General features: G+C 69.7%; 56 protein-coding genes, 2 tRNA genes and 1 pseudogene (2 of these 59 cut by a window edge). 31 read left to right on the forward strand and 28 right to left on the reverse strand.

The genetic code is table 11. The features are described from left to right. From LCY71_RS00305 to LCY71_RS00340, 8 genes are all read left to right on the forward strand, one after another. Positions 1-637: the 3' portion of a cobalt-precorrin-4/precorrin-4 C(11)-methyltransferase gene (locus tag LCY71_RS00305; RefSeq protein WP_225334375.1), read on the forward strand. It extends 263 nt beyond the left edge of the window; only the last 637 of its 900 coding nucleotides appear in the window; its start codon lies beyond the left edge, outside the window; the stop codon is at positions 635-637. Between the two features lie 370 nt (positions 638-1,007). Next, entirely contained in the window at positions 1,008-2,009 is a 1,002-nt protein-coding gene (gene cbiG / locus LCY71_RS00310; protein ID WP_225334376.1) for a cobalt-precorrin 5A hydrolase, read from the forward strand. A 133-nt stretch (positions 2,010-2,142) separates the two neighbouring features. Continuing rightward, complete coding sequence (locus LCY71_RS00315) at positions 2,143-2,979, forward strand: precorrin-3B C(17)-methyltransferase (protein ID WP_225334377.1); 837 nt, start codon at positions 2,143-2,145, stop codon at positions 2,977-2,979. Between the two features lie 3 nt (positions 2,980-2,982). Then, positions 2,983-3,912: a precorrin-3B C(17)-methyltransferase gene (gene cobJ, locus LCY71_RS00320; RefSeq protein ID WP_225334378.1), complete on the forward strand. Its 930-nt coding sequence runs from the start codon at positions 2,983-2,985 to the stop codon at positions 3,910-3,912. 2 nt (positions 3,913-3,914) lie between these two features. Continuing rightward, on the forward strand, positions 3,915-4,190 hold the full coding sequence (locus LCY71_RS00325) for a ferredoxin (RefSeq protein ID WP_225334379.1): 276 nt from the start codon (positions 3,915-3,917) through the stop codon (positions 4,188-4,190). Beyond that, positions 4,187-4,861 (forward strand): cobalamin biosynthesis protein, encoded by a 675-nt coding sequence (locus tag LCY71_RS00330; protein WP_225334380.1) that lies wholly within the window; start codon positions 4,187-4,189, stop codon positions 4,859-4,861. Before LCY71_RS00325 ends, LCY71_RS00330 begins: the two co-directional genes overlap by 4 nt. After that, positions 4,858-6,081, forward strand: coding sequence for a CbiX/SirB N-terminal domain-containing protein (locus tag LCY71_RS00335; protein ID WP_225334381.1), 1,224 nt, complete (start codon positions 4,858-4,860; stop codon positions 6,079-6,081). The genes LCY71_RS00330 and LCY71_RS00335 overlap by 4 nt, the downstream gene beginning before the upstream one ends. Positions 6,082-6,087: 6 nt before the next feature. Beyond that, positions 6,088-6,459, forward strand: a complete 372-nt coding sequence (locus tag LCY71_RS00340) for a DUF3209 family protein (protein ID WP_225334382.1) — start codon at positions 6,088-6,090, stop codon at positions 6,457-6,459. A 53-nt stretch (positions 6,460-6,512) separates the two neighbouring features. Here the strand turns inward: LCY71_RS00340 and LCY71_RS00345 are convergent, their stop codons facing one another. The 3 genes from LCY71_RS00345 to LCY71_RS00355 form a co-directional block, all read right to left on the reverse strand. Next, complete coding sequence (locus tag LCY71_RS00345; protein ID WP_225334383.1) at positions 6,513-7,223, reverse strand: CbtA family protein; 711 nt, start codon at positions 7,221-7,223, stop codon at positions 6,513-6,515. Further along, a complete protein-coding gene (locus LCY71_RS00350) occupies positions 7,223-7,411 on the reverse strand; it encodes a CbtB domain-containing protein (RefSeq protein WP_225334384.1) in 189 nt (62 codons plus the stop codon). The genes LCY71_RS00345 and LCY71_RS00350 overlap by 1 nt, the downstream gene beginning before the upstream one ends. 79 nt (positions 7,412-7,490) lie before the next feature. Beyond that, positions 7,491-9,617 carry an ATP-binding protein gene (locus LCY71_RS00355; RefSeq protein WP_225334385.1) on the reverse strand — a complete coding sequence of 709 codons (2,127 nt, stop codon included), beginning with the start codon at positions 9,615-9,617 and terminating at the stop codon, positions 7,491-7,493. Between the two features lie 34 nt (positions 9,618-9,651). Here LCY71_RS00355 and cobN point away from each other — a divergent pair, with 34 nt between their 5' ends. From cobN to LCY71_RS00370, 3 genes are read left to right on the forward strand one after another with little or no spacing between them, the layout of a single operon-like run. Further along, positions 9,652-13,632 (forward strand): cobaltochelatase subunit CobN, encoded by a 3,981-nt coding sequence (gene cobN, locus LCY71_RS00360; protein ID WP_225334386.1) that lies wholly within the window; start codon positions 9,652-9,654, stop codon positions 13,630-13,632. Further along, positions 13,629-14,339, forward strand: a complete 711-nt coding sequence (locus tag LCY71_RS00365; RefSeq protein WP_225334387.1) for a precorrin-8X methylmutase — start codon at positions 13,629-13,631, stop codon at positions 14,337-14,339. The genes cobN and LCY71_RS00365 overlap by 4 nt, the downstream gene beginning before the upstream one ends. Beyond that, on the forward strand, positions 14,336-15,094 hold the full coding sequence (locus tag LCY71_RS00370; RefSeq protein ID WP_225334388.1) for a cobalt-precorrin-7 (C(5))-methyltransferase: 759 nt from the start codon (positions 14,336-14,338) through the stop codon (positions 15,092-15,094). Before LCY71_RS00365 ends, LCY71_RS00370 begins: the two co-directional genes overlap by 4 nt. Before the next feature lie 6 nt (positions 15,095-15,100). Here LCY71_RS00370 and LCY71_RS00375 read toward each other — a convergent pair whose 3' ends face one another. The 4 genes from LCY71_RS00375 to glmU form a co-directional block, all read right to left on the reverse strand. Continuing rightward, entirely contained in the window at positions 15,101-15,880 is a 780-nt protein-coding gene (locus tag LCY71_RS00375) for a sirohydrochlorin chelatase (protein WP_225334389.1), read from the reverse strand. A gap of 198 nt (positions 15,881-16,078) precedes the next feature. Further along, entirely contained in the window at positions 16,079-17,671 is a 1,593-nt protein-coding gene (locus tag LCY71_RS00380) for an aryl-sulfate sulfotransferase (RefSeq protein WP_225334390.1), read from the reverse strand. A gap of 60 nt (positions 17,672-17,731) precedes the next feature. Beyond that, a complete protein-coding gene (locus LCY71_RS00385; RefSeq protein ID WP_225334391.1) occupies positions 17,732-17,917 on the reverse strand; it encodes a DUF7576 family protein in 186 nt (61 codons plus the stop codon). Between the two features lie 93 nt (positions 17,918-18,010). Continuing rightward, positions 18,011-19,201, reverse strand: coding sequence for a bifunctional sugar-1-phosphate nucleotidylyltransferase/acetyltransferase (gene glmU / locus LCY71_RS00390; RefSeq protein WP_225334392.1), 1,191 nt, complete (start codon positions 19,199-19,201; stop codon positions 18,011-18,013). 286 nt (positions 19,202-19,487) lie between these two features. Here glmU and dpsA point away from each other — a divergent pair, with 286 nt between their 5' ends. Next, positions 19,488-20,033, forward strand: coding sequence for a DNA starvation/stationary phase protection protein DpsA (gene dpsA, locus LCY71_RS00395; RefSeq protein ID WP_225334393.1), 546 nt, complete (start codon positions 19,488-19,490; stop codon positions 20,031-20,033). Between the two features lie 35 nt (positions 20,034-20,068). Here dpsA and LCY71_RS00400 read toward each other — a convergent pair whose 3' ends face one another. From LCY71_RS00400 to LCY71_RS00415, 4 genes are all read right to left on the reverse strand, one after another. Beyond that, positions 20,069-20,617: an NADPH-dependent FMN reductase gene (locus LCY71_RS00400; protein ID WP_225334394.1), complete on the reverse strand. Its 549-nt coding sequence runs from the start codon at positions 20,615-20,617 to the stop codon at positions 20,069-20,071. 107 nt (positions 20,618-20,724) lie between these two features. Beyond that, on the reverse strand, positions 20,725-21,468 hold the full coding sequence (locus tag LCY71_RS00405) for a hypothetical protein (RefSeq protein WP_225334395.1): 744 nt from the start codon (positions 21,466-21,468) through the stop codon (positions 20,725-20,727). A gap of 209 nt (positions 21,469-21,677) precedes the next feature. After that, on the reverse strand, positions 21,678-22,001 hold the full coding sequence (locus LCY71_RS00410; protein WP_225334396.1) for a DUF5783 family protein: 324 nt from the start codon (positions 21,999-22,001) through the stop codon (positions 21,678-21,680). Positions 22,002-22,098: 97 nt separating this feature from the next. Beyond that, positions 22,099-22,260 (reverse strand): hypothetical protein, encoded by a 162-nt coding sequence (locus LCY71_RS00415; RefSeq protein ID WP_225334397.1) that lies wholly within the window; start codon positions 22,258-22,260, stop codon positions 22,099-22,101. A 27-nt stretch (positions 22,261-22,287) separates the two neighbouring features. On the opposite strand from LCY71_RS00415, the pseudogene LCY71_RS21865 reads away from it, so the two are divergent. Continuing rightward, positions 22,288-22,488 (forward strand): annotated as a pseudogene (locus tag LCY71_RS21865) (hypothetical protein); the annotation flags it as partial. A gap of 79 nt (positions 22,489-22,567) precedes the next feature. Here the strand turns inward: LCY71_RS21865 and LCY71_RS00420 are convergent. Then, positions 22,568-23,299, reverse strand: a complete 732-nt coding sequence (locus tag LCY71_RS00420; protein ID WP_225334398.1) for a universal stress protein — start codon at positions 23,297-23,299, stop codon at positions 22,568-22,570. 2 nt (positions 23,300-23,301) lie between these two features. Continuing rightward, positions 23,302-24,732: an APC family permease gene (locus tag LCY71_RS00425; protein WP_225334399.1), complete on the reverse strand. Its 1,431-nt coding sequence runs from the start codon at positions 24,730-24,732 to the stop codon at positions 23,302-23,304. A gap of 169 nt (positions 24,733-24,901) precedes the next feature. On the opposite strand from LCY71_RS00425, the gene LCY71_RS00430 reads away from it, so the two are divergent. Next, the gene (locus tag LCY71_RS00430) at positions 24,902-26,104 is read left to right on the forward strand and encodes an inorganic phosphate transporter (RefSeq protein WP_225334400.1); all 1,203 of its coding nucleotides are present in this window, start codon (positions 24,902-24,904) and stop codon (positions 26,102-26,104) included. A 13-nt stretch (positions 26,105-26,117) separates the two neighbouring features. Here LCY71_RS00430 and LCY71_RS00435 read toward each other — a convergent pair whose 3' ends face one another. The 4 genes from LCY71_RS00435 to LCY71_RS00450 all read right to left on the reverse strand — a co-directional run bounded on the left by LCY71_RS00435 (position 26,118) and on the right by LCY71_RS00450 (position 30,155). Beyond that, on the reverse strand, positions 26,118-26,549 hold the full coding sequence (locus tag LCY71_RS00435) for a universal stress protein (RefSeq protein WP_225334401.1): 432 nt from the start codon (positions 26,547-26,549) through the stop codon (positions 26,118-26,120). A 302-nt stretch (positions 26,550-26,851) separates the two neighbouring features. Then, positions 26,852-26,926 (reverse strand) — tRNA-Glu (locus tag LCY71_RS00440). Positions 26,927-26,992: 66 nt separating this feature from the next. After that, positions 26,993-28,081 (reverse strand): PAS domain-containing sensor histidine kinase, encoded by a 1,089-nt coding sequence (locus LCY71_RS00445; RefSeq protein ID WP_225334402.1) that lies wholly within the window; start codon positions 28,079-28,081, stop codon positions 26,993-26,995. A gap of 121 nt (positions 28,082-28,202) precedes the next feature. Then, positions 28,203-30,155 carry a 3-hydroxyacyl-CoA dehydrogenase/enoyl-CoA hydratase family protein gene (locus LCY71_RS00450; RefSeq protein ID WP_225334403.1) on the reverse strand — a complete coding sequence of 651 codons (1,953 nt, stop codon included), beginning with the start codon at positions 30,153-30,155 and terminating at the stop codon, positions 28,203-28,205. Positions 30,156-30,265: 110 nt separating this feature from the next. Here LCY71_RS00450 and LCY71_RS00455 point away from each other — a divergent pair, with 110 nt between their 5' ends. Together LCY71_RS00455 and cysE are read left to right on the forward strand one after the other, a co-directional pair. Continuing rightward, positions 30,266-30,874: a DNA-3-methyladenine glycosylase family protein gene (locus LCY71_RS00455; protein WP_225334404.1), complete on the forward strand. Its 609-nt coding sequence runs from the start codon at positions 30,266-30,268 to the stop codon at positions 30,872-30,874. A 207-nt stretch (positions 30,875-31,081) separates the two neighbouring features. Then, a complete protein-coding gene (gene cysE, locus LCY71_RS00460; RefSeq protein WP_225334405.1) occupies positions 31,082-31,648 on the forward strand; it encodes a serine O-acetyltransferase in 567 nt (188 codons plus the stop codon). Between the two features lie 40 nt (positions 31,649-31,688). Here cysE and LCY71_RS00465 read toward each other — a convergent pair whose 3' ends face one another. After that, positions 31,689-33,032, reverse strand: coding sequence for a RimK family alpha-L-glutamate ligase (locus LCY71_RS00465; protein ID WP_225334406.1), 1,344 nt, complete (start codon positions 33,030-33,032; stop codon positions 31,689-31,691). Between the two features lie 125 nt (positions 33,033-33,157). Between LCY71_RS00465 and LCY71_RS00470 the strand changes: the two genes are divergently transcribed. The 7 genes from LCY71_RS00470 to LCY71_RS00500 all read left to right on the forward strand — a co-directional run bounded on the left by LCY71_RS00470 (position 33,158) and on the right by LCY71_RS00500 (position 40,829). Beyond that, entirely contained in the window at positions 33,158-34,198 is a 1,041-nt protein-coding gene (locus LCY71_RS00470; protein WP_225334407.1) for a succinylglutamate desuccinylase/aspartoacylase family protein, read from the forward strand. Between the two features lie 44 nt (positions 34,199-34,242). Then, entirely contained in the window at positions 34,243-35,772 is a 1,530-nt protein-coding gene (locus LCY71_RS00475; protein WP_225334408.1) for an ATP-binding protein, read from the forward strand. Between the two features lie 109 nt (positions 35,773-35,881). Further along, positions 35,882-36,277 carry a succinate dehydrogenase, cytochrome b556 subunit gene (gene sdhC, locus LCY71_RS00480; protein WP_225334409.1) on the forward strand — a complete coding sequence of 132 codons (396 nt, stop codon included), beginning with the start codon at positions 35,882-35,884 and terminating at the stop codon, positions 36,275-36,277. A gap of 1 nt (position 36,278) precedes the next feature. Then, positions 36,279-36,644 carry a succinate dehydrogenase hydrophobic membrane anchor subunit gene (locus tag LCY71_RS00485; protein ID WP_225334410.1) on the forward strand — a complete coding sequence of 122 codons (366 nt, stop codon included), beginning with the start codon at positions 36,279-36,281 and terminating at the stop codon, positions 36,642-36,644. Between the two features lie 3 nt (positions 36,645-36,647). Beyond that, the gene (locus LCY71_RS00490) at positions 36,648-37,538 is read left to right on the forward strand and encodes a succinate dehydrogenase/fumarate reductase iron-sulfur subunit (protein ID WP_225334411.1); all 891 of its coding nucleotides are present in this window, start codon (positions 36,648-36,650) and stop codon (positions 37,536-37,538) included. 2 nt (positions 37,539-37,540) lie between these two features. Beyond that, positions 37,541-39,367 (forward strand): FAD-binding protein, encoded by a 1,827-nt coding sequence (locus LCY71_RS00495; protein ID WP_225334412.1) that lies wholly within the window; start codon positions 37,541-37,543, stop codon positions 39,365-39,367. A 160-nt stretch (positions 39,368-39,527) separates the two neighbouring features. Then, entirely contained in the window at positions 39,528-40,829 is a 1,302-nt protein-coding gene (locus LCY71_RS00500; protein ID WP_225334413.1) for a 5'-deoxyadenosine deaminase, read from the forward strand. 312 nt (positions 40,830-41,141) lie between these two features. On the opposite strand, the gene LCY71_RS00505 is transcribed toward LCY71_RS00500, so the two are convergent. Next, a tRNA-Leu gene (locus LCY71_RS00505) sits at positions 41,142-41,226 on the reverse strand. 133 nt (positions 41,227-41,359) lie between these two features. Between LCY71_RS00505 and LCY71_RS00510 the strand changes: the two genes are divergently transcribed. Together LCY71_RS00510 and LCY71_RS00515 are read left to right on the forward strand one after the other, a co-directional pair. After that, positions 41,360-41,866, forward strand: a complete 507-nt coding sequence (locus tag LCY71_RS00510; protein WP_225334414.1) for a helix-turn-helix domain-containing protein — start codon at positions 41,360-41,362, stop codon at positions 41,864-41,866. A gap of 74 nt (positions 41,867-41,940) precedes the next feature. Further along, positions 41,941-42,516, forward strand: a complete 576-nt coding sequence (locus LCY71_RS00515) for an HAD family hydrolase (RefSeq protein ID WP_225334415.1) — start codon at positions 41,941-41,943, stop codon at positions 42,514-42,516. A gap of 3 nt (positions 42,517-42,519) precedes the next feature. Here LCY71_RS00515 and LCY71_RS00520 read toward each other — a convergent pair whose 3' ends face one another. Further along, positions 42,520-42,747, reverse strand: a complete 228-nt coding sequence (locus LCY71_RS00520; RefSeq protein WP_225334416.1) for a DUF5822 domain-containing protein — start codon at positions 42,745-42,747, stop codon at positions 42,520-42,522. Between the two features lie 117 nt (positions 42,748-42,864). Here LCY71_RS00520 and panB point away from each other — a divergent pair, with 117 nt between their 5' ends. From panB to LCY71_RS00535, 3 genes are all read left to right on the forward strand, one after another. Beyond that, positions 42,865-43,665: a 3-methyl-2-oxobutanoate hydroxymethyltransferase gene (gene panB / locus LCY71_RS00525; protein ID WP_225334417.1), complete on the forward strand. Its 801-nt coding sequence runs from the start codon at positions 42,865-42,867 to the stop codon at positions 43,663-43,665. A gap of 117 nt (positions 43,666-43,782) precedes the next feature. Beyond that, a complete protein-coding gene (locus tag LCY71_RS00530; protein ID WP_225334418.1) occupies positions 43,783-44,025 on the forward strand; it encodes a DUF7127 family protein in 243 nt (80 codons plus the stop codon). Next, positions 44,025-46,301 carry a CDC48 family AAA ATPase gene (locus LCY71_RS00535; protein ID WP_225334419.1) on the forward strand — a complete coding sequence of 759 codons (2,277 nt, stop codon included), beginning with the start codon at positions 44,025-44,027 and terminating at the stop codon, positions 46,299-46,301. Before LCY71_RS00530 ends, LCY71_RS00535 begins: the two co-directional genes overlap by 1 nt. Positions 46,302-46,493: 192 nt before the next feature. On the opposite strand, the gene LCY71_RS00540 is transcribed toward LCY71_RS00535, so the two are convergent. The 3 genes from LCY71_RS00540 to LCY71_RS00550 all read right to left on the reverse strand — a co-directional run bounded on the left by LCY71_RS00540 (position 46,494) and on the right by LCY71_RS00550 (position 49,271). After that, positions 46,494-46,799: a DUF7513 family protein gene (locus tag LCY71_RS00540; RefSeq protein ID WP_225334420.1), complete on the reverse strand. Its 306-nt coding sequence runs from the start codon at positions 46,797-46,799 to the stop codon at positions 46,494-46,496. Continuing rightward, positions 46,796-48,346 (reverse strand): Na+/H+ antiporter NhaC family protein, encoded by a 1,551-nt coding sequence (locus tag LCY71_RS00545; protein WP_225334421.1) that lies wholly within the window; start codon positions 48,344-48,346, stop codon positions 46,796-46,798. Before LCY71_RS00545 ends, LCY71_RS00540 begins: the two co-directional genes overlap by 4 nt. A 142-nt stretch (positions 48,347-48,488) precedes the next feature. Then, positions 48,489-49,271, reverse strand: coding sequence for a class I SAM-dependent methyltransferase (locus LCY71_RS00550; protein WP_225334422.1), 783 nt, complete (start codon positions 49,269-49,271; stop codon positions 48,489-48,491). Between the two features lie 189 nt (positions 49,272-49,460). Between LCY71_RS00550 and LCY71_RS00555 the strand changes: the two genes are divergently transcribed. Further along, on the forward strand, positions 49,461-49,649 hold the full coding sequence (locus tag LCY71_RS00555) for a hypothetical protein (protein ID WP_225334423.1): 189 nt from the start codon (positions 49,461-49,463) through the stop codon (positions 49,647-49,649). 54 nt (positions 49,650-49,703) lie between these two features. On the opposite strand, the gene bcp is transcribed toward LCY71_RS00555, so the two are convergent. Next, complete coding sequence (bcp, locus tag LCY71_RS00560; protein ID WP_225334424.1) at positions 49,704-50,156, reverse strand: thioredoxin-dependent thiol peroxidase; 453 nt, start codon at positions 50,154-50,156, stop codon at positions 49,704-49,706. Positions 50,157-50,227: 71 nt separating this feature from the next. On the opposite strand from bcp, the gene LCY71_RS00565 reads away from it, so the two are divergent. Next, positions 50,228-50,788: a DUF420 domain-containing protein gene (locus tag LCY71_RS00565; protein WP_225334425.1), complete on the forward strand. Its 561-nt coding sequence runs from the start codon at positions 50,228-50,230 to the stop codon at positions 50,786-50,788. A 37-nt stretch (positions 50,789-50,825) separates the two neighbouring features. Here LCY71_RS00565 and purF read toward each other — a convergent pair whose 3' ends face one another. The 4 genes from purF to LCY71_RS00585 all read right to left on the reverse strand — a co-directional run bounded on the left by purF (position 50,826) and on the right by LCY71_RS00585 (position 53,833). Further along, positions 50,826-52,271: an amidophosphoribosyltransferase gene (gene purF / locus LCY71_RS00570; protein WP_225334426.1), complete on the reverse strand. Its 1,446-nt coding sequence runs from the start codon at positions 52,269-52,271 to the stop codon at positions 50,826-50,828. A 9-nt stretch (positions 52,272-52,280) separates the two neighbouring features. Next, positions 52,281-52,454 carry a 50S ribosomal protein L37e gene (locus tag LCY71_RS00575; RefSeq protein WP_225334427.1) on the reverse strand — a complete coding sequence of 58 codons (174 nt, stop codon included), beginning with the start codon at positions 52,452-52,454 and terminating at the stop codon, positions 52,281-52,283. Beyond that, positions 52,451-52,633 carry an LSM domain-containing protein gene (locus tag LCY71_RS00580; protein ID WP_225334428.1) on the reverse strand — a complete coding sequence of 61 codons (183 nt, stop codon included), beginning with the start codon at positions 52,631-52,633 and terminating at the stop codon, positions 52,451-52,453. The genes LCY71_RS00575 and LCY71_RS00580 overlap by 4 nt, the downstream gene beginning before the upstream one ends. Positions 52,634-52,774: 141 nt before the next feature. After that, positions 52,775-53,833 carry a M20/M25/M40 family metallo-hydrolase gene (locus LCY71_RS00585; RefSeq protein ID WP_225334429.1) on the reverse strand — a complete coding sequence of 353 codons (1,059 nt, stop codon included), beginning with the start codon at positions 53,831-53,833 and terminating at the stop codon, positions 52,775-52,777. Positions 53,834-54,344: 511 nt separating this feature from the next. On the opposite strand from LCY71_RS00585, the gene LCY71_RS00590 reads away from it, so the two are divergent. Continuing rightward, positions 54,345-55,530, forward strand: partial view of a cupredoxin domain-containing protein gene (locus tag LCY71_RS00590; protein WP_225334430.1) — the 5' portion only. It continues 383 nt past the right edge of the window; the window shows 1,186 of its 1,569 coding nt (coding positions 1-1,186); it begins with the start codon at positions 54,345-54,347; the stop codon falls past the right edge of the window.

Genomic DNA, 55,530 nt, shown 5'->3' on the forward strand with positions numbered 1-55,530 from the left:
GACGGTCTCCTCCATCGGCAAGGACCTCGAGGAGCTGATCCCGCTGCTGCGTGACGCCTACGAGGGCGGCCGCGAGGTGGTGCGCCTCCACAGCGGCGACCCGGCCATCTACGGTGCGGCGCTGGAGCAGATGGACGCGCTGGAGCACGAGGGCGTCCCCACCTACGTCGTCCCCGGCGTCACGTCGGCGTTCGCCGCCAGCGCGACCCTGCACACGCAGTTGACGCTCAACGAGGTCGCCAACCACGTCGCCTTCACCCGACCGCAGGGCGAGACGCTGGACCCCGACGAGGACCACATCTCCGAGTTCGTCGAGATGGGCGACGTGACCACCTGCGTCTACCTCGGGACCCACGCCGTCGCGGACACGATGGACCGCCTGCTGGCGGACGGCCACGATCCAGAGACGCCTGTCGCCGTGGTCTATCACGCCTCCTGGCCCGACGAGGACGTCATCGAGGGGACCATCGGGACGATCTCCGAGAAGGTCGAGGAGGCCGGCTACCGTGCCTCCGCGCTCGTCCTGATCGGCGACGCCGTCGGCGGCGACGGCTACGAGCGGTCCTACCTCTACGGCGACTGGGCGAACCGGGGATCAGACGGGGACGACGCTGCCTCGCAGGAGGCCGACGACTAGGATGCGCGACTCACCGTACGGAGAACAGCCAGAAAGCCCCCGGATCGTCGACTCCCGCGGCTCGCTGTCGTTCGAGAGAGCGAAGCTCTCTCGTGATGTCGTCAGATTCCGACGGAATCTGACTGCAAGCGGCAAATCTCTGATTTCCCGCAATGACGAAAGCTTCGGCGTCTTTCGAACCACGACCTTCGGCCTTCGGCCTGCGGTGCTTACGTCGCCGGGGTTCGTCGACGATCCGGCCCCTTTCATTCCCGAAGGACGCCTCCGGCGTCCTTCGACCCTCGCGGAGGCTTCGCCTCCGCTCAGTCCCACCCTCGTGGCTGATAGGCCGGCAGTCACGGGCGGCTGCTTCACCGGCCGACACGCGATCATGAGCACGGACACAGACGACGCGGAGACTGACGCATCGACCGACGACAGCGGCGGGCACTGCTCGACGCCGGACAGCGACGGCGAGGTCGCCGAGGACGTCGCAGTCGTGGCGTTCGAGCGCAAGATGGACACCGCCGAGGAGATCGTCGACGACCTCGTCGACCGCTACGAGTCCGTCGAGATCCTGGAGTACCGCGGCGACGTGTTCGCCGAGCACTGGGGCGAGTACGACTGCTTCGTCGGTCTGATGGCCAGCGGCATCGCGATGCGCAAGACCGCGCCGCTGCTGGACGACAAGTGGGACGATCCCGCCATCGTCGTGGTCGACGAGGAACTGACGTGGGCCATCCCGATCACCGGCGGCCACCACGGCGCCAACCAGGTCGCCGACGACCTCGCGTCGATGGGCGCGGTGCCGGCGATGACCACCGCCAGCGAGGCGGCGGACGAGCAGGGCGTCGAGAAGCAGGCGAAAGCGCTGGACGCCCACGTCGTCAACGGCGACTCGACGGTGGCGACGAACCTGGCCGTGCTCGACGACGAACTCGGGCCGGTCGAGCGCCTCGACGGGCCGAGAGCAGTCGTGGTGGGCGACGACGTGACCGTGCTGAAGCGGAACGGGGATTCGGACGACGGCGGTGTCGTCCTCGGCACCGGCAGCGTCTCCGGCGCGAGGAGCGAGCAGTTCCTCGCAGCGTGGGAGGAAGCCCTCGACGAGGTCGGGAAGGACTGGGACGACGTGGAGTTCGTCGCCACGGGGACGCGCAAGGAGGACGAGGAGGGGCTGTTGGAAGCCGCCGCTGAGAAGGACCTCGGCGTCGTCGCGCTGGCGAAGGAGGACCTCGAGGAGTTCGAGGGGCCGACCCCCTCGCGCTCGAAGGAGCTGATCGGCTGGCCCGGCATCGCGGAGGCCGCGGCCATCGCCGCCGGGCGCGAGCACGACCTGCTGCTGGAGAAGCGCAGCCACGACGACGCCGTGACCGTGGCGATCGGGCGCTAGGGCGACGGCACGCCCGGGCCGGCAACCAGCGTTACGCTAATGCAAACAAAATTGTTTTACCTGAAAGCGACGTTGTAGACGATATGCGACGCACCGACTCGACGGCCGCGCCGGCGACGGAGGTGACGCGGTCGTGACGGACGACCTCGGAACGCTGTACGTGGTCGGTATCGGTCCGGGACTGCCCCACGCGATGACCCAGCGGGCGAAGGACGTGATCCGGACGGCCGACTGCGTCATCGCGTCGAACCTCTACCAGGAGTTCCTCCGGCACGACGGGACGCTCTCGCCGGAGACGGCGGCGGACGGGGGGACAGCGACTACGGCCCGGGGCCGCCCGGAGCAGGAGGTCGTCCGGTCGTCGATGGGCCGCCAGATCGAACTCGCCCGCGAGGCGTTCGAGCGCGTCCGCGACGGCGAGGACGTCGCCCACGTCTCCGGCGGCGACCCGAACGTCTACGGGAAGTCCGACCTCCTCTTCCTGATGGCACGGGAGGACGAGGCCACGGACGTCCCGATCGAGATCGTCCCCGGCGTCACGGCGGCGCTGGGCGGCGCGGCCGCCCTCGGCGCGCCGCTGTCGAACGACTTCTGCACGGTCTCGCTGTCCGACAAGTGGCGCGGCTGGGACGAGATCGAGGAGAAGCTCCGCGCTGCGGCCATCTCGGGGTTCGTGATCGTCCTGTACAACTGCTGGCGCAACTACGAGCGCGCCGTCGAGATCGTGCGCGAAGAGCGGGCCGACGACGTGCCCGTCGCCATCGTCAACGACGCCGGTCGCGGCGACGCCGGCCGCAACGGCGAGGGCCAGACGATCACGACGCTCGGCGAGGCCACCGAACACGACGACGAGGTCGCCGGCATGGGCACCTCGCTGATCGTCGGCAACCACGAGACCGAGACCTGGGACAACGACTACGAGCAGTTCCTCGTCACCCCGCGCGGCGGGCGTGACGTCGACGACTTCTGAACCATGAGCACCGACAGCGACACCACGGACGCGAGTACAGACACAGAGTCGAAGTGCGGAGCGAGCGAGGCGAGCGACTCGTCGAGTTCCTCCGCCTGCGGCGCGTCGTCGAGTGACGACGAGGAGGAGATCGGCGCCACGGTCGACGACTTCGACGCCGAACCCGGGCGGCTGGTCGCGGTGGGCCTCGGTCCGGGTCAGCCCGAGGGGATGACCCAGCGGGCGCACGCGGCGTTGCAGGAGGCCGAGCACGTCGTCGGCTACACCACCTACGTCGACCTCCTGCCCGACGAGATCACCGACGACGCGGAGGACGTCTACGACACGCCGATGTGCGGCGAGGTCTCCCGGACGGAGGAGGCCATCGACCGCGCGCTCGCGGGCAACCACGTCGCGATCATCGGCAGCGGCGATCCCAACGTGTACGCGCTGGCGGGGCTCGCCCTGGAGATCCTCGAATCGAAGGGCGCGACGGCGTCGACGGTCGACTTCGACGTCGTCCCGGGCGTCCCGGCCGCGCAGTCCTGCGCCGCCCGGGTCGGCGCGCCCCTCGTGAACGACACCGTCTCCATCTCGCTGTCGGACCACCTGACGGACATGCCGACCATCGAGTCGCGGCTCCACGCAGCGGCCAAGGAGGGGTTCACGATCGCCGTCTACAACCCCTGGAGCCGCAAGCGCCGGGACAACTACGAGAAGTGCTGCGAGATCCTGCTGGAGCACCGCGACCCCGAGACGCCCGTCGGCGTCGTCCACGCCGCCGGCCGCGAGGACGAACGGGTCGAGATCGTCGAACTGGGGGACCTGCCCGACCTGGGCGAGACCGACCTCGTGGACATGACCACGACGCTGCTGGTCGGCAACGAGGACACGTACGTCTGGGACGACCGGATGGTCACGCCGCGGGGCTACGAGACGAAATACGAGTACTGACAATGTATACAGTTTCCGTCGACCGCGAGGCCTGCGACGGCGTGTTCGCCTGCCTCGTCCGGGACGACCGCTTCGTCGAGGACGACGACGGCCTGGCGACGTTCGACGCGGAGGCAGCCGTGGAACTGGAACGAACAGAGGAGTCAGTCACCGCGACGTTCGACGATGACCGGCGAGACGACGCCGAGCAGGCCGCCGCGGCGTGTCCGCTGGACGCGATCAGCGTCGAGGAGGCGGCCGCCAGGGACGACGCCGAGACGGCGGAGGCGGAACCGTGAGCATCGAGACGGGCACGCCCGACGACATGCTGGCGTCCCATCCCGAGACGGCGTACTTCTGGGGTCGGGTCGCCGCCGACGGCGAGTGCGAGCGCGACTGCGTGACCGTCCGGACGAACGACGAGACGGCGGCCCGTCGGCTCGCGGCCGTCGCGGGCGCCGAGCAGGTCGACCAGCGCATCCGCGAGCGCGACTACGCCCACGACACCTCGATCACGCGCCGCGAGGAGGAGTTCACGGTGCAGGTGTTCGGGTCGCTGGCCGACCGCGCGAGCGCGGCCCTGGGTCTGCCGTACGACGGCGAGATCGGGGGCTACCGACTCGACGCCCTTCGCGACCACGAGCGGGAGCTCCTGCGCGGCCTGCTGGAGGGCTGCGGGACGGTCTGCTACAAGTCGGCAGAGGGAGACGGCGACGACGCCGTGGGAGTTTCCTTCGTCCACGAGGACGAACACCTGTTGCGGACCGTCCAGACCCTCCTCGACGACATGCCCGTCGACGCGCCTCACGGCGACCTCTCGGACGCCTCCTCGGGCTACTGGTTCGGGCTGGACGACGACGCCGCGCCCGACTTCGGCCGGTGGGTCTACGAGGGCAGCGACGATACGGGCCTGTTCGCGCCGAGTCGCCGGCGGAAGCTCCGGCAGTCGATCGAGCGCGTGGAGCCATGAGCCGGACCACGAGCGCGCCGGACAGCCTCGACGACGAGGCCGTGCTGCTCGTCGGCCACGGATCGCGCCGCGAGAAGTCCAACGAGCAGGTCAGGGAGCTGGCGGCGGACCTGGAGGCGCGGCTGGGCGTCCCCGTCGACGCCGCGTTCCTCGAGCTCGCGGAGCCGGCCATCGACAAGGCCATCGACGGGCTGGCACCCACCGTCTCGTCGATCGCCGTCGTCCACCTGTCACTGTTCGCCGCCAGCCACGTCAAGAATGACGTGCCGCTGGCCGTCGAGCAGGCCCGCGAGCGCCACCCGGAACTGACCATCGACAGCGGTGCGCACCTTGGCGTCCACCCCGCCATCCTCGACCTGCTGGACGACCGTGCGGCGGCAGTCGAGGCGGAACTCGGCGTCGACCGCGAGGACGGCGACGTAGCCGTGGTGCTGTGTGCGCGCGGCTCCAGCGACCCGGACGCCAACGCGGACGTCCACAAGCTGGCCCGCCTGCTGTACGAGGGTCGCGCCTTCGACCGCGTCGAGGCCTCGTTCGTCGGCGTCACGGAGCCGCGACTCGACGAGACGCTCCACGACCTCGCGAAGACCCGCCCGGACGCCGTGGTCGTCCTGCCGTACATGCTCGGCGACGGCGTCCTCACGGGCCGGATCAGGGACGACGCTCGCGTGTTCGACGAGGAGTACCCCTACGTCGACGCCGCGCCGGGCGAGCCGCTGGGGACGGACCCGCGCCTGCTGGACGTGCTCGGCGACCGCTGGCAGGAGGCCCGCACGGGCAGCGTCGACATGTCCTGCGACACCTGCAAGTACAAGGTCGAACTCGACGGCTACGAGGACGATCGGGGCGGCGCCCGCGCGATGCTGCGGGCGCTGACCCACCAGGCGGAGCACGCCGACCGCGAGGATGTCGGCGACGACCCGCACGGCCACGACGCGCCGGAGAAGCACGTCGCCGTCTGCACGAACCAGACCTGCGCCGCCGACGGGTCGCCCGCCGTCCTCGAACGGCTGCGTCAGGCCGCCCGCGACAGCGACGACTGCGACGCCCGCATCACGCGCTCGTCCTGTCTCGGCCGCTGCGGCGACGGTCCGATGGTCGCCGTCTACCCCGACGGCGTCTGGTACGGCGGCGTCGAGAGCGACAACGCCGATCGCATCGTCTCGTCCCACCTCGACCGGGACCGCATCGTATCGGATTTAGTCGATCAGACGCTCTGATAGAACATGAGCTGCTACGAGATCGAAGCGCTGCGACTCGGCCTGCTGAACGTCCTCGGCACCGACGACGACCACGCCCGCGAGCACGCGGTGCAGGAACTGGAGGGTCACCTCGACGGACCGATCGAGGGGCTGGCGAACGCGGACACCCTCACCGAGATCGAGCGCCACCTCGACGCGGCGCTGGTCGACCTCGAGGAGGAGATCGCACGGGCGGACGAGAGCGACCCGGAGTACGACTATCTCCGGGGCCGCCTCGTCGCCGTCCGCGACGCCGAGCGGGCGGTCGGGCGGCTGACGACCCAGGGCGAGGACGTCCTCGCGGGGCTGGGCGAGGCCCACGACGTCCTCCACGAGGCCTTCCCCGTCGACGAGTAGCCGGTACCCCTCGACCGTTTTCATCGGTAGCGCGAGAAGAGCAAGTGGCCCGGTCAGTCCGCTGTCGACGGGTAGCCGGCGTCGGCCGCTGTGAGCTCCGGTTCGCCGAGCCGGGCGTGGACGACAGCGATGGTCGCCCACAGCGTCGCCTGCCCGAAGACGACCGTCCAGCGGTAGGCCGCGGCCAGCGCGGCGGGCACGTGCCCGTGGGTCGGATTCGCCGGCGCGAGGACGACCGGGGCGGACAGTAGCGCGAGCGGGGCGAGCGCGGCGACCGCCCTGACGGCCCCGTGTCGCCCGGCGGATCGGCGATAGGTCAGCCCGGCCAGCACCGCGACCGCGGCGCCCGCGACCATCATCCCGCCGTACCAGAGCATCCTCGCCTCGGTGCCCAGTGCCTGTTCGACGCCCGGCGGCTGCGGCGGCAGGACGAGCCACGGCGCGCCGGAGACCGTCAGGAACCCGGCGGCAGCCAGCGCGATGCGGCGCGTCGCGCCGGTCCCCGGCAGCGCCGGTTCGAGGAAGTAGTACGCGACGCCGAAGACGGCCACCCCGAACAGCAGGCCCCAGAGGACGCCGCCGAAGACGCTGGCGGCGGCCGTGGTCAGCTCCGTGACGGCCGGGCCGCCGCCGTGGTCGTGCCCGTGCTCGAACGCCTCCAGCCCGGCCGTGAAGGCGTTGCCGACCGTCGCCACGAACAGGCCGTAGACGAGGCCACCGGCAACGCCCGCGAGCGCGCCGCGTTCGAGGTGGTCGGTCGCCATCAGTGGCAGGTGACGCCAGCCGAGTGTCGGAAGTTGTGCAGCGCGTCGTGCGCCAGCGGTTCCTGCAGGAAGAGCAGCGCGAAGCCGAGCGCGGCCACGAGGCCGACGGCCAGCGCCAGTTGCGTGCCCGAGAGCGTCTCCGCGGCGAGGTCGACCCGATCGCGGACGGTGTCGGTCTCTGTCTTCATTGTAATCTCGATTGCTGTTTAGACAAATGAATTTGTAAAACTGTCGCCTCACCGGTTCCCGTCTGCGCCCGTGACGGGGCTACTCCCGGGCGAGTTCGTCCACGCTCTCGGCCGACAGCGCGGACAGCGGAACGACCGACGCGCCGGTCTCCGTGGCGACCACGTCGATCAGACCTGCCCGGCCGTCGCCGGCGTCGACGACCAGCGTGGCGTCCGCCGTCTCGGCCAGGCCCCGGGCCGCGTCGCGCGTCGCCTCGACGGGGCTCCCGTCGGCGGCGTTCGCCCTGCCGTCGGTGACGAGCACGACGATCCCCGCGTCCGGCTCCGCGCGGTCGAGGACCTCGCTCGCGGTCGAGAGGCCCGCGGGCAGCGGCGTCCGGTCGCCGGTCGGCAGGTCCTTGAGGTGGCGGGCGGCCAGCGAGACGCTGTCGGTCGGCGGGAGCACCACATCGGCCCCCTCGCCGGCGAACGCCACGAACGCCACCTCGTCGCGCGCCTGGTAGGCGTCCTCCAGCAGTTCGAGGACCGTCCCCTTGGCGGCGCGCATCGCGGGCCGCATCGATGCGCTCGCGTCGACGGCGAAGGCGACGAGCGCGTCGGCGTCGCCCGCCCGGACGGACTTCCGGAGGTCGCGGGACTCGACGCCGTCGGCGCCCCTGCTCGCCGCGGCGCGGACGGACGCCGCGGCGTCGACGTCGTCGGTCGCGTCGGCTCGCTCCGTCCGGACTCGCGCTCCCCTGTCCGCAGTCGGGGCGTTCGCGCGCCCGCTCGCGACGCCGTCGGCGTCGACGGACGGCGCGCCCACGTCGGGAGCGCCGCTGTCACCGACGCCCGCTCGCGACTGGCCGGGCACCAGCGGCGTCGCCTCGTCGTCCGCGTCTCCGTCGGCGTCGCCGTCCGAGGGGTCGCTCCCAGCGTCCCCGCCCGACCCGTCGCTGTCGTGGTCCGCGCCGGCGGGCGCCGGCGAGTCGGTCGAACCGTCCTCGCTCTCACCGGGCTCGCCGTCTGTCCCCGGATCCGCGTCCACGCCGTCGGAGTCCGGGTCGTCGTCGCTCTGGTCGGACTCGCCCAGTTCGTTGCCCTCGGTCCCTCCTCGCGACTCGCCACCGCCCGAGCACTCGCCGTCTTCGGCCGCCGCTTCGGCCTCACTGCCCGCACCGTCGCCGTCGGGCTCGTCCCCTTCGGCGTCGTCCTCGAAGTGGTCGTCGAGCACGTCGTCGACGTCGGGCGCGTCCTCGAACGGCTTCGACTTCAGGCGGTGCGGCAGTGCGAACTCGGCGGCCCGTTCGACGTCCGACTCGATCACGGTCGTTCGGCCGTCGAGCGCGGCGAAGGTGCGCGCCGCCCGGGCGGTGGCGATGTCGCCGCGATGGCCGTCGAGACCGGCGTCGCGGCAGAGTTCGGCTATCTCCTCCCGGAACTCGGCGGGCAGTTCGGCGTCAGCCAGCCGGTCGCGGGCGTCGCGCAGGCGCTCGCCCGGATCTGCGTCGGGCTCGTCCCCTCCGGCGTCAGCTTCCCCATCGCCCAGCGCCTGGTCGATCACTGCGACCCGTTCCTCGATGTCCTCGCACGCGGTCACCTCCGTCTGGAGCGCGAAGCGGTCGCGCAACTGCGGGCGGAGGTCGCCCTCCTCGGGGTTCATCGTCCCGATCAGCGTGAACTCGGCGGGGTGGGTGACGGTGACGCCGTCGCGCTCGACGCGGTTGGCTCCGCTCGCGGCGGCGTCCAGCAGGACGTCCACGAGGTGGTCGTCCAGCAGGTTCACCTCGTCGACGTAGAGGACGCCGCGGTTGGCCCGCGCCAGCAGTCCGGGGTCGAACTCGTGGTCGCCGTCGAGCGCGTCGGCCACAGAGAGCGTTCCGACCACGCGGTCCCGCGTGGCGCCCAGCGGGAGCGTGACGAGGGGCACTGATCGCTCCTCGACGGGCGGATCGGTCCGCTCGCGGCACTCGTCGCACTGGCGGGCGGGGTCGTCGGGCGGACAGCCGTACGGACAGTCCGCGACGGCGCGCTGCGCTGGCAGCAGGTCCGCGAGCGCGCGGACCGCCGTCGACTTCGCCGTGCCCTTCTCCCCGCGGATCAGCAGGCCGTCCAGGTCGTCGTTCGCGGCGACGGCCAGCAGACCCTCCTTCAGGTCGCGCTGCCCGACCACGTCCGCGAACGACGGCCCCTGCGAAGCCTTTTTGCCGCCGCCGGGTACAAACATAGTTGTATTAGTGCAAACGGAGATGTAAAATCTTATGCCACAGATCGGACTCTACACAGCGACTGAGAACGAGCTCGGCGCCGTACAGCGCGCCGCCGGGGCGGTCGACGCCGACCTCGTCGTCCGCTCGGAGAGCGACTTGGACGACGAGCCGGCCGTCGAGGCGTTCGTCGAGGAACTGGAGGACGCGACGACGGCGGTCGTCCTCTGGCTCCACGGCGCGGAGGACAGCATGCCGGGGTACGAGCGCGCGATCGAGCGCCTGCGCGACGCCGGCGTCCCGCTCGTCGTCAGGGCCACCGGCGACGCCTTCGCCTACGAGGACACGTCGGTCCCCGACGAGCACCGCGAGACCGTCGACGACTACCTGGAGAAGGGCGGCGCGAGCAACGTCGCCAACTGCGTCCGCTACCTCGTGGCGCAGTACGGCGACGCGGACCCGGAGTACGACGACCCCGTGGCGCTGCCGACGGAAGGCGTCTACCACCCCGACTACCCGGGCGCGAGCTACGAGGAACTGCGCGCGACGTTCGCCCCCGACAAGCCCACCGTAGCCGTGTGGTTCTACGAGTCCCACTGGACCCACGAGAACACCCGCTACGTGGACGCGCAGGTCCGCGCGCTGGAGGCGCAGGGCGCGAACGCGCTCCCCGTCTTCTGCGAGCCCGCGACGGACGCCGAGGGCCAGTGGGACGCCGAGCGGGTGACCGAGGAGTGGCTGATAGAGGACGGCGAACCCGTCGTCGACGCCGTCTGCTCGTCGTTCATGTTCTCGCTCTCGATGGACGAGCGCGGCCGCTCGGCCAGCGACGAGGGCGACAGCGCCGAGGACGTGTTCCTCGACAGGCTGGGCGTGCCCGTGCTGCAGACGGTGACGACCATGCGCTCCCGCTCGCGCTACCAGTCCAGCGACACGGGCGTGATGGGCTTCGAGCTGGCCCTCTCCGTGGCGCTCCCCGAGTTCGACGGCAACGTGATCACCCACCCCGTCTCGGGCAAGGAGCGCACCGACGACGAGGCGGGCATCGGCAGCGCGCCGAAGCAGCACTTCCCCGTCGAGGACCGCGTCGACCACGCCGCGCGCCTGGCGGTCAACTGGGCGCGCCTGCGCCACCTCGACAACGACGAGAAGGACGTGGCCGTCGTCCTCCACAACTACCCGCCGAGCGACGACGGCATCGGGACCGCGTTCGGCCTCGACTCGCCCGAGAGCACGGTGAACCTGCTGGAGGAGCTGGACGCACGGGGGTACGACACCGGCGAGACGATGCCCGACAGCGGCCAGTCCCTCGTCGAGCGCCTGACCGCGCAACTGACGCTGGACGACCGCTGGGTCGCGCCGGAGGACGTCCGCGAGCTATCCGTGGACACCGTCTCCCCGGACCAGTACGGCGAGTGGTTCGAGGCGCTCGACGAGGAGTTCCAGGAGAACGTCGTCGAGGAGTGGGGCGATCCGCCGGAGCGGCCGTTCGCCATCCCCGGCGTCGAGTTCGGCAACGTCCTCGTGACGGTCCAGCCCCCGCGCGGGTTCGGCATGGATCCCTCGAAGGTGTACCACGACTCGGACCTCCAGCCGCCCCACGACTACGTCGCCTTCTATCGCTGGCTCCGGAACGCCTACGAGGCCGACGCCGTGGTCCACCTCGGAACCCACGGCAGCCTGGAGTGGCTGCCCGGCAAGACCGTCGGCCTCGACGGCGAGAGCGCGCCGGACCAGCTGATCGACGACGTCCCGAACGTCTACCCCTACATCGTCAACAACCCCGGCGAGGGCACGCAGGCCAAGCGCCGCTCCTACGCCGCCGTCGTCGACTACCTGACGCCGGTGATGGACAACGCGGGCACGTACGACGAGCTGTCGGAGCTCGAGGAGCTGGCCGACCGGTACCGCGAGGCCGGGATGGAGGACGCCCGCGCCGACGACGGCGAGCACCTCGAACAGCTGATCCGCGAGGCGGTGGACGAACTCGATCTGGCCATCGAACTCGGAATCGCCGGCGAGATCGACGAGAAGGCGGACGTCCGCGGACCCGACGAGGCAGGCAGCACGCTCGCAGAGGGCGAGGTCGCCGGCGACGACGTGGGCGTCGACGAGCTCGTCGAGCGCGTCCACGAGTACCTCACCGACGTCAAGACGACGCAGATCCGGAAGGGGCTGCACACGATGGGCGAACCGCCCGAAGAGGACCGCCTCGTGGAGTACCTCGTCGCGCTGACGCGCCTGGAGAACCCCGGCGCGCCCAGCCTCCGGGAGAGCGTCGCGGGCGTGCTCGGCGTCGACTACGACGCGATGCGGAACAGTCCGGGCGAGTACGACGAAGGCCTGGGGATGACCTACGCCGAGGCCGCCGACGAGGTGTACGAGACGAGCATCGACCTCGTCCGGACGCTCGCCGGGCACGGCTTCGACGTGCCCGAGAGCGAGCGCGACGCCGACGACGCCGAGGTCAACGTGAACCTCCTCGTCGTCGACATCGACCCGCTGGGCGACGCGCGCGCAGCCTCCGGCGCGCACGACGACCTGCGTGAGTCGCTGGCCTACATCTGTGAGGAGGCCGCCCCGCGCGTCCGCGGAGCCGAGGACGAGATTCCCCGAACCGCCGACGCGCTCTCCGGCGAGTACGTCCCGCCGGGCGGCAGCGGCGCGCCCACCCGCGGCGGCGTCGACCTGCTCCCGACGGCGCGGAACTTCTACACCCTCGACCCGCGGAAGGTCCCGGCCAAGTCGGCCTGGGAGGTCGGCAGCGAGGTCGCCCACGGCGTGGCCGAGCGGCATCGCGAAGAAGAGGGCGAGTATCCGGACGAGATCGGCGTCGTCGCGTGGGGCACCCCGACCGTCCGAACCCGCGGCGAGACCATCGCGCAGGTGCTCGCGCTGATGGGCGTCGAACCGGTCTGGACCGACGCCGGCCGGATCGACGACGTAGAGCCGGTCCCGCTGGACGAACTGGACCGCCCGCGCATCGACGTGACCACGCGCGTCTCGGGGCTGTTCCGGGACGCCTTCCCCGCCGCGGCGGGCGTCATTCACGATGCCGTGGACGCCGTGGTAAATCTGGACGAGCCCCACGACGTGAACTACGTGAAGAAACACGTCGAGGAAGAGGCCGAGGAGCTGGCGGCCGAGAACGAGGAGATGGACGAGGACGACGCCCGGAAAGCCGTCAGGCACCGCGTCTTCACCACGCGGCCCGGCGGGTACGGTGCCGGGACGAACAAGGCGGTCGACGAGGGCGAGTGGGACGACCGCTCCGACCTCGCCGACGTGTACGTCCAGTGGGGCGGCTACGCGATGGGATCGCGCGGCCGCGTCAGCGAGGCCCGCGACGCCTTCGAGCGCCGCCTCGGCAACGTCGACGCGACGGTCAAGATCGAGGACACCGCCGAACAGGACGAGTTCGACTCCTCCGACTGGTACGCCTTCCACGGCGGGTTCATATCTGCAGTCTCGGACCGCTCCGGCGAGGAGCCCGCCTCCTACGTCGGCGACTCCTCCGACCCCGACAACGTCGACGTCTACACCAACGAGGAGAAGGTCCGCAAGGCGATGCGTGCCCGCGTCCTCAACCCGGCGTGGCTCGACTCCATGGAGGAGCACGGCTACAAGGGCGCCGGCGACCTCTCGACGACAGTCGACGTCGTCCTCGGGTGGGACGCTACCACGGGCGTCGTCTCGGACCGCCTGTGGGAGGACGTCGCCGACCGCTACGCCTTCGACGAGGACCGCCGGGCGTGGCTCCGCGACGTCAACCCGTGGGCCCTGGACTCGATCACGGACACGCTGCTTGAGGCCATCGACCGCGGCCTGTGGGACGCCGACGACGAGACGCGGGATCGGCTGCGCGACCTCAACCTGGAGGTCGACGGCGACCTGGAGAGCCGAGCGACGCGAGGCTCTCCGAACGAGCGAGCGGGGAGCGCGGTCGGACACCGACCGCGGGAACGTCGAACGGGGAGCAACGACCCGCGAGAGCGAACCGACCCGCGAGCACGACGAGGAGGTGACGAGCAATGACGACTGATCCGGAACAGGAAGCCACGGACACCGACTTCGAGGAATATGCTGACCTCGGCGCGACCACGGAGAACGCCATGGAGATCGCCGAGACCTCCATGGACCGCGTACGGAAGCTCGTCCCCGACGAGACGCTGGCAGACCGGATCCGCCAGAAGTCCGTCCACGCCACGGGCGACCCCGAGTTCCAGCACCTGATGCGGTTCACCGGCGACGACGAGGACGAACCCGTCCGCGCCGGCGCTCGCGCAGTGCTGGACGAGCGCCCCGTCGTCACGGACATCACGATGGTGAAGGAGGGCATCACGGGCCGCGGCCACGACTGCCCGGTGCGGACGGCCATCGGCGATGGCGCGGAACTGGCCGCAGAGACGGGGATGACCCGGACGGCTGCGTCCGTCCTGGAACTCGACAGGGAGGGCGTCTACGACGGGGCAATCGCCGTCGTGGGCAACGCGCCGACCGCTGCACTCGCGCTGGCGGACTGCATCGAGGACGGAACGCGACCGGCCGTCGTCGTCGCGACGCCGGTCGGCTTCGTCAAGGCCGCCGAGAGCCGCGAGCGCCTGCGCGAGGTAGCTGCGGAACACGGCGTGCCGGTCATCACGAACGTCGGCCGTCGCGGCGGCAGCGGCCTCGCCGCGGGGCTGACGAACGAGCTGGTGCACGTGGCCGCCGACGCGAGGGATGGAGAACTGGAACTGTGAGCGACGACTACGATCTCGATTCCGGCCCGGACCCCGCGACGTTCGCCGCGGCGGCGGCGGAGAATCCGGAACCGGACGACCCCGTCCACGCCGTCGGGATCGGGCCGGGAAACCCCGACTACCTCACGCCGCGGGGAGACCGCGCGATCCGCGAGGCCGACGTCGTCGTCGGCTTCGAAACCGTCGTCGAGTTCGTCGCGGGCCGGACGGAGGCGGACCTGCTGACCTGCGGCTACCGCGAGGAGGGCGAGACCCTGGCGCGGTTCGCCGAGCGCGTGGCCGCTGGCGAGCGCGGGACGGCGGTCCTGATGGGCGACCCGAACCACTCGGGCTACCAGTTCGTCGGGAAGGTCCAGCGCGCGGTCGACCGGCCGGTACGGGTGATCCCCGGCATCTCCTCGCTGCAGATAGCGGCCAGTCGTGCGCGGACGCCGATGGAGGCGACGACGTTCGTGACGCTGCACAGGAGCGGCGACCTGAGCGACGACCTCGACCGGCTCCGGCGAGACGTCGGCGACCGTCACCTGCTCGTGCTACCGCGCCCGTTCGACCTGATGCCGGGCGACGTGGCCGCGGAGCTACTGGACGCCGACGCAGACCCTGAACTCGCGGCGCTCGTCTGCGAGCGGCTGACCCACGAGGACGAGACGATCACGCACACGACGCTGGATGACCTCTCGGAACACGCCGGCGGCGACGGGCCGGAGGACACGCCGTTCTCGGACCTGTCGGTGCTGGCGGTCCGTCGAGAATAGCTCGTTTCAGCGCACGCCCTCGCCGTCTGTCGCGACGGCGCGGGACTGACGGGTGAGGGCGGCCTCGAGGGTCCCCGGCGTTCCGTCGCCGGCGAGGACGCGCTGCTTCTCCACCTCGGCCTCGATGGCGTCGGTGACCAGTTCGTGGTCGGCCAGCGGATCCGCGCAGACGACGCCGCCGCGGTCGACCTCGAGCTCCGCCGGGATTCGCTCCTCGGTGGCCTCGCCGGGGGCCAGGAACAGCGGGACGGCGACGGTCTCGCTGGCGGAGACGTTGTACCGGGCGCACTCGACCGTCGGGTTCTGCAGCAGGAAGCAGGTCGTCACTTCGGCGTACCGGTCTGTCTCGCGCAGGCGGGCGGCGTGGTACTCGGCGGCCTGTCGCTGGTACGGCGTCCCGCTGGCGCCGAACCCGACGAGGACGAGGCCGGCCTCCGACGGGGCGTCGACGCGGTCGGCCGCCCGGTCGACGATGGCTCGCGTGACGGCGGGGCTCCGGCCGACGGGCTCGCAGTAGGTCACCGGCGTCGGAGCCCGGCCGAGCGCGGCGGGCAGGTCGTCGGTCGTCTCGCGGGTGTGGGCCACGCACAGCGGGACGGCGAACGCGCGGTCGGCCTCGATGGCCTGCAGTCCCTCGCGCAGTTCCCGGAGCGGTTCGCGCTCGTAGGTCAGCGTCCGCACCTCGCTCGCGACGCCGCGGCGACGGAGGCGGTCGGCGTGGACCTCGTACACTTGCCGCGCGCGTCCGGTGGACCGGCCGATCAGGAGGAGTGTGTCGCGTTGCATTCGTTGGGGAGTGGATCAAGTAGGTTTTCACTACACCAATATGGCTTGTCTACAGGGATGGCTGGGACTTTCAAATAAGTTGTGATCGGTCGATCAACAGCGGCGCAGAGCGCCCTGACAGCGGCGTTCGCGTCGGTTTTGGTCGGCGGGTGCGCGCACTCGTTCGACCGCTCCTCGAACGGCGAGCGCCGGTCGTGATCAGGCGTCCCGGCGGTCGAGTCGGGCCGTCGCGCCCCGGAGGGCGTCCCGGCCGCGCGCGGCGACCTCGCGCAGCGAGTACCGCGACCAGTAGAACTCCGCACCCGCCCAGATCAGGCCGGTCAGGAGGGCGAACGTGGCGAATGCGAGGTCCGTGAAGCGCACCCACGCCGGCGACGCGTACAGGAACCCGTTGACGATCAGGCTGGGTGCGATGCGCTTCACTTCCAGCCAGAACCGATCGACTGGCGTCAGGTCCCCGGCGACGCCCGAGTGGGCGGCGTCGGTGACCGTCTCGTTGGTCTCGTTCTCCCGCGCCGACCACCGCAGCGGCACCAGATCGGGGTCGTCCCTGAGGTGGGCCGCCATGCCGCCCTCGGACTCGTCGCCGGTGCCGATCCGCTCGACGTCGTAGGGCATCCCGACGCCGACCGCCCACTCGATCTCGTCGTCCGGACCGAGTTCGACCAGCCGGTTGCCGTGCGTGTCGACGATCAGCGTGTTGCCGTTCGGCAGCCGGTCCGCGTCCCGCGGCCACTGGAGGCGGACGTCCCGCCAGTACCAGGTGCGCGTCCACTCCCCGTCGACGCGGCGGTACTCGACGATCCGCGTGTTCTCCGAGTCCGCGACGATCACGCTCGGTCCGCCCATCTCGCGGGGAACGTAATCGGGGTTGTGCTGCTCGTAGAGGACGTCGTAGTCGTCGTCCTCGCCCAGCGTCCACTCGTCGTCCACGACGTACTCGCCGTCGGACGCGTTGAGGAAGACCACCGAGTCCATGTTCCGGGGACTCACCATCACGCGGCCGTCGTCGAGCAGTTCGACGTCGTTGAGGTGCGTCCAGTCGCCGTCCTGTCCGCCCTGCTCGCGGGTGTACTCCTCGCTGGCGTTCCATCGCCAGGCGACCGACCCGTCGCGGGTGTCGACCGCGCGGACGCTGTCCTGGTAGATGTCGGCGATCACGACGTGGGTCTCGTTGAGGCGGTCGACGTCGTGCCACCGCGAGGAGCCGATGCTGGGCGTCCGCTCGGCGTAGAGGATCTCGTGGTCGCCCGTCGTCAGATTGGTCCGGGCGACGACGTTGCGCGTGCACTCGTCCGTCTCGAAGTCCGCGCACTGCTCGCCCTCGAGGTTCTTCGCCGCGACGTACTCGACGGTGTATCGCTCGCCCTCGACCGGGTCCACGTCGAAGTAGACGCGGTAGGTCGCGTTGTGGTAGACCAGCGTCCCGTTGGGCGTGAACGCCGCCAGTTCGGCCCGCTGGTCTGAGACGTAGAAGCCCTGGGTGGCGACGACGGTCAGGCCGCGGTCGCCGCTGGCTCGCCGCACTCGCTGGGCGCTCCAGTTCTCCCCCCGAACCGTGCCGTTCATCGCCGCCTGGAAGCGCGCCTCCACGTCGACCCCCACTCCGTCAGACGGCTGCGCGGCGTCCTCCGAGCCGTTCGCCACCGCGTCGGAGACGTCCGGCGTCGGCGTTCCCGTCGGACCGTCCGTCCCGCCCGCCGCGACGAACGACTGGGCCACGGCCGCAGCAGAGAGCAGCAGCACCGACAGAAAGACCACTCGGCTAGCCGATCGTGTCCTGCTCGTCATCTATCAACGACGACGCAGGTCGCCGATTAAGTCTTTGTGTAAGAGACCGACAGGTTCCCATTACTCCCGGTCGAGGGACTGCCGGCAGGCGTCGTCGCAGAAGTGGACCGTCCGCACGCTGCCGTCCTCGACCCACGTGCTCACGCGGTGGTTCGGGTCGTTCGCTATCGCGTCCCCGCACGTCTCGCACGTCGGCGCGCCCTCCTCGTCGACGTCCGCTTGCAGGTCTGACGTAGGGTCGACCATTGGTGGGGCCGTCGCGACCCTGGTACTTAATGTCACAGATTCGGTCCGGAGGCAGTCCGAGCGCAGCGGTCCCCGCCGACGGGTCCGCGGCCCTCAGCGGTCCCGGGAGACCGTCTCGCCGGGCAGCGTCGTCGCGCCCGACGAGAGAGTCACGCCGGGGTTGAGCGAGGTGTTCACGCCCGTCTTCGCCCCGTCACCGGCCACGACGCCGAACTTCCGCCGGCCCGTCGAGACGCGCTCGCCCTTGACGGTGTGCTCGACGGGATCGTCGTCGTGGCGGAGGTTGGCCACCTGCGTCCCCGCGCCGAGGTTCACGCCCCGCCCGAGGACGCTGTCCCCGACGTAGCTCACGTGGGGCACCGCCGCCCCTTCGCGGACGACGCTGTTCTTCACCTCGACGCCGTGGCCGACGTGGACGTCCTCGCCCAGCATCGTCGCCCCGCGGACGTAGGCGTTCGGCCCGACCTCGGCGCCGGACCGGACCAGCACCGGCCCCTCGATGACGACGCCCGGTTCGATCGTCGCACCCGCCTCGACCACGACTGTCCCGTGGAGTTCGGCGTCGCCCTTCACGTCGCCGTCGATCCGACGCTCCAGCTCGCCGAGCTTCCACTCGTTGGCCGCCAGCAGCTCCCAGGGCCGGCCGCAGCCCAGCCAGCGGTCGACCTCGACGGTGCCGACCGACCGCTCTTCGATCGTGCGGGCGAGCACGTCCGTCAGCTCGTACTCGCCGCGCTCGCTCTGCTCGACGTCCAGCCAGTCCCGCGCCGCGGCCGGGAAGACGTACGCCCCGACGTTGATCCGGTCCGTCGGCGGATCGGACGGCTTCTCGACGATGCCACGTACTTCGCCGTCCTCGAGCTCGAAGACGCCGTAGCTCGTCGGGTCCTCGACGCGGTAGGAGCCCACGACTGGCCGGTCCCGCCCGACCGTGAACAGCTCCGACAGGCTCGCCTCGTCGTAGAGATCGTCCCCGTTCAGGACGGCGAAGGGTCCCTCCAGGTGCTCTCGCGCGCAGCGGACGGCGTGGGCGGTCCCCAGCTGCTCCTCCTGGACGGCGTACTCGACCGGGACGCCCCGGTACTCCGCGCCGAAGAAGTCCCGCACCTGGTCGGCCTCGTAGCCCACCACGAGCACCAGCTCGTCGACGCCCGCCTCGACCGCTGCGTCGGCGGTGTGGGCCACGAGCGGCCTGTCGGCGACGGGGAGCATCGGCTTCGGCGTCGCGACGGTCAGCGGACGCATCCGCGTGCCCTGTCCGGCGGCGAGGATGACGGCTTGCATGCCTCGGCCCACTCGCGGCGGCCGCTTAGAGGTATCGACGGAAGGCGGCGCCTACGTCCCGGTAGCCAGCGTCTCACGGCCGGCCGATCGAGGTCAGAGAGTCGCTAGCGGCGGCGGCGCAGTGCGTTCCGACCCCCATCAGTCAGTCGCAGAGCCGCGGCCACGTACTGTTCGAGACCTCACGCTGAACACGCCGCTCTCGTCCCAGACAAATGCCCGGCGGTCGGCCGCTTGTCGGCATCGGAACGACTCTTTACGGTGCTCGGGTGGCACGTTGACGTACCGCATGAGCTCCGAACAGATTACCCGGCGGACTCCCGGCGACGTCGAGGAGAACCCCGTTCGGCTCGACGTCGACAAGGCCGAGCAGATCGTCGACGCCCTGAACACCGACCTGGCCGACGCGTACGTCCTCTACCACCAGCTCCACAAGCACCACTGGAACGTCGAGGGCGCCGAGCACCTCGACGTCCACGTCTTCCTGCAGGAGGCCTACGAGGACGTCGAGGAGGCCGCCGACGAGGTCGCCGAGCGCATCCAGGCCCTGGGCGGCGTCCCGCACGCCAGCATGCCGGCGCTGTCAGACGCTGCGACCGTCGAGCCCGAGGACGAGGACGTCTACGACATCCGGACGTCCTTCGAGAACGACCTGGAAATCTACGGCGACGTCATCGAGAGCTACCGCGACCACATCGAGCTCACCGAGAACCTCGGCGACCACGCCACCGCCGAGATGCTCCGGGAGCAACTGGTCGACCTCGAGGAGCACGCCCACGTCATCGACCACTACCTCGAGGACGACACCCTCGTCCTCGAGTCGGCGCTGCGGTGATCTGATCGGCGTCGACCCCGCGCTGGCCCGCCTCGTCAGCCCGTCCGCGGGTCGACGACCGCGTACTCGGTCGCCATCTGCCCGAGCTTCCGGACGCGCGCTTCGAGGTCGGGGTCGACGAACGCCCCGGCGTCGTCGAACGCGCTCGACGCGCCGCGGATGCCGACCTCGTGGGGGAGCGTCCAGCCGTGGACCGTCCGGACGCCCGTGCGCAGGTGCTCCAGCGTCGGCGCGTACGAGCCCCCGCCGGCGGTCGCCAGCAGCCCCACCGTCGTGTCCTCGAACTCGTCCCTGCCGAGGTAGTCGAACGCGCTCTTCAGCGCCGACGACACCATCCCATGGTAGACGGGCGTGCCCAGCAGCACCGCGTCGGCGGCGCCCACCACCCGTCGCAGTTCGTCGGCCTCGCCGCGGTCCCTGTCGTCCGGGTCGAACAGCGGCAGGTCCCACTCGCGGAGGTCGATCAGTTCCGTCTCCGCGCCCGCGTCCTCGGCGGCGTCCAGCGCGTGATCGAGGGCAACCTGCGTCGTGCTCTCGTCGCGCAGGCTCCCGCTGATGGCGACGACCGTCGGAGCCGCTGTCATTGTGGTTCGTCCGAGGTGACGCGGCCGCTTAACGCTCCTGATACCTCGATTACACGAGTCGGTCCTGAGTCACCACGACGCCCTCCGGAGGCGGACCCCGACGAGAATCACTCCGAGTGCGGTGCCACGGCAGGGGCATCGCTTTCGCCGTCCGCGAACGCCAGCCGACTGAGCGCCTCGCCGAGCCCGGCCGACGGCTCGCTCCTGACGTGGACGGTGCGGCCGTCGGCGGTGTCGATGCTCAGCTCCGCCTCCCGCGCCCGATCGATCTCGACGCCGTCGGCGTCATCCCGGTGACGGAAGGCGTAGTCGACCAGCGCGAGGCCCCCGAGGAGCGCGAGCGTCGCGAGTCCGACGAGCGCGTCCGAAGCGACGACGACTGCGGCGAGGAGACTGAGAGCGGCGACGGACCCGCTGGTAATCAGCAGCACCGCGCGGACGTCCGCGTCGTCGATCTCGCGGTACTCGAAGCGCCGCAGGACGTCGTTCCCGTCGACGCCGACGGGCATCTCGTCCACGAGTCCGGCGATTGACTCCCTGTCGGCCGACGCCGGATTGCGCCGCAGGTACGTCACTCCGGCGAGCCCGGCCACGGTTCCCAGCACGAGGAAGTGAACGAGCGCGCTGGTCGCGAGCGCGACGACGCCGACCAGCCCGAGAACGGCGAGGAGGGCCCCGCCTCCCAGCAGCAGGCCGTAGTCGGTGCCGCGGTAGGATCGCCTCGTCTGGGACCGGCTGCGGATCGCACAGATCGAGTCGTACCCGAGCGTCACGAACCCGCCGTCGTCGGCGACGCAGAGTAGCCGCCGATCAGTGAGCCCGATCGACGCCGACTGCCAGCGGGAGTTCACGGAAACCCTCCCACGGTGTATCGTTACCAGTGGTTCCTCCGGACGAGAGAACTCCCTGAGCTGGTCAGGCGCTGGAGACATCACCGAACGAGTAGACCTACGTCCCACATTGTAACGACCGGCTTACTGATGGTCTCGGGGCGGTACGTCGACGGGCAGCGCCGCGGGCGGTCACGATGCCGATCCGTTCCCGGACAGTTTCGACTCCGTCATTCAGTCTCGAACTCGAAGACGCGCCGCAACTCGCGTTCGATCCGGTCGGCGAACTCCCGGAGGACGGCGTCGAACGTCTCGTCGTCGACGGGGACGTCGCCCGCGCGTTCACGCGGGTTCTCCGGGAGTTCGACCCGAAACTCGCCGTCGCCCTCGTAGAAGGGTTCGCTCTCGCTGAGCACCTTGCGGTCGATCGAGCGCAGCAGCGTCGAGTCGTACTGGCCGTGGAAGTGCTGGTACGCGTTCTGATACGCGGTCTGCAGTTCGTCCATGTAGTGGACGTACTTCTCCTCGAACTTCTCGGGGTCGAACTCGGTCATAGCACGCCTGTACGACCGCGCCACTGTAAACGACTGCGTCCGAGCGGTCGCAACCGCGCAGACTCTGTCGCCTACCGCCCGCCGTTCGAGACGGCCCTCAGGAGGCAAAGTAGGCCATCGCGACGAGCAGGACGACGAAGACCACGATCGGGAGGAGGATCCAGACGGCGTCCCACCGGCCCGACTGAGCCGAGTCGTCGTCTGCCGGCTGTAGAGAACCGGGAGGGGAATCCGCCACGGCGCTGTCGGGGTCTGTCACGTATCGAGATTCCGAGCGTTCGTATAAATGCTTTCCGCGGTCACCGTTCGGAACGATGCAGGCCGATCTACCGCCGTCTCTTCGAGAAGCACAGCAGTCGCTCACAAGTTTGCTCGCGAGTTCCCCGACGATTCGCGCGAGCGGGCGGGAGACGTTTCCGTCGCCGACGAGACATTCGACGCCGTCCTCCGGGAGTTCGCCGACCGGATCGAACGCGAGTTGCGGCGCGTCTGTGGGGTTCGAAGCTGCGTGACGGATCGAACGGAGAGAACGTACCCGTCACCGCCCGTTCGGAACGCGGAGGGCGTCACTCCGCCGCGTCTCGTGCGGGTTCGCGCTGCACCACGAGGACGGGACCGAGAAACCGGTCGGCGACCTGATCGGCCGGCATCCCGAACACGAACGTCGCCAGGGAGGGGTCGGTCTCGCCCATGACGACGGCGTCGAACGCGTCGGCCGCGTCGGCGATGGCATCGAGTGGGTCTCGGTCGCGCTCGACGCGCGTCTCGACGGTCGAGGCGTCCACACCCAGGTCCGCCAGTCGATCCGCCAGTCCGTCGAGGACCATACCGACGTCTTCGTCCGACTCGTCCGCTTCGGCGACGTGGTACAGCGTCACCGAAGCGCCCGTTCCCCCGAACACGCCGGCGACGACGCGGGCGAGGCGGTCGATCCCGACGGCGCCGCGAACGGCGACGAGCACGTCGTCGACCGGCCCGGTGGCGTTCGGGACGAGCACTGCCAGACAGTCGTGTTCGGTGATCGTCCGGTCGATCGTCTTCTGGCCGTCGTGGGTGAACACGAGTCGGTGCTCGACGGTCGCCCCCGCGTCCTCGAATATCGTCTCGTACTCGTCGAGCCGGTCCGTGGCCCGGTCCTCGAACTGCATCTGCGCCTGTCCCGTCGCGGTCTGGTCCGGGACGACGTGGTACCCGAGCAGTACGACGTGGGCGGTCGCGAGGAGTTCGGGAACGCCCTCGGGGATCGATTCGCCTTCGAGTACGCGAATCGGGACGAGTACCGATGGTCGGTCCGTCATGGTCAGACGTCCCCCATGAGCGTGACGTCCCCGGCGTAGTACCGATACCAGACGTATGACGCGATCATGACCACGACGCCGATCGCGATCGATCCGGGTTGCATGAAGGCGATCAGTCCGAAGCTAGCGAGCGCACCCACGGCCGGGACCACTGGATAGCCCGGGACGCGGTAACTCGGGGAGTACCACTCGGGATTCCGTCGTCGTAACACGATCAGGACGACGCACAGCAGCCCGTACATGACGAGGTGGAGAAAGGAGGCGACCTCCGCGAGCAGTTCGACCTGCCCGGTCGCGACGAGGACGAGGATCGGACCGCCGGCGGCGAGCAACGCGACGTGCGGCGTGCCGTACCGGAGGTTGATCTCGCTCGCTCTGCGAGGGAGCAAGGCGTCGCGGCTCAGCGCGTACACCGTCCGCGAGGCGCTGAGGATCGAGGCGTTCGCGCTCGAGAACGTCGCCAGCAGTCCGGCACCGAGGATCGCGACGGCGCCGGGTACCCCGAGGAAGTCGCGAGCGACTTCGACCATCGCCGTCTCCCCGAACTGTCCCAGTCGATCCGCGCCGAACGCGCTGGTCGCGACGAAAATCGTCACGACGTAGAACACCGTGACGACGAGGACAGATCCGACCATCGCCAGCGGGAGGTTCCGTCCCGGCCGTTTGATCTCGCCCGCGACGGTCGCGACCTGGGCGAATCCGAGGTACGAGGTGAACACGAGCGCGGCGGTCGTCAACACTGGAAAGTACCCCCTCGAGAAGAACTGCTCCGGGACGCTGCCGCGACCGAAGACGCCCACGGCGTCGAGGACGCCGTACGAGAGAAAGCCGGTGAGCACCAGCAGGAGGACCGCCACGACCGCGTTCTGGATCCTGGCCGTGTTCTCCGTGCCGGCGATGCTCAGCGCCGTCAGCGCCACCCCGAACAGCAGTCCGATGCCGACGACGGGGCTGAACGGCAGGCCGACGCCGAGTTCGGCGAACACGGCGCTCGCGTAGTGGCCCAGCCCGACCAGGTAGAACGCGGAGGCGAACATCAGGCCCAGCCACAGGCCCAGACCGACGATCGCACCGTAGGCCGTCCCCATCCCCCGCGATACGAAGTAGTACCCGCCGCCGCTTCGCGGCATCGCCGTGGCGAGTTCCGAGGCCGGCAGCGCCACGAGCAACGCGATCAGGCCGCCGATCGCGAACGAGAGCGTCGCGGCGAGGCCGGCGTTCGAGGCAGCCAACCCCGGGAAGACAAAGATTCCGGCGCCGATCATGGTCCCGATCCCGATCGCCAGGCCGCCGACCAGCCCGATCGTCCGCTCGAGTTCCACCTCGTCGTCGTGGACCGTCGCGTCCTCGGTGACGGACTCCGGTTCCGCTACGGGCACCTCGCCGGCCGCGTTCTGGCCCCTCGGCTCGACGTCGACGGGCTGTTCGGCCATACCACGAATATACAACCAGTTGACGCATAAACCCGCCGGCGGGCCGTCGAGCGAACCGAGACGGGTCCGGGAGCCCAGCGAGAGGCGCCTGGGCCACGAGAACGTTTATTCGGGAGACAGAACAATCGGCTGGCATGGACAGTACCCCCGTCGGAGGAGACAGCTGAGCGTGCCGGGGGTCGTCTTCTGGGCCCTCGTCACGCTGGCGACGCTCACCAGCCTCGCCACGGCGTGGACGCTCGGCGCCAACAGCAACTCGCCGCCCTTCGCCCCGGCGATCGGCGCCAACGCCATCTCGACGATGCGGGCGGCCTTCCTCATCGGCATCCTCGCCGCGCTCGGCGCGCTGACCCAGGGCGGCGCGATCTCCGAGACGGTCGGCGCCGGCCTCATCGACGGCGTCCAGATCACGTCGCTCGCGGCGACGGCCGGCCTGCTGACGGCCACTGGGTTCATGGCCTTCGGCATCTACTCCGGCTACCCCGTCCCCGCGGCGTTCGCGACGACCGGCGCGATGGTCGGCGTTGGCCTCTCGCTGGGCGGCGACCCCGCCGTCGACACCTACCGCCGGATCGCCGTCTTCTGGGCGCTCGTCCCGCCGGTCTCGGGCGGCCTCGCGTACGTCACCGCGACGATCCTCCGGCGCGACGACATCCCCGAGACCGTCGGCGTCCCGCTCCTGGCGGCCGTCGTCGGCGGGATCGTCGCCAACGTCCGGCTGGGAGTCATTCCGTCGCCGCCAGACGCCGCACAGAGCTCTATCGCGGGGTTCGTCGCACGGCGCGTCGGGACGCCGACCGTCGCCGGCGTCGACCCCGCGGCGGTCCTGGTGACGCTGGCCGCCGCCGCGGTGAGTTTCCAGTTCATTCGCCGCCGGACCCAGGAGTCCGTCGACAGGGGCGTCCGGACGTTCCTGGTGATTCTCGGAAGCGTCGTCGCCTTCTCCAGCGGCGGCAGTCAGGTCGGGCTGGCGACCGGCCCGCTCGAGAACCTCTACGGGACCGAACTCGGCCTGCCGGGACTCGTCCTGCTGGCGCTGGGCGCGACCGGCATCCTCGGCGGCGCGTGGATGGGCGCGCCCAGGCTCCTCCAGGCGACCTCCCGCGAGTACGCGCAGCTGGGTATCAGGCGCTCCATCGCCGCGCTCGTTCCCGGGTTCGTCATCGCCCAGGCGGCCATCGCGCTCGGCATTCCCATCTCGTTCAACAACATCATCATCTCCGGGGTCATCGGCGGTGGCCTCGCCGGCGGCTCGGCGGGCGTCTCCCGCCGCAAGATCGGCGTGACGCTCGCGTTCTGGATCGTCACGCTCGTCACCTCCATCGCGGTCGGCTTCGGGCTCTACCGGGTCTTCGAAGCGGTGCTCGGTTGACGAGGAAGTCGGATCAGCGGACGACGGTCACGGTCACGGGCGCCTCACCGACGACGCGCGTCGCCACGGTCCCGAGCAGTCGGCGGGCGACGTCACTCCGCTCGCCCCCGTGACCGCCCATCACGACGTGATCGACGTCGTGTGCGTCGACGTACGCGAGGATGACCGCCGCCGGGTCCCCGGTCTCGACCGCCGTCTCGACCGTCCGGTCGACCTCGACGGCCCGTTCCGTCGCCCGTTCGACGACGCGGTCGGCCCGGTCGCGGGCGCTCTCGCGGCGGTCCTCGCCCGGCTCGAGTATTCCCCCTTCGCTCATCGCCGCGTCGACCGGTGTCACCACGTTCAGGACAGTCACCCGGCAATCGAAGAGCTCGAGCGCCTGCTCGAACGCCTCGTCTGCCAGCGGCGACCCGTCGAGCGGGACGAGGACGTGCGATGGCGCCATGAGACACCTTGGACGGGACGCCACATATCGCCAGCGGTCGTTCGGTGCCGCGCGTCGACGGCCTTCAGACCCCCGAGAGGCACGGCAGTCGCTCGCGAGTCTGCTCGCGACAGAACGATGCTCGGTCGGGGATTTGAACCGACTGCGAGACGGTCCGGGGTGCTCGCTCCGGAAGAGCAAGCTCTGCCGTGCTCTCGTTCGCTTCGCTCACGAGAACGCCGCTGCGCTCCCGGGCCTGCGACTCGCGTGTTCAAATCCCGCTCCCTGCGCTCCCTTCTTCGTCACTTCGTTCCTCAGAAGAGTGCTCGGTCGGGGATTTGAACCCCGGTCATCGGCTCGAAAGGCCGAAATGATTGGCCGGACTACACCAACCGAGCGCCGCATTTTGGAGGACTGGCTCGTGGTATTTAAAATCGTCTTTCTACGCCGGGTCTGCTACGCCGTCACTCGAATTCGACGCCGTGCACCTCGACCCGGGCGCCGCCGTCCGATCCTTCGGTGAGGTCGACGGTCCAGCTGTGGGCTGTGGCGACCTCCTCGACGATGGCGAGGCCGAATCCGGTGGCGTCGGTGTCCGTCGTGTAGCCGTACTCGAAGACGTCCTCTCGGTCGTCCTCGGGGACGCCGGGGCCGTCGTCGGCGACGTAGAACCCGTCGTCCAGGCGGCCGACGCGGACGGCGACGTCGGGGCCGGCATGCACGATGGCGTTCTCGAAGAGGTACTCGAACAGGGTCGTCAGGCGCTCGGACTCGGCCCGGACGACCCCGAGGTCGTCGTCGGTCGTCAGGTCGGCTCCCTCGCCGACGACGTTGGTCCAGGCGGACTCGACGGCGACGGACAGGGCGAGCGACTCGGGGTCGGTCACGGCCTCGCCCTGACGGACGAGCGTCACGACGCCGTCGATGAGGGCCTCCATCTTGCGCAGCGAGCGGTCGACGGCGTCGAGGTGTTCGACGCCGTCCGACCGCGTGAGCTCGGTCCGGCCGACGGCCACGTTCAGGGGGTTGCGGAGGTCGTGGCTCACGACGGAGGTGAACGTCTCCATGCGCTCGTTCTGGCGCTCCAGGCGCTCCCGGCGCTCGACCCGCTCCGCGACGTCGACCACCGTGGTGACGGCGTACAGGTCGCCGCCGGTCTCGACGGCGCTCGTGACCGCCTCCACCGGGACCTCGCTGCCGTCGGCGCGGCGGTAGGTCGTCTCCCGCCGGCGTTCGTCCCCCGCTGCGATCGCCTCCCAGTGGTCGGCGAAGTCGTCCTCGACGTCGGGTTCGACCTCGGTCAGCGGCGCGCCGATGAGGTCGGCGGGGTCGTGCCCCAGGAGGGCCGCGTAGGCGTCGTTGACGTAGGCGAACCTGCCGTCCTCGTCGTAGGCCGCCACGCCGGCACCGGCGCCCGCCACCAGGTCCCGGACGAACGCCGGGTCCTGTCCCCCGTCCGGCCGAAGGGCGTCACCCACCGCGGTCGCAGTTCCGCCGCCGTTCCCCGCCGTCGACTCGTCGTTCCCACCGCGTTCGTTCGTGTCGTCTGTCATGTGCGTGCCCGCGCCGCCAGGCGCTCCCACTAGTGCAGGACAGCCAGTGGGAAAAAGGCATCCGCCGATCAGTCAGACCGCTGATCGCTCTGCCAGCGCGACGGCGGCAGCGAGGGCCGGTCTATTGCCCCTGGAACTCCGGTTCCTCGTCGTCCATGAAGGCGGTGACGCCCTCGGTGACGTCCCCGGTGCCGATGAGGTGGCCGAAGCTCTGGGCCTCGACCTCCAGTCCGGCCTCGGTGTCGTCGCGGCCGGCCAGCATCGCCTTCTTGGTCAGTTCCTGGGCCACGGGCGGGCCGCGGGCCAGGTCCGCCGCCAGGTCGAGGGCGCGCTCCTCGAGTTCGTCGCCGGGGACCACGTCGTTGACGAAGCCGTAGTCGGCCATCTCCGCGGCGTCGTAGCGCTCCGCGGTGAAGATGATCTCCTTGGCGCGGCCCTCGCCGACGATCTCCTTCAGGCGCTGGGTGCCGCCCCAGCCGGGCATCAGTCCGAGGTCGTGTTCGGGCTGACCGAACTCCGAGCCCTCGCTGGCGACCCGCAGGTCGGCGCAGGTGACCAGCTCCATCCCGCCGCCGAGCGCGAACCCGTCGACGGCGGCGACGACCGGCATCGGGCAGGACTCGAGCTTTCCGAAGGCCTCCTGGCCCTTCCGGGAGTGCTCGATGGCCTCCAGCGGCGTGGCGTCCAGCACCAGCGCCTGGACGTCCGCGCCGGCTGAGAACGCCCGGTCGCCAGCGCCCGTCACCACGAGCGCGCGCACGTCGTCGTCCTCGGAGAGGCGGTCGACGGCGTCGGCCAGTTCGTCCAGCATCCCCAGGGTGACCGTGTTCATCTGATGGGGACGGTCGAGCGTGACGCGGGCGACGCCGTCGCTCGGGCGGTCGACCTCGACGACGTCGTAGCTGGCTCCCCCGCCGTAGAAGCCGCCCGCTTCGGCGGCCTCACGGAGCCCGTCGCTGACCTCGTAGCGGGCCGCGCCGGTCTCCTCGCCGGCGGCTTCGAGGGTCTCGACCAGTTCGTCGAGCCCGGCGTCGTCGGCCAGCCTCGCCGGCCCCTCGGGGAACCCGCCGCCGAGCTTCACGGCCGTGTCGACGTCGCCGACCGGCGCGACGTCGTTGCCAACGAGCTTGCCGACCTCGTTGGCCATCAGAGCGAGCAAGCGCCGCTCGACGGCCTCGCGGCCGGCGTCGGCGGGAATCTCGGCACCGCCGTCCTCGTAGTCGTAGAAGCCCGCGCCGGTCTTCTTGCCGAGCCGCTCGTTCTCGACTTTCTCTTCGAGGAGCGGGCAGGGCTCGTAGGCGTCGCCCAGCGTCTCCGTCAGGTACTCGAGGACGTGGAGGCCGACGTCGTTGCCGATCTGATCGGAGAGCTCGAACGCGCCCATCGGGAGGCCGACGCCGTACTTCGCCGTCGAGTCGACCTCCTCGATCGTGGCCTCGTCGCCGTGGACCAGCCAGCAGGCCTCGTTGATCAGCGGCAGGAGGATCCGGTTGACGACGAACCCGGGCGAGTCCTTACGCACGCGAACGGGCGTCTTGCCGAAGTCCTCCGCGAGGTCCTCGATCACGTCGAGCGTCTCGTCGCTGGTGTGTGCGCCCGTAATGACCTCGACGAGGTCCATCCGCACGGGCGGGTTGAAGAAGTGCATCCCGCAGAACCGCTCGGGCCGGTCGGTGACCTCCGACAGCTCCGTGATCGAGAGGCTGGAGGTGTTCGTACAGAAGATCGCCTCGTCGGTTGCGTACTCCTCGACCTCGCCGTAGACGTCCCGCTTGATCTCCATCTTCTCGGGGACGGCCTCGATCACGACGTCGGCCTCGCCGACGGCCGCCTCGACGTCGACCAGCGCCTCGATCCGGTCGAGGGTCCCCTCGGCCGTCTCCTCGTCGATGATCTCCTTCTCGGCGAGCTTGTTCACCGACCACTCGATCTCCTCGTAGCCGTCCTGCACGAGCTCCTCGTCGATGTCGCGCATCCGGACCTCGTAGCCGGCCAGGGCGGCGACCTCCGCGATGCCGTGGCCCATCGTGCCGGCGCCCAGCACCGCGACGGTCTCGATGTCCTCGAGTTCCATGTCACGAGATTGGACTCCCGGACGACGTTTCAACGTTTCTCCCAGAGGCGTGTTCACGCCCCACGCTCCGGAGCGCAAGTCTCTCGGGCCTCCGGCACCTGCCTCGTGCCGTGACCGAGGCACACGACCGACTCCGCGAGGACGACCACCTCCGCCCGCTGGTCGAGGAGCACGGCGAACTGACTCTCGAACCCGCCGAGGACTTCTACCAGCGGTTCGTCACCTCCATCCTGCGCCAGCAGGTGTCGATGGCCTCGGCGGCGGCGACCAGGGAACGCCTGTTCGAGGCCGTCGAGGTGACGCCCGAGGGGATCCTCGAGGCGGACGTCGACGTCCTCCGGGACGCCGGCCTCTCGCAGGCGAAGGCCCGCTACGTCGAGAACGTCGCCGAGGCCTTCGTGGAGCGGGGCTACTCGTCGGAGTCCTTCGCGGACATGAGCGACGACGCGGTGATCGACGAACTGACGACCGTCACCGGCGTCGGCGAGTGGACGGCGCACATGCAACTGATGTTCTCGCTGGGCCGCGAGGACGTCTTCCCCGTCGGCGACCTGGGCATCCGGAAGGGGATTCGCAACGTCGTCGATCCGGACCTCACGCGCGCGGAGATGGTCGACTACAGCGAGCGCTGGTCGCCCTACCGGAGCTACGCCAGCCTCTACCTCTGGCGGGCGCAGGACGACGTGCCCGAGGACGTGCCGGGCGCCGAGCAGGCCTGATGACGCCAGTCGCGGCCGCGCTGTCCGCACCGGGCGGAAAACTGCTGGGGTTTAAGGCCGTCGGGGCGCGAGGTACGGGTATGTTCCGCGGGCACACCGACGCGAACATCGCCCCGCAGCCGACCGGCGCCGAGCCGGACCGCTGTTGTTGAGTGCCCGCTCTTCTCGACCGCACAGCGCGGCGACCGCTTCCCACCTGACTCCCCGATGCTCGACAGAATCACCGAGGACGTCCGTACCGCCATCGAGAACGATCCCGCGGCCGACAGCGCGCTGACCGTCGCGCTGACCTACCCTGGCCTCCACGCCGTCTGGGGCTACCGGATCGCCGCCCGGCTCTACGACGCCGGCCTCGCGCTGCCGGCTCACCTCGTCGCCTACGCCGTGCGCTCGATCACGGGCGTCGAGATCCACCCCGGCGCAGACGTGGGCGACCGCCTGTTCGTCGATCACGGCATGGGCACCGTCGTCGGCGAGACAGCGATCATCGGCGACGACGTCCAGCTGTTCCACGGCGTCACGCTGGGCGGGAAGACGTCGAAGCCGGTCAAGCGCCACCCGACGGTCGAGGACGACGTGACCATCGGGGCCAACGCAACGCTGCTCGGCGACATCACCATCGGCGAGGGCGCGACGGTCGGTGCCGGTGCGGTCGTCGTCGACGACGTCGCGCCCGGTACGACCGTGGCCGGCGTCCCCGCCGAGCCGCTCGACGAGGACGAGGCCGCCGCCGCGGACGGCGATCCCGAGGAGTTCCGGCGCGTGAGCTGCTGAGAAAATCGGTGTTCAGTATCGCGACCGATCGAGCGGGTCGCTACTCTTCCTCTTCCACGCCGTCGCCGCGGTCCGCGGCGCCGTCGGCCGACCGCGTCACGTCGACCTGGTAGTGTTCGAGGATGTCGCGGCCGAGCAGCAGGGGGTAGTCCATGTGGCTGCGGTCCTCGATGCTCGCCGAGACGGTGTGCTGGGTCCCGCCGATACCGATCACGAGGTCGACGACCGGCCGCGAGCGCCCGCGCGCGCTGGTGCCGGACTTGACGCGGACGATGTCCTTGATCGGGCCGGTGCCGATACGGGCGGCGATCTCCGAGTCGACGCTGGTCCGGTCGGCGCCCGTGTCCGACTTGGCCATGACCGTCTCGTGGCCCCGCGTCCCGGCGACGACGACCTCCTCGATGTAGCCGATGGTCACGTTCTCCGAGGCCTGTTCCGCGTGCCCCAGGGGGACGGCGGACGGCCTTGAGTCGTCCAGCCCCTGGGCGACCCGCTCGACGTCCTCGTCCGGGACGCTCCCGCCGACCTGCTCGACGGCCTCCCGGACGATGTGGGGTGCCGGGCTGACGCCCGTGGCGCGGAACAGCCCGCGGAACCCGGCCGTGGGGTTGACCTCCAGCACCGCGTAACCGTCGTCGCCCTGGATGATGTCCACGCCGGCGCAGTCCAGGCCGACGACGTCGGCCGCCCGGAGAGCCATGTCGGCCACCTCCGGCGGGAGGTCGTCGGTGGCGTCCGCGACGTCGCCGCCGAGCGCGACGTTGGTCCGCCACTCCCCCTCGGGGGCGTAGCGGTTCATCGCGGCGACGATCTGATCCCCGACGACGTAGATTCGCAGGTCGCGGTGGGTGTCGGGGTCCCGCTCGAGGAACTCCTGGAGGAAGGCCTGTCGGGTCCCGACCTGGGCGTTGACCGGTTCGTCGGCGTCGACGAGCCAGGTGCCGCCGCCGTGCGTGCCGATGGCGGTCTTGTAGACGGCGCGGTCGCCGAAGCGGTCGCGCTCGGCGTTCAGCCGGTCCCGGGACAGCGCCAGCAGGGCGTCGGGGACGGGGACGTCCTCGGCCGCCAGCGCCGTCGCCGTGGCGAACTTGTGCATCGCCGTCGCCGTCGCGTCCGGCCGGTTGAGCATCGGCCGGAGCCGGTCCAGCGTCGACGCCAGCCCGATGCCCTCCATCGGGTCCTCGTCGCTGGAGAGCAGCAGGCGGTTGACGATGACGTCGACCGCCGGCTCCATCGTGGCCGTCCCGTCGGAGACGTCGACGGCGGTGTTCTCCGCCCGGAGCCACTCCGTGCCGAAGCCCAGGTCCTCGGCCGCGTTGAGGATGGCCTTGGTTTCTTTACTGTTGTGAAGGCTCAGGACCCCGACCGTTATGTCGTCAGTCATAGTGGGCGTTCTCCCGTGAGCCGCAAAGTAGTGACGATCAGATGGATGCGATGATCGTCGGAACCTCGCCCGAGCCGCCGCAGCAGGTCAGGGGGGTTTTCCGTGCCCGCGTCATTTGACGGCCCATGGCAGAGGCGACCCCGTTCACGTACGACGGCGGACGGGTCGATCCCGGCGAGACGGCGAACGTGCGGTACACCGTCAGCGAGACGTATCTCGGGGATCCAGTTCGGATGCCCGTCACCATCGTGAACGGGGCCGAGCCGGGCCCGACGGCGTTTCTCTCGGCGGCGGCCCACGGCGACGAACTCAACGGCGTCGAGGTGGTCCGCGAGGTGGCCCACGAGTGGGACCACGCGGACCTGCACGGGACGCTGGTCTGTCTGCCGGTGCTGAACGTCCCCGGGTTCATGGCCCAGCAGCGGTACCTCCCCATCTACGACCGCGACCTCAACCGCTCGTTCCCGGGGAAGGCCGACTCGACCAGCGCCAAGCGCATGGCCGACGAGATCTTCCGGAACTTCGTCGAGCCCTGCGACCTGGGGCTGGACTTCCACACGTCCACGCGCGGGCGGACGAACATGCTCCACGTCCGCGGTGACATGGAGGACGCGGGCGCCGAGCGGGTCGGCAAGGCGTTCGCGACCAACCTGATCATCTCCTCGGAGGGGCCGTCGGGGTCGCTGCGGCGCGAGGCTACTGAGGCGGGCGTCCCGACCATCACCATCGAGATGGGCGAGGCCCACCGCTTCCAGCGGGAGTTCATCGACCGGGCGCTGGTCGGCACCCGATCGGTGCTGGCGGAGTTCGGACTGCTGCCGACCGAGACGGTGGCCTGGCCCGGCTGGCGAACCATCGTCTCCGACAGCGACGAGAAGACCTGGATCCGCGCCGACGTCGGCGGCCTCGTGGACATGCACCACGACCGGGGCTCGGTCGTCTACGAGGGTGAGCCCATCTGCACCATCGCCGACCCCTTCAAGACCGACGCGACGGTCGTCGAGGCTCCCTTCACCGGGCTGCTCGTCGGCGTCCTCGAGAACCCGCTCGTCTATCCCGGGAACCCGCTGTGTCACCTCGTCCACCTGGACGAGCGGACGCTGCGGGCCATCGAGCGGGACGGTGCGCCGGTCCACGACGAGGCGGCGAGCCCGACAACCGCGTGACTTGACCCCCACTGTTTTCTCGCTGGCTGTCCTGTGACTCGCCAATGGTTTCGAACCGGCCCTCCCCGGCGCTGGAGGCGGCCGACAGCGCCCCGACGGCCCTCTGCGTCCTCAGCGAGGGAATCATCTCCTACGCGAACCCGTCGACGGCCGCGCTGCTCGGACGGGACGCCGACGCGCTCGCCGGCGACCGCTTTCTCGACCACGTCGCGCCGGCCGACAGGGAGCGGGTCGACGACGCCCTCGAGGGACCGATCGAGGGCGAGCGAACGGTCCGGTTCGAGCTGGCCGACCCGGAGAACCGGCGGACGATCGTCGAGGGCGAGTGGACCGGTGACGACGAGGGCGACGTCGTCGGGACCCTCAGGGACGTCACGGGACGGATCGAACGCGAGCGCCGCCTCGAACGGGAGAGCGAGATGCTCGATTCCCTGCTGGAGCACATCCCGATGTCGGTGTACTTCAAGGACCGACAGAGCCGCCACGAGCGGGTCAGCCAGCACATGATCTGTCCGGACCTGGACAGCTGCATCGTCGGACCGGACGGCAAGCACCACCACCACCCCGAGGACATCCACGGCAAGACCGACTTCGACCTGTACGATCCGGCGTTCGCCGCGGAGGCGGTCGAGGACGATCGGCAGGTCGTCGAGGAGGAGGAGACGGTGTACGACAGGGTCGACGAGTCGACGACGCCGCTCGGGGAGACGTTCTTCTCGTCGACGACCAAGGTCCCCCGCTACGACGACGAGGGCGACGTCGTCGGGCTGGTCGGCGTGACGATGGACGTCACCGACCGGATGAGCTACGAGCGCGAGCTCGAACGGCAGAACGAGCGCCTGGAGGAGTTCACCGAGGTCCTCTCCCACGACCTCCGCAACCCCCTGACAGTCGCGCGGACGAGCCTCGGGGCGGTCGACGACGACGTCGATCACCCGCGGATCGAGCCGGCGACCGACGCGCTCGATCGCATCTCCGCGCTCATCGACGAGGTCCGCACGTTCGTCATCGAGGGCCGCACCGTCGAGGACCCCGACGTCGCTGACCTGGCGACCGCCGCCGAGGACGCCTGGCAGAGCGTCGACACGGGCGCGGCCGATCTGAAAGTCGAGGTGAGCCACCGAATCCGCGCCGACTACGACCGGCTCCAGCGCCTCCTGGAGAACGTCTTCCGCAACGCCGTGGAGCACGGCTCCACGAGCCCTGACTCGCAGCCTCGTCAGGACGCCGTCGAACACGGCTCGACAGGCTCTCGTTCGTCAGAGACTCACGAGAACGCCGTGGAGCACGCCGCCGGCCCCGACGGCGAGGTCACCGTGACGGTGGGCGACCTCGAGACGGGGTTCTACGTGGCCGACGACGGCCCCGGCGTCCCCGATGACTTGCGCGACGAAGTGTTCGAGCGCGGCGTCACGACCAGCGACGACGGCACCGGGTTCGGCCTGGCCATCGTCAGGAATATCGCCGAGGCTCACGACTGGACGGTGTCCGTCACGGACGCCGACGACGGGGGTGCCCGGTTCGAGATCGCCGACGTCGTCCGCGTCGAGGACGGCTCCACCGGTCACCGCTGACAGCCGCGTGACTCCAGCGGCGGGAAACCGGACGACTGTCGAACACTTTCGGGACGGCCCGGAGACGCTGTAGAAACTTCTATTTGTCCCCGCTCCAAGTGCCGGTTGTATGAGTCAGTCTTACAATCGCGGCACCGTCGAGGACTTCGGACGGTGGCGGGAGTTCGCGGCCGGGATGTGGGCCTGGATCTTCCACAAGTTCACCGGCTGGGTGCTCGTGGGCTATCTCTTCACCCACATCGCGGTGCTGAGCACCGCGACCCAGGGGGCCGACCTCTACACGAACACGCTTCAGGGCCTTGAGGCGCTCCTGATCGTACGCTTCATGGAGGTTGGCCTGCTGGCGGTCGCCGTGTTCCACATCCTCAACGGGATCCGCCTGCTGTTCGTCGACCTCGGCGTCGGCCTGGAGGCACAGGACAAAAGCTTCTACGCGTCGCTCGTGCTGACCGGTGCGATCACGGTCGCGAGCGTGCCGACCTTCCTCGGGGAGCCACTGATCTAACATGGCAGAGCACTACTCCTCCTTCGAGCGGGGCGGCCGGCGCTGGCTCCTCCAGCGGCTCACGGCGGTCTTCCTGATCGGCGTGCTGGCGTTCCACTTCTTCCTGCTGCACTTCGTGAACCACGCCGCCGAGATCACGTTCGCGGGCACGCAGGCCCGGATGCGGCAGGTGAGCTACTTCGCGACGATGTGGCTGTTCCTCGTGACCGCCACCTTCCACGGCGTCAACGGCGTGTACAACGCATTCATCAACCAGGGCCTCGAAGGGTCGCGCAAGCGCACGGTCAAGTGGGTTCTGGTCGTCGCGGGCGTGCTGCTGGTCGCGCAGGGAACCCGCGTCGCGCTCGCCATGAACGGCTTCCTCTAAATCATGAGTACGATAGAACAACAGGAATCGGACGAGACGGAGGCAGAGACGGAGACAGAGACGGCGGTCGAGTCGCCGGGCGACCGGCGCCGCCGCGAGAAGGCCGAGCGGGCCGTCGAGGACGAGGCCCGTCGGGAGGCCGAAGAGGCCGCCCACGAGTTCGACGAGGCGGTCGAGCTGAAGGTGTTCCGGTACGATCCGGAGGTCCAGGGCAAGGAAGAACCGCGGTTCGACGACTTCACCGTCCCCTTCCACAAGGGGATGACGGTGCTGGACGCGCTCATCTACTCGCGCGACCACTACGACTCGTCGCTGACCTTCCGCCACTCGTGCCGACAGGCCGTCTGCGGCTCCGACGCCCTGTTCATCAACGGCCGCCAGCGGCTGGCCTGCAAGACCCAGATCGCGGACCTCGACGGCGACACCATCCGCGTGGAGCCGCTCCCCCACCAGGAGGTCGTCAAGGACCTCGTCGTGGACATGGAGCACTTCTACGAGCAGATGCACGCCGTCGAGCCGTACTTCGACCCGGACGAGTTGCCCGACGACGAGATGGAGGAGCAGCGCCAGAGCCGGGAGAACCGCGAGAAGATCAAGATGTCGACGCGATGCATCTGGTGTGGCGCCTGCATGTCCTCCTGTAACATCGCCGCCGGGGACAACGAGTACCTCGGCCCGGCGGCCATCAACAAGGCCTACCGGTTCGCGATGGACGAGCGGGAGGGCGAGAACCGCAAGCAGGAGCGCCTGCGGATCGTCGAGCAGGAACACGGCGTCTGGCGCTGCCAGACCCAGTTCTCCTGCACCGAGGTGTGCCCGAAGGACATCCCGCTGACCGAGCACATCCAGGAACTGAAGCGGGAATCGGTCAAGAACAACCTCAAGTTCTGGTAACAATGTACGAACACGACGTAATCGTGGTCGGCGCGGGCGGCGCCGGCCTGCGAGCGGCCATCGCGGCTCACGAAGAGGGCGCCGACGTCGCGCTCGTGACCAAGCTCCACCCGGTCCGGAGCCACACGGGCGCGGCCGAGGGCGGGATCAACGCCGCGCTCCGAGAGGGCGACGACTGGGACCTGCACGCCTACGACACGATGAAGGGGTCGGACTACCTCGGGGACGCCCCCGCCATCGACGTCTTCGCGCAGGACGCCCCCGAAGAGGTCGTCCAGCTGGAGCACTGGGGCATGCCGTTCTCCCGCGAGGACGACGGCCGCGCCTCCCAGCGCCCCTTCGGCGGCATGTCGTTCCCGCGGACCACCTACGCCGGCGCCGAGACCGGTCACCACCTGCTGCACACGATGTACGAGCAGGTGGTCAAGCGGGGCATCGAGGTGTACGACGAGTGGTACGTCACCGACCTCGCGGTGACCGACCACGAGGACCCCGAGGACCGCGAGTGTCACGGCGTCATCGGTTACGAGATCGCGACGGGTAACGTCGAGGGCTTCCGCGCCAACGACGGCGTCATCCTCGCCACCGGCGGCCTCGGTCAGGCGTTCGACCACACGACCAACGCCGTGGCCAACACCGGCGACGGCTGCGCCATGGCCTACCGCGCCGGCGTCCCGCTGGAGGACATGGAGATGATCCAGTTTCACCCGACGACGCTCCCCTCCACGGGGGTGCTCATCTCCGAGGGCGTCCGCGGCGAGGGCGGCATCCTCTACAACGACGACGAGGAGCGGTTCATGTTCGAGTACGGCTACGCCAACAACGACGGCGAACTCGCCTCCCGCGACGTCGTCTCCCGCGCCGAGCTGACGGAGGTCAACAACGGGCGCGGCATCGAGGACGAGTACGTCCACCTCGACATGCGCCACCTGGGCGAGGAGCGCATCCTCGACCGCCTAGAGAACATCCTCCACCTCGCGGAGGACTTCGAGGGCGTCGACGGCCTCGACGAGCCGATGCCCGTCAAGCCCGGCCAGCACTACGCCATGGGCGGCATCGAGTGCGACGAGAACGGCGCCACCTGCGTCGACGGCCTCTACGCCGCCGGCGAGACGGCCTGCGTCTCCCTGCACGGCGCCAATCGCCTGGGCGGCAACGCGCTGCCCGAACTGCTCGTGTTCGGTGCCCGCGCCGGTCGCCACGCCGCCGGCGCCGACATGAAGGAGTCGGAGATCTCGACCGGCCCCTCCGCACAGAGCGAGCCGGGCGACGTCGAACCGCCCGTCGAGCCCGGTGCCGTCGACGCGGGCAGCGACGACGTCGCCGCCGATGGAGCGGCGGTCGAGCCGGACGAGGTGCTCGAACACGCCGTCCAGCGCGAGCGCGAACGCGTCGAGTCGTTCCTCGAGGAGGACGGCATCAACCACGCCGAGGTCCGCTCGGACGTCCAGGAGACGATGACCGAGAACGTCAACGTGTTCCGCGAGGAAGACAACCTGCGGCAGGCCCTGCGGGACATCCGTGCCGGCCGAGAGCGGTACCAGGACGTCGCCGTCGCTGACCCCTCGCGCACGTACAACACGGACCTGATCCACACCATGGAGACGCGGAACATCCTCGACGTCGCCGAGGCCATCACCCTCGGCGCGCTGGCCCGCGAGGAGTTCCGCGGCGCCCACTGGCGCGCCGAGTTCCAGGAGCGCCGCGACGAGGAGTGGATCAAGCACACCATGCTCGCCTGGAACGACGGGACGCCGGAGCTGTACTACAAGCCCGTCCTGCTGGAGAGCCAGTGGAACGAGTACGAGCCCAAAGAGCGCAGCTACTGACTGCGCCGTAGCTTTCCGGTCGTCACTTTCTGCCGCTGACGGTTCCGGCTCGCGGCCGCGGACAGGCGCCGCTCGACGCCCGTGTGTCACGCCCGCGCTCGCCGCGTCCGGCGCCGGGCGGCCCAACACATATCGGCGCTCCCCTCCACTCACAGGACGCATGATCGTCTCGGGCACCGTCGTGGCCGACGCGGAGACGACCGTCGAAGACGGAGCAGTCGTCACCGACGGCGCCGAGATCGTCTTCGTCGGGGAGCGCAGCGAGGCCGCCGACCGCTATCCGGACCACGAGCGTCGATCGTTCGACGTCGTCGCGCCGGGGCTGGTCGGGGCGCACGTCCACTCCATCCAGACGCTGGGGCGGGGCATCGCCGACGACGCGCCCCTGCTGGAGTGGCTGGAGGACCACGTCCTCCCGCTGGAGGCCGCGATGGGGCCGGAGGCGACCCGGACGGCGGCGACGCTGGGCTACCTGGAGTGTCTCGGGAGCGGCGTGACCACCGTCCTCGACCACCTCTCGGTCAACCACGCGGCGGCGGCCTTTGAGGCGGCCGTCGAGACGGGCATCCGCGGACGCCTCGGGAAGGTCCTCATGGACTACGACGCCCCGGACGGGCTTCAGGAGGACGCCGAGGAGGGACTGCGAGAGTCGGAGCAGTTGATCGAGGAGTACCACGGAGCCGCCGGCGGACGGATCCGCTACGCCGTGACCCCGCGCTTCGCCGTCTCCTGCACCGAGGCGTGCCTGCGGGGCACACGCGAACTGGCGGACTCGCACGACGGCGTCAGGGTCCACACGCACGCCAGCGAGAACCGCGACGAGGTGGCGACCGTCGAGGAGCGGACCGGGCGGCGCAACGTCGCGTGGCTGGACGAGGTCGGCCTGACCGGCCCGGACGTGACGCTCGCTCACTGCGTCTGGACGGACGAGCGCGAGCGGGAGATCATCGACGAGACCGACACGCGCGTCGTCCACTGCCCGTCCTCGAACATGAAACTCGCCAGCGGCGTCGCGCCCGTTCAGGACTACCTCGACCGCGGCGTCACCGTCGGGCTCGGCAACGACGGGCCGCCCTGCAACAACACGCTCGACCCCTTCACGGAGATGCGCCAGGCCAGCCTCCTGGCGAAGGTCGACGGCCTCGACGCGACGGCGCTGCCCGCGTCGACCGTCTTCGAGATGGCGACGGCGGGCGGCGCGACGGCCGCCGGTTTCGAGCGTGTCGGCGCCCTCCGCGAGGGCTACCGCGCCGACGTGATCGGACTGTCGACCGACGGACCGCGCGCGACGCCGGTCCACGATCCCGTCTCGCACCTGGTGTTCGCCGCCCATGGCGACGACGTGCGGTTCACCATGGTCGACGGCGACGTCGTGTACCACGACGGTGAGTTCGCCGCCGTCGACGCGGACGCGGTCACGTCGCGGGCTTCGGAGTTCGCAGCCGAGTTGACCGATGGTTGACGGGCCGCCGGCGAACGAGCGAACCGCTGGTCGATCCGGAGTCCGCGAAAGCAGGAAAGGTGGGGTGGGGTGGTGGGGGTGGAACCGGCACCGGAACGGTGCCGTATCTGCTCGTAGCTGTTTCTATCACTAAAACCTGGCTCTCTAATTATTAACGTTGAAAATCTGGGGTGGCAGTGGGGACGGCGCACCCGCTATCGAGTGTTGCTCCGGAAAGGAATTGTGCGTGGGTGCAGTCCCATCGAGGGAGCGCACCGTGCATCGGCGCGGCGGGGTCGCCGCGCAAGTGGCGGACGTCGTCCACCAGTGCGATGCGTGGGACCGGATTTGAACCGGCGGACCCCTACGGGACAGCGCCCTCAACGCTGCGCCGTTGGCCTGGCTTGGCTACCCACGCTCGCTGTCTCTTGCGTGCACTTCGTCGTATCCCGTGGCCGAATAAAAGGGCTTTCGTTTGCGCCCGCCCCGTCACAGTGTGGCACTGACGGCGAAGCGGACGTTTCAAATACGGGCAACACTGTATCGCGCGCATGGCCAAGTACTCGACCGGCAGTGGCGGCGGCGGGGCCGGCGAGAGCTGCGAGCTCTGCGGCGCCAGCGAGCGAGACCTGCGGGAGGCCACGGTGGCCGGCGCGACCCTGCAGGTCTGCCCGGACTGCGCCGAGCACGGCGAGGGGGAGACCCGCGGAGCGAGCGGCTCGCGCGACGACCAGAACCGCGACCGGGACCGACGCGCGGCGCAGAACGCCGCCAGGATCCACGACGCGGCCCAGGGCGACTCCACGCACTGGGAGGAGCACGGCACCGACTACGAGGGCGATCAGCTTCCGTACCTCGTGAGAGACTACGGGCGGCGCGTCGTCGAGGCGCGGCAGGAGGCCGGCCTCCAGACCGAGGAACTCGCCGAGGAGATCGACGAGGACGAGGCGGACGTCCTCGCCGTCGAGCAGGGCCGCGCGACGCAGGCGAACGTCGGTGGCTCCGTCGTCGGGAAGCTCGAGGAGTACCTGGACGTCGATCTCTCCGAAGAGAGCTGAGCCGTCGGTCACGGACGCCTGCTTTTCGCAGCGCCCCGCCCGTGCCCAGCCGCGCGCCGACCAGTCGTCACGCAATGACCGACGATTTGATACGGTGTCCGGCGCTACGAACGGGCGTGACCGACGACTACGACGCCGTCGTCTACGACCTCGACGGGACGCTCGTGCGGCTCGACGTCGACTGGGAGACCGTGCGTCGGGAGGCCGACGCCGCCCTCCGCGAGCGCGACGTGGACGCCGACGGGCGCGACCTGTGGGGGATGCTCGACCACGCCGAACGGCGAGGCCACCGTGACGTCGTCGAGTCGGTCATCGCCGACCACGAGGTCGAGGGGGCCGAGTCCTCCGAGCTGCTGACGCTGGTCGACGAGCTCCCGCTGTCCGTCCCCGCGGGTGTCGTCTCGCTCAACTGCGAAGCGGCCGTCCGCCGGGCGCTGGAACTGCACGGGGCCGACCAGCACGTCGACGCCGTCGTGGGCCGGGACTCGTTGGACGCCCGCAAGCCCGATCCGACGCCGCTTTTGTGGATCGCCGACGAACTCGGCGTCGACCCCGAGCAGTCGCTGTTCGTCGGTGACTCCCGGAGCGACGCCGAGGCCGCCGAGGCGGCCGGCTTCGACTTCGAGTGGGCGAGCGAGCGGGGCGAGTGAGCGCTACGCCTCCCGCCGGGCGTACAGGTACGCCGCGATCGAGGTGAGAAACCAGATCGGCGCACCGACGCGGACGGCGAACAGCGCTCGCTCGGTCCACGAGGCGAGTTCGGTCGTCGTCGAGAGGAGGGCGACGGTGGGCGCGCCGACGACGATGGTGGCGACGAAGGTGACCTGCATGACCCACCCGTAGTCGATCCCGTCCGGATTCGTCGTCTCGCGCGCTGGCACGGGCCCCGATTCTGCGCTGTCGCGGTAAACGGTTTCGATGATCGGCGCTCGCGAGCCGGTCGCGCGCCACGGGAATCAGTGACAGGTCTTAACCCGGACGCACGCCGAGACAAACGCATGCGCGCGAAGGACATCAGGGAGATGGCCGGCGAGGAGACGGTCACGATGCTGACGGCATACGACGCACCGACGGCCGAGCTCGCGGAGGCCGCCGGGGTGGACGTCCTGCTCGTGGGCGATTCGCTGGGGAACCTCAGGCTGGGCTACGACTCGACCATTCCGGTGACCGTCGACGAGGCAGCCAGCCACACGGCGGCCGTCGCCCGGACGACCGACGACGCGTTCGTCGTCGCGGACATGCCCTTCCTGTCATACGGCGCCGACGAGGGCGAGGCCGTCGAGAACTGCGGCCGGATGGTCAAGGAGGCCGGAGCCGACGCCGTCAAGCTCGAATCGGGCCCCCACACCGTCGAACTGACCCGGCGGCTCACCGACCTCGGGGTCCCCGTGCAGGCCCACCTTGGCCTGACGCCCCAGCGGGAGAACGAGACGGGCCTGTTCCGGCAGGGGACCGATCAGGACGCCGCCGAGGAGATCATCGACCTCGCCCGCGAGCACGAGGACGCGGGCGCGTTCTCGCTCGTGCTCGAACACGTCCCGTCGAACCTCGGCGCCGCGGTGACCGAGGCGCTGGACATCCCGACCGTCGGGATCGGCGCCGGGCCGGACTGCGACGGGCAGGTCCTGACCATCGACGAGGTGATCGGGCTCACGGAGGGGACGGCCCCGTTCGCCGAGCGGTTCGGCGACGTCCGCGGTGAGATGGAGCGGGCCCTCGAGTCCTACGTCGACGCCGTCGAGTCCGGCGAGTTCCCGCGCGAGGAGCACGGCCACGTCGAGGAGTCGCTGGAGTACTGACCGCCCGCAGGGGCCCCGAACCCTGAACCGCAAACAGACTATTCTCCGCTCTCTTTTTACCGTACGGCGTATTCTCAGACAAGGCTTATATATCTTGGACACTAACTTGGGGTTAGCATGACAAACCACCAGCAGCAGTTGGGCGACGCCCCGCTTCGGAAGCTCGAGTACGACGACGGGACGGTGGTGTTCGCGGCGGACGTGGGCGCCGGACCGGACGCGTCGGTCGACGTCGTCGGTCGGACGGTCATCGTGGTCGCCGACGGTGAGCAGTACGAGTTTGAGGTCCCTGCAGAGGACGCGGAAGTGCTTATCCGCAACGGAGTCCTCACTGTCGAAGTGAACGAGGAGGCCCACTAATGAAGCTCACTGTCAAACCCCTGAAGCAGAGCGAGGCGGGACGCGGACTGGCCGCCGTCGACCGCGCGGCAATGCAGGAGATGGACCTGGAGAACGGCGACTACGTCGTCATCCAGGGCCACGACAACGACCGCGGAGTCGCCCGCGTCTGGCCCGGCTACCCCGAGGACGAGGGCAAGGGCATCGTCCGGATCGACAGCCAGCTCCGCCAGGAGGCCAACGTCGGCATCGACGACCGCGTGGAGGTCGAGAAGGCCGACGTCAACCCCGCCAAGAGCCTGACGGTCGCCCTGCCCCAGAACCTCCGGGTCCGGGGTAACGTCGGCCCGATGATCCGCAACAACCTCAGCGGCCAGGCCGTCACGGAGGGCCAGACCGTCCCCGTGAGCTTCGGCCTCGGGCCGCTCTCGTCGATGTCCGGCCAGAAGATTCCGCTGCGGATCGCCGAGACCGATCCCTCCGGCACGGTCGTGATCACCGACCAGACCGAGATCGAGGTCTCCGAGAAGCCCGCCGAGCAGATCGCCGAGGGCGCCGCCAGCGCCGGCGGCGGCGAAGAGACCCCCGACGTGGCCTACGAGGACATCGGCGGCCTCGACGACGAGCTCGAGCAGGTCCGCGAGATGATCGAGCTGCCGATGCGCCACCCCGAGCTGTTCCAGCAGCTCGGCATCGAGCCGCCGAAGGGCGTCCTCCTGCACGGCCCGCCGGGCACGGGGAAGACCCTGATGGCCAAGGCCGTCGCCAACGAGATCGACGCCTACTTCACGACCATCTCGGGCCCCGAGATCATGTCGAAGTACTACGGGGAGTCCGAGGAGCAGCTCCGCGAGGTCTTCGAGGAGGCCGAGGAGAACGCCCCGGCCATCGTCTTCATCGACGAGATCGACTCTATCGCGCCCAAGCGCGGCGAGACGCAGGGCGACGTCGAGCGTCGGGTCGTCGCGCAGCTGCTCAGCCTCATGGACGGCCTCGACGAGCGCGGTGACGTCATCGTCATCGGCGCAACCAACCGCGTCGACGCCGTCGACCCCGCGCTCCGCCGCGGCGGCCGATTCGACCGCGAGATCGAGATCGGCGTCCCCGACAAGGAGGGCCGCAAGGAGGTCCTGCAGGTCCACACCCGCGGGATGCCCCTCTCCGAGGACATCGACCTCGAGGAGTACGCCGAGAACACGCACGGCTTCGTCGGCGCCGACCTCGAACAGCTGACCAAGGAGGGCGCGATGAACGCCCTCCGGCGCGTCCGCCCGGAGATCGACCTCGAGAGCGACGAGATCGACGCCGAGGTGCTGGAAGCGCTGGAAGTGACCGAGGAGGACTTCCGCGAGGCGATGAAGGGCATCGAGCCCTCCGCCCTGCGTGAGGTCTTCGTCGAGGTCCCCGACGTCACCTGGGACGACGTCGGCGGCCTCGAGGACACCAAGGAGCGCCTGCGCGAGACCATCCAGTGGCCGCTGGAGTACGGCGAGGTGTTCGAGGCCATGGACCTAGAGGCCGCCAAGGGCGTCCTCCTGTACGGCCCGCCGGGCACGGGGAAGACCCTGCTCGCCAAGGCCGTCGCCAACGAGGCCCAGTCGAACTTCATCTCCGTGAAGGGCCCCGAGCTGCTGAACAAGTACGTCGGCGAGTCCGAGAAGGGCGTCCGCGACGTCTTCCAGAAGGCCCGGGAGAACGCCCCAACGGTGGTGTTCTTCGACGAGATCGACTCCATCGCCGGCGAGCGGGGCGGCGGCACCACCGACTCCGGCGTCGGTGAACGCGTCGTCTCCCAACTGCTGACCGAACTCGACGGCATCGAGGACATGGAGGACGTCGTCGTCATCGCGACGACCAACCGCCCGGACCTCATCGACTCGGCGCTGATCCGCCCCGGCCGCCTGGACCGCCACGTCCACGTGCCGGTGCCCGACGAGGAGGCCCGCCGCGCGATCCTCGAGGTCCACACCCGCGACAAGCCGCTCGCCGACGGCGTCGACCTCGACTCGCTGGCCCGCCGCACGGACGGCTACGTCGGCGCAGACCTCGAGGCCCTCGCCCGCGAGGCCTCGATGGCCGCCACCCGCGAGTTCGTCAACAGCGTCGACCCCGAGGACATCGACGACTCCGTCGGGAACGTCCGCATCACGATGGACCACTTCGAGCACGCCCTCGACGAGGTCGGCGCCAGCGTCGACAGCGAGGTCCGCGAGCGCTACGAGGAGATCGAACAGCGGTTCGACCACACCGAGGCCGGCCTCGACGACGAGGCCACCGCGAGCCGCACGTTCCAGTAAGAAGGACCTTTTTACTTCCTCGGGTTTCCTCGCTCGCTTCGCTCGCTGCGGGAACCACTCGTCGTAAAAATCTACGCTAAAAACTCTCTTCTCGCGAGCGAAGCGAGCGAGAAGTGAACCGGCGCGCTTCGCGCGCCGGATGCTAGACCGTACCGCAACAACTTTTTCCGCGACAGCGCCGAAGAGCCCGGGCTACAGCCCGAGTTCCCCGACGATCTCCAGCACCTCGCCTTCGCCCTCGTGTGCGTCCGCATCGAAGGACTCGACGCGGAAGCGGACGCGCTTCCCGACGGCGGACTCGCCGTGGCTGTCCTCTGCGTAGAGGCGGCTGTCGCCGACGCGAGCGAACACCTGGCCCCGTCCCTCGTCGTAGTCGGTGAGCGTGACGATGACCTCCTCGCCCGGGTCGAAGGAAGGAGTGGCGGTCCGGAAGTGCCAGCCCTTGAAGTACTGCCGGAGGAAGCTGGACTCGCCGAAGTACCGCTCGCTGAAGCTCATACGCGGGACACCTCCTCAGTGCGGCGGTCGGTGGTGTACTCACGGCCGAAACCGGTCCAGGCGGAGGCGACGAACACGGCGAACAGGAGCCAGCCCTGGAAGACGAACGGAATGACGTCGACCGGGTTCACGACCATGGCCTGCGTGAACCACTCGAACTGCGTGACGACCTGGGTCTGCATCGCTGCGAAGCCGACGAGGACGCCGCCGGACCACGGGAAGATGTAGCCCATCGCCGCCGTGTTGGCGTCGAGGATGTTCGCGCGACGGTAGCCGTTGACGTTGAACCGGTCGCCGACGTTCTTGATGTAGGGGCCAATGGCGATCTCGGCCGCGGTATTGATCGTTATCATGGTGTTGATCAGGGCCGTCGAGCCGACCATGGTCAGTTCCGCGCTGCGGACCGAGCGGGCGAGGCTGTTCATCGACCAGTCGAGCAGCGCCTCGAAAGCGCCGCCCCGGATCATGATGTAGGCGGCGGCGACGATCAGCAGGACGAGGATGCTGAGCGGGAAGAAGCCGGCAGCGCCATCGTAGATGCTGCCGCCGACGGCGGCCTCGCCGGACTCGACCAGTTCGACGAACGGCAGGACGCTCGCGCCGGCCAGCGGCGCGTCCCCGGGGACCTGGAACACGAGCATCTCGCTGACCGCCGCCAGGCCGAGGGCCACGTTGAAGACGACGGCGGCGACGATTCCCCAGGAGATGGCCTCCACGATGTGCCGGCCCTTCACCGCAGTGGCGATGACGATTCCCATCGAGACGAGGTGGATCAGGCCCAGCGGATCGCTGTTCTCGACGAGGATCTCGCCCGCGTTACCGCCGATCTCGATGCCGGGCATCGCGCCGCCGGCGACGACGTAGCCCGCGAAGGCCAGGACCGCCGCGACGATCGCGTACTTGAATCGCGAGGAGACGACGCCGCCGATGTCGGCCTCCTGGGTCACCGCGGAGACGATGGTCGTGTCGCTGACCGGTGCCAGGTTGTCGCCGAACACCGCCCCGGAGAGGATGGCGCCGAACATCAGGACCGGGCTGGCGCCCAGCAGGACGCCGGCCGGGAAGAACAGCGTGGTGAACGCCACCGTGGTCCCGTAGCCGGTGCCGATCCCCGTCGCCAGGAGGCCGGCCAGGACGAACGTCGCCGCGGGGAACAGCGCCGCGCCGACGCCGGCAGCGTCAGCGGCCCACACCAGTCCCTCGACGAACCCGCCCGCCTGCATCGTCGCCGAGAACATCCCGGCCCACAGCCAGGCCACGATGGCCGTGGCCGCGACCCGCTGGGTCATCCCCTCGAAGATGGTGTTAGCGTAGCTTTTCCAGTCGCCCTTCACGAACAGCATGCCGACGATGAGGCTGAGCAGCATGCCCGCGACCAGTCCGCCGGCGTTGCCGATGCGGAACAGCGCGCTCTGGACCACCGCCCAGGCGATGAACAGCAGTATCGGCAGCGCGCTCATCCACTTCCCGCCGTAAAACTCGATCGCCGGACCCTCCTCGTCGTCCGACCCGTCGTCCAGTTCCGGGGTGTCGAACTCGTCCACCATATGTGGGACGAGTTGACATTCCTCACTGGTCCGCCATAAGTATTAGTAATCTAACCATACAGCGGGCGAAGGCGGAAGGGCTCGAGAACGGCGTCCCCGCTCGCCTGCGCGGGAGTCAGTCTCGCCCGGCCTTCCGGGCCGTTCACCGCTTCGCCAGCGCCGCCCGGTAGTAGTACGCGTCGCCCGGCCGGTAGACGTCGGTGACCGCCCAGCCCGTGCCGGCCGTCGCCTCGCGCAGTCGGTCCGGCGAGAACAGGCGAAAGAGTAGCGCCTCGTCGGCGTCGCCCTCGTACTCGAACCAGGTGACGCGGTAGGCGAGGCCGGGCGTCGGGTCGGCCCGGAACCCGAGCATCTCGTCGGCGTCCCCGTACTCGGGGTCGTACATGTCCACCACGGCTGTCGCGTCGGGCGTCGTGACGTGCGCGAGGTCGCCCAGGAACTCCCGGAGGCTCCGCATCGAGCCGGCGAGGCCGACCTGCGTACCAAGCGCCAGCGCGGACCGGAAGCGGTCGCGTTCGAACTGCGATCTGAGGTCGAACATGTCGCCCCGCCGCGCGTCCTCGACGCCGCGTTCCCGCAGCGTCTCGAGCAGGCGCTCGCTCACCTCCAGGGCGACCGTCTCGAACCGTTCCTGGAAGTACAGCGCGTCGCGTCCGGCGCCGGCACCCAGGTCCACGAGCGGCCCGTCCAGTCGCTCGACGAGCCACGCACCGGCTTCCGAGTCCGGATCGAACTCGCCGAAGTAGAAGTCCTCGATGGGATGGCGCAGTCGCTCCTCGCCATCGCACTGCCACAGCGGCGACTCGCGGCTCGCGTGTCGTTTGCTGCGCTCACTCCCGCTCGCTCGTTCCGAGGCCTCCCTGCAGTTGACCTCGCGCTCACCGCGATGGTGATCGAGAATCGCCCGGCCGAACGCGTCCGTCATCGCTCCGACCTTCTCCGGGCGGAGTGATGTGCGTTATTGTGACTCGGTACCGCTTGCTGCCATCTCCGTCCCGTCGGACCGCCCGCCGACGCGGCGTTTAAGGTCTGTAATGACGTCACGACTCCCGAAGGAGTAACAGTCGGACTAGGGAAACGACTATAAGGGCACTGTGCCGTGGTATCTATTACCATGGCAGAATGCGACGATTGCGGCGCGTCCGTACCGCGCGTCTGGCGACACCGGGAGTACAGCGAACCGATGACGCACCGCGAACTGGCCTGGCTCTGCGAGTCCTGTCACCCCGGAGTCCGGGAGCGGGCACGACCCGACACGGGTGACGACGGCACCGTGGCGATGACCGACGGCGGCCGCCGTTGATCGGTCGTCCCGGCGCGTCGACGTCGCGGTCGGTGAGCCCCGTCCGCAGCCCGCTCAGAGGTCTCCCAGAATCTCCTCGGCGTGGCCCTCCGGGTCCACGCCCTCGTAGACGGCCTCGACGGTCCCGTCGGGGCCGATCACGTACGTGTTCCGGAACACGCCGTCGAACGTGTTTCCGAACATGTTCTTCTCGCCGTAGGAGTCGTACTGACTGGCCACCTCGCCGTCCTCGTCCGACAGCAGTCGGAAGGGGAGGTCGTAGTCGTCCGCGAAGTCCGCGAGGTCGCCGACGGGGTCGTCGCTGACGCCCAGCACGGCGACGTCGCAGTCCTCGAACGCGTCCCACTCGTCGCGGAAGCCGCAGGCCTCGGTCGTACACCCGGGCGTGTCCGCCCGCGGGTAGAAGTACAGGACGACGCGCCGGCCCTCGTAGTCCGACAGGGCGACCGGCTCGCCGCTCTGGTCCGGCAACTCGAAGTCGGGCGCTGTCTCGCCGTCACTGAGCATGCGTGACAGCTGTGGGGCCGACGCCAAAGGCCCATCGCAACGTCCTTTGGAGTCCGGTCTAACCCTCGGGTATGCAACGACGCGTCCGCGAGCGAGTCCCGGAGCTGACGGCCCTCCTGACCGTCGTCTCGCTCGCGCTGGTCTTCGGCGCAGTGCTGGAGGTCGGTCCCGTCACAGCACTCCCGGCGGCGCCCGATCCCGTCCTCGGCGCCATCCCACACGTCAACGCCGCCGTCAGCGCGGCGGCCATCGCGACCATCGTCGGCGGCGTGCGCGCGATCAGGCGGGGCGACGTGGAGCGGCACCGCCGCCTGATGCTCGCGACCTTCGGCCTGTTCGTGGCCTTCCTCGGCCTCTACCTCTACCGCGTCTCGGTCGTCGGACCGACCGGGTTCGCCGGACCCGGGTGGGTGGAGACGTACGTCTACTACCCCGTGCTGGGGATCCACATGCTGCTCGCCGTCGTCTCCATCCCGCTGGTGTACTACGTCCTCCTGCTGGCCTACGGCCACCCGGTCGGGGAACTCGGGGCGACGAACCACCCGCGCGCCGGCCGCGTCGCCGCGGCGCTGTGGCTGGTCTCGTTCGCGCTGGGCATCGTCGTCTACGCGCTGCTGTACTGGGCGTACTGAAACGGAGCGGAAAGCGAGAAGCGCGGAACCGAATCGGCTAGTCGTCGGCCTCGACTGACGCGTCGCCGCCGATGACCGGCCGGCTGACGTCGCGGTCGGTCGCCTCGTCCTCGATATCGTAGGGGTACTCGCCCGTGACGCAGCCGAGGCAGAGGTCCTGCCGGTCGCTGTCGAGCGTCGCGGCGACGGCCTCGATCGAGAGGTACGACAGCGAGTCGGCGCCGATCTCGTCGCGGACGTCCTCGACGTCCTGGCCGGCCGCGATGAGCTCCTCGCGCGTGGCCATGTCGATGCCCATGTAACACGGCGAGACGATCGCCGGGGCACCGATGCGGACGTGGACTTCCTCCGCGCCGGCGTCCTTCAGGAGCTCGATCAGCTGCGACGAGGTGGTCCCGCGGACGATGGAGTCGTCGATGATGGTGACCGTCTTCCCCTCGATGGTGGACTTGATCGGGTTGAGCTTCAGGCGGACGGCCCGCTCGCGCTCGTCCTGCGTGGGCATGATGAACGTCCGGCCGACGTACCGGTTCTTCATCAGCCCCTCGGCGAACTCGATGTCGGCCCCGTCGTCCTGTGCGGCCTCGGCGTAGCCGGAGGCGAACGCGCGCCCGGAGTCGGGCACTGGGAGGACGACGTCGCTCTCGACGCCGGACTCCTCCCAGAGCGCCCGACCGAGCTGGCGGCGGGCGTCGTAGACCAGCTTCTCGTCGATGGTGGAGTCGGGCCGCGCGAAGTAGACGTGCTCGAAGAAGCAGTGTGCGGTGTGGTCCTGCTCGACGAGCTGATACGTGTCGAACCCGCTGCCGTCGTCGTGGAGGACGACGAGTTCGCCCGGCTTCACGTCCCGGACGAGTTCGCCGTCGAGGGTGTCGATGGCCGCCGACTCGCTGGCGAGGACGTAGCCGTCGTCCAGTTCGCCGATACACAGCGGCCGGTTGCCCTCGGGGTCGCGAACGCCGAGCACCGTGTCGTCGTGCATGATCGTCAGCGAGTACGACCCGTGGATGCGTGACATCGTCCGCTTGACGGCGCGGACGAGGTCGGCCTCCAGCAGGTTGCGCGCCAGGTCGTGAGCGATGACCTCCGTGTCGCCGTCGCTGGTGAAGGCGTGGCCGAGTTCGGCCAGCTCGTCCCGGATCGCCTCGGCGTTGACGAGGTTGCCGTTGTGGGCTAACGCCAGCGACCCGCTCTTGAAGGAAACGGAGAACGGCTGGGCACAACAGGCGTCGACGCTGCCCGATGTCGGATAGCGGACGTGACCGACGCCGTTCGATCCGTTCAGCGATTCGAGGTCGTCGGCCCCGAAGGCGTCGCCCACGAGGCCCATCTCGACGTGGCTGTGCTGCTGAAAGCCGTCGTGGGTGACGATGCCGGCCGACTCCTGGCCGCGGTGCTGGAGGGCGTAGAGAGAGTAATAAAGGGGGCGGGCGGCGTCACGGTCCTCGAGCGCGATGCCGACGACGCCGCACTTCTCGTGCATGGTCTGGAGTTATTCGCCGGCCTTGCTCTGCCACTCGTAGTCGCGGCGCTTGGCGGACTTGCCGAAGCCACACGCCGAACAGACCTTCTTTTTCGCGTGATACGACTTCTCGCCACACCGTCGGCACTTGACGTGCGTCGTGGTGTTCTTCTTACCCTGACTCGGGGTTCCAGCGCCAGTCATGGACGTATCGAGACGACGTTGTCGCCGCGTATAATCGTTGTGTCTTCGCCCTCGATGACGAGGTTCATGTGCTGATCGTAGCCGGAAAGCTCTCCTTCGTACGTCTGGCCGCCCTTGAGCTCTACCGTGACAGTCTCGCCGACGGACGCCTCCAGCACGTCCAGCGGTCGTCCACTCATACCCGAACGGCGACCCGTCTGCCGCTTAAACGTACCGCTTGCACGTCCAGTTCGAGGCTCGGAGCGACTGTCGGCCCCGTTTTACGGCCCCGCTACAAGTTTTCGCCCCGCAGTACGGGTAACGAGTGGCGACAGCCGCTGTCAGACGTCGACGGAGAAGGGAGTGTGTTCGCCGGCGCGGGCAGCGAACGCAGCCAGCAGGTCCGCCGCGGCGTCCAGGTCGTCGGGATCGATCACTTCGACCGGCGTGTGCATGTACCGGTTGGGGAGGCCGAGGTTCAGCGAGGGGATGCCGCCGCGCGACGTGTAGAAGGCGTCAGCGTCGGTGCCCGTCCGGCTGCCGGTCGCCTGCAGCTGGACGTCGATGCCGGCGTCGTCGGCCGCGCCGCGGACGGCGTCGACGACGACGGGGTGGTTCGCGCTGCCGCGGGAGACCACCGGCCCGCCGCCGAGTTCGACCCCGGTCGAGCGCTTGCCCGGCGACTCGGGCTGGTCGGTCGCGTTGGTGACGTCGGTCGCGACGACGGCGTCGGGTTCGAGGTCGAACCCGACCATCCGCGCGCCCTGCAGGCCGACCTCCTCCTGGACCGTCGAGACGGCGACCACGGTCGCGTCCGTCCCGCGCTCGGCGGCCCGCCGCAGCCCCTCGGCCGCGGCCCAGATCCCGACCCGGTTGTCCATCCCGCGGGCCGCGAGCCGGCCGTTCTCCAGCTCCGAGAGGGTCTGGTCGAAGGTGATCGGATCGCCCCGGTCGACGAGTTCCTCGGCCTCGTCGCTGTCCTCCGCGCCGACGTCGACGTACAGTTCGTTGACGTCTGCGACCTCGTCCTCCGCCGGATCCCGCAGGTGAATGGCCGTCTGGCCGACGACGCCGGGGACGGTCCCGTCCGTCGTGTGAATCCGGACGTGCTGGCCCCGCGAGACGGTCCGGTCGGACCCGCCGATGCGCTCCAGTCGGACGAAGCCGTCGTCGGTAATATCCCGGACGATGAACCCGATCTCGTCGCCGTGGCCGGCCAGGGCGACCGTCGGCTCGCCGCCCTCCAGAACCGCGACGGCGTTGCCGTAGTCGTCGGTCCGGACCTCGTCGGCGAACTCGCTCACGTAGTCGATCCAGCGGCGCTGCCCCTCCGCCTCGAACCCGGAGGGCGCCGCGGTCGTCAGTAGGTCCTCCAGAAACTCGCGTCGTCGCTCGTCCATGTCCGCCGGTTACGCGTGCGCCGCCATGAAGCCCGCGGGTCCGCGGTCGGCGACGAGTAGTTGCCGACCGCGAGGCGGTACGATCGACGTCGATCCGGCCGACGTTCGCCCGGGCAAACCCTGGTACAGTAGAAATTGAACGCACTGACACACTCGAGGGGTACCCGGGGTGCCCCTCGATGTGTGAATAGTTTCAATTTCTACTATAGGCATCTAACCCCGAACCAATGGGTCGTCGTATCGAGGTAATAGATACCAATGCACTCGATTTCGCCCGCGAGGTCCCCGCAACCGGAGATACCCCTTAGTATTCGGCGCTTACGCGAACCGCGACAGCCGTCGCGGCCACGGCGGCCCAGTCGGACGCTGTGGCTTTAAAAGGGGCGCGCCATCGCCGCGCAGACGCGAATAAAGGGCGGCGAGCGGACGTGACGTCACCGTCCCTAATCCCGGGTTTCTGCTCGCTAGCCGACGTATGACTTTCGCGGGAAAGCCCGAAGGCGAGAGCGCAATGTCGAACGACAACGAGCAGACCGACGACGGACGCTTCGCGGTCGATCGCCGCTCGATGCTCGCCCTGATGGGCGCCGGCGGCGCGTCGCTGGCGCTCACAGGGGGACTGGGGAGCGGCGCAGCACAGGTAGACGACGGCGGCGACGGAGGCGTCTCCGCCGACCGCTGCGAGGCCTGCATCGATCCCTACACGGGATATCTCGTACCCGGGAGCGCGGCCGCAGGGACCGACGCCGGCGGCGCTGTCGACGACGAAACGAACGAGACGGCGACCGACGAATCGGACGGGCTGGCCGCCAACGAGACCGAGGACAACGAATCGGCCGTCGGCATCACCGACAACGAGACGGCCGACAACGCGACCGACACCGGCCTCGGCAACGAGACGGCCGACAACGCGACTGCCGGCGGCGCCATCGGCAACGAGACGGCCGACAACGGAACGGGCGTCGGCCTCGGCGACGACGAGCCCGCAGACGTCGAGTCCGAGGACACGCCCGAGGGAGACGAGGACGGCGACGGCCTGGTCGAGCCCGGGTTCCTCGACAACGGTGACGACGCCGGCGACGGGAACCAGACCGGCGGCGGCGCGCAGGCGCCCGGCGCGTCCGACGACGACGAGTTCGACCCCGCGGTCACCATCACGATGAACGTCGGCGACGCCGACGTCGTCTTCCCCGACGAGGAGGGCGACGCGGCCGACAACGAGACCGACGCTGGCCTCGGCAACGAGACCGAGGACAACGCGACCGATACCGGACTCGACAACGAGTCGGACAACGAGACGGACGTCGGTCTCGGCAACGAGACGGCCGACAACGAGACCGACGGCGGCGCCATCGGCAACGAGACGTCCGACGACGAGTCGGACGGGCTACTGGGCAACGAGTCGGACAACGAGACCGACGGCGCGCTGAACGACACGACCGACGAGCAGGCCGCAGCGTTCACCCAGCAGGAGCAGGAGGGCTTCCCGGACTTCTACTTCGACCCGGTCGGCGTCCGCGTGTCGCCCGGCGACGTCGTCGCCTTCCAGCCCCAGGAGGAGGTCCACACCGTCACGGCCTACAACCCGCGGTACTACGACCTGCCCCAGCGGATCCCCGAGGGCGCGCCGGGCTTCTCGTCGCCGCCGATCACCGCCGGCGACACCTGGTACTACCAGTTCGACGAGACCGGCGTCT

The sequence above is a fragment of the Halomicrobium urmianum genome (assembly GCF_020217425.1).
Classification (GTDB): Archaea; Halobacteriota; Halobacteria; order Halobacteriales; family Haloarculaceae; genus Halomicrobium; species Halomicrobium urmianum.

Bases quoted from the DNA above. Each gene is read 5' to 3' on its own strand.
- LCY71_RS00555 (WP_225334423.1), top strand. From the start codon at position 49,461: ATGGCAGAATGCGACGATTGCGGCGCGTCCGTACCGCGCGTCTGGCGA.
- LCY71_RS00375 (WP_225334389.1), bottom strand. From the start codon at position 15,880: ATGCAACGCGACACACTCCTCCTGATCGGCCGGTCCACCGGACGCGCG.
- LCY71_RS00545 (WP_225334421.1), bottom strand. From the start codon at position 48,346: ATGGTGGACGAGTTCGACACCCCGGAACTGGACGACGGGTCGGACGAC.
- LCY71_RS00400 (WP_225334394.1), bottom strand. From the start codon at position 20,617: ATGACAGCGGCTCCGACGGTCGTCGCCATCAGCGGGAGCCTGCGCGAC.
- sdhC (WP_225334409.1), top strand. From the start codon at position 35,882: ATGAGTCAGTCTTACAATCGCGGCACCGTCGAGGACTTCGGACGGTGG.
- cobJ (WP_225334378.1), top strand. From the start codon at position 2,983: ATGAGCACCGACAGCGACACCACGGACGCGAGTACAGACACAGAGTCG.
- LCY71_RS00385 (WP_225334391.1), bottom strand. From the start codon at position 17,917: ATGGTCGACCCTACGTCAGACCTGCAAGCGGACGTCGACGAGGAGGGC.
- LCY71_RS00575 (WP_225334427.1), bottom strand. From the start codon at position 52,454: ATGACTGGCGCTGGAACCCCGAGTCAGGGTAAGAAGAACACCACGACG.
- LCY71_RS00465 (WP_225334406.1), bottom strand. From the start codon at position 33,032: ATGACTGACGACATAACGGTCGGGGTCCTGAGCCTTCACAACAGTAAA.
- LCY71_RS00425 (WP_225334399.1), bottom strand. From the start codon at position 24,732: ATGGCCGAACAGCCCGTCGACGTCGAGCCGAGGGGCCAGAACGCGGCC.
- LCY71_RS00435 (WP_225334401.1), bottom strand. From the start codon at position 26,549: ATGGCGCCATCGCACGTCCTCGTCCCGCTCGACGGGTCGCCGCTGGCA.
- panB (WP_225334417.1), top strand. From the start codon at position 42,865: ATGCGCGCGAAGGACATCAGGGAGATGGCCGGCGAGGAGACGGTCACG.
- LCY71_RS00445 (WP_225334402.1), bottom strand. From the start codon at position 28,081: ATGACAGACGACACGAACGAACGCGGTGGGAACGACGAGTCGACGGCG.
- LCY71_RS00580 (WP_225334428.1), bottom strand. From the start codon at position 52,633: ATGAGTGGACGACCGCTGGACGTGCTGGAGGCGTCCGTCGGCGAGACT.
- LCY71_RS00355 (WP_225334385.1), bottom strand. From the start codon at position 9,617: ATGTTTGTACCCGGCGGCGGCAAAAAGGCTTCGCAGGGGCCGTCGTTC.
- purF (WP_225334426.1), bottom strand. From the start codon at position 52,271: ATGCACGAGAAGTGCGGCGTCGTCGGCATCGCGCTCGAGGACCGTGAC.
- LCY71_RS00325 (WP_225334379.1), top strand. From the start codon at position 3,915: ATGTATACAGTTTCCGTCGACCGCGAGGCCTGCGACGGCGTGTTCGCC.
- LCY71_RS00500 (WP_225334413.1), top strand. From the start codon at position 39,528: ATGATCGTCTCGGGCACCGTCGTGGCCGACGCGGAGACGACCGTCGAA.
- LCY71_RS00350 (WP_225334384.1), bottom strand. From the start codon at position 7,411: ATGAAGACAGAGACCGACACCGTCCGCGATCGGGTCGACCTCGCCGCG.
- LCY71_RS00380 (WP_225334390.1), bottom strand. From the start codon at position 17,671: ATGACGAGCAGGACACGATCGGCTAGCCGAGTGGTCTTTCTGTCGGTG.
- LCY71_RS00335 (WP_225334381.1), top strand. From the start codon at position 4,858: ATGAGCCGGACCACGAGCGCGCCGGACAGCCTCGACGACGAGGCCGTG.
- LCY71_RS00585 (WP_225334429.1), bottom strand. From the start codon at position 53,833: ATGGACGAGCGACGACGCGAGTTTCTGGAGGACCTACTGACGACCGCG.
- LCY71_RS00410 (WP_225334396.1), bottom strand. From the start codon at position 22,001: ATGACCGAGTTCGACCCCGAGAAGTTCGAGGAGAAGTACGTCCACTAC.
- LCY71_RS00365 (WP_225334387.1), top strand. From the start codon at position 13,629: ATGACGACTGATCCGGAACAGGAAGCCACGGACACCGACTTCGAGGAA.
- cobN (WP_225334386.1), top strand. From the start codon at position 9,652: ATGCCACAGATCGGACTCTACACAGCGACTGAGAACGAGCTCGGCGCC.
- cysE (WP_225334405.1), top strand. From the start codon at position 31,082: ATGCTCGACAGAATCACCGAGGACGTCCGTACCGCCATCGAGAACGAT.
- LCY71_RS00535 (WP_225334419.1), top strand. From the start codon at position 44,025: ATGAAGCTCACTGTCAAACCCCTGAAGCAGAGCGAGGCGGGACGCGGA.
- LCY71_RS00540 (WP_225334420.1), bottom strand. From the start codon at position 46,799: ATGAGCTTCAGCGAGCGGTACTTCGGCGAGTCCAGCTTCCTCCGGCAG.
- glmU (WP_225334392.1), bottom strand. From the start codon at position 19,201: ATGCAAGCCGTCATCCTCGCCGCCGGACAGGGCACGCGGATGCGTCCG.
- LCY71_RS00485 (WP_225334410.1), top strand. From the start codon at position 36,279: ATGGCAGAGCACTACTCCTCCTTCGAGCGGGGCGGCCGGCGCTGGCTC.
- LCY71_RS00490 (WP_225334411.1), top strand. From the start codon at position 36,648: ATGAGTACGATAGAACAACAGGAATCGGACGAGACGGAGGCAGAGACG.
- LCY71_RS00510 (WP_225334414.1), top strand. From the start codon at position 41,360: ATGGCCAAGTACTCGACCGGCAGTGGCGGCGGCGGGGCCGGCGAGAGC.
- bcp (WP_225334424.1), bottom strand. From the start codon at position 50,156: ATGCTCAGTGACGGCGAGACAGCGCCCGACTTCGAGTTGCCGGACCAG.
- cbiG (WP_225334376.1), top strand. From the start codon at position 1,008: ATGAGCACGGACACAGACGACGCGGAGACTGACGCATCGACCGACGAC.
- LCY71_RS00550 (WP_225334422.1), bottom strand. From the start codon at position 49,271: ATGACGGACGCGTTCGGCCGGGCGATTCTCGATCACCATCGCGGTGAG.
- dpsA (WP_225334393.1), top strand. From the start codon at position 19,488: ATGAGCTCCGAACAGATTACCCGGCGGACTCCCGGCGACGTCGAGGAG.
- LCY71_RS00475 (WP_225334408.1), top strand. From the start codon at position 34,243: ATGGTTTCGAACCGGCCCTCCCCGGCGCTGGAGGCGGCCGACAGCGCC.
- LCY71_RS00495 (WP_225334412.1), top strand. From the start codon at position 37,541: ATGTACGAACACGACGTAATCGTGGTCGGCGCGGGCGGCGCCGGCCTG.
- LCY71_RS00450 (WP_225334403.1), bottom strand. From the start codon at position 30,155: ATGGAACTCGAGGACATCGAGACCGTCGCGGTGCTGGGCGCCGGCACG.
- LCY71_RS00470 (WP_225334407.1), top strand. From the start codon at position 33,158: ATGGCAGAGGCGACCCCGTTCACGTACGACGGCGGACGGGTCGATCCC.
- LCY71_RS00345 (WP_225334383.1), bottom strand. From the start codon at position 7,223: ATGGCGACCGACCACCTCGAACGCGGCGCGCTCGCGGGCGTTGCCGGT.
- LCY71_RS00515 (WP_225334415.1), top strand. From the start codon at position 41,941: ATGACCGACGATTTGATACGGTGTCCGGCGCTACGAACGGGCGTGACC.
- LCY71_RS00530 (WP_225334418.1), top strand. From the start codon at position 43,783: ATGACAAACCACCAGCAGCAGTTGGGCGACGCCCCGCTTCGGAAGCTC.
- LCY71_RS00340 (WP_225334382.1), top strand. From the start codon at position 6,088: ATGAGCTGCTACGAGATCGAAGCGCTGCGACTCGGCCTGCTGAACGTC.
- LCY71_RS00420 (WP_225334398.1), bottom strand. From the start codon at position 23,299: ATGACGGACCGACCATCGGTACTCGTCCCGATTCGCGTACTCGAAGGC.
- LCY71_RS00565 (WP_225334425.1), top strand. From the start codon at position 50,228: ATGCAACGACGCGTCCGCGAGCGAGTCCCGGAGCTGACGGCCCTCCTG.